The sequence below is a fragment of the Paracoccus benzoatiresistens genome, assembly GCF_026913015.1.
GTDB classification, from domain to species: domain Bacteria; phylum Pseudomonadota; class Alphaproteobacteria; order Rhodobacterales; family Rhodobacteraceae; genus Paracoccus; species Paracoccus benzoatiresistens.
In genome coordinates, this window is the sequence record NZ_JAPTYD010000026.1 from 1 (window position 1) to 51853 (window position 51853).

Sequence of the window (51853 nt, forward strand, 5' to 3'; positions counted from 1 at the left end):
CCTATGAATCACTCAAAACGTCGACCTTGAAGTCAGAGACTATCGGATCAGCAATAATCTGCCAAAGTAGTGCTAGGTCGTCGGGCGCGCGGCCCTCGCGGATCGCCTGCATCCGGGCCGTGACCAGGCCGGTGATCAGGCCGCGGATCACCGCCGCGGTGCGGCGGGTGCGGCGCGAATGGGGGTGGGGCAGCCAGCGTGGCCAGGGCAGCAGGGCCGCGAGGTTGACGACGGGCTGCGCGTCCTGATGCGCGCGGAAGGCCTGGAAGACCTGCGCCGAGATGTCATGTTCGATCGGCATCGAGAACAGCGCGCGAAAGATCACGTCGGCGGCGGCATGGCTGCATTCCGGCTCGATATCCTGTTCGCCGGGTCGCAGGCGGGCCACGGCGGCATCGGCTGCGGCGAAGATGGCGGGCAGGCTGTCGTGCAGGCGCCCGCCCTCGAAGGCGGGGTCGATGATGCGGCGCTGCGCCGCCCACTGATCGCCATTCGTGACAAAGACGGATTCGCCCAGCAGCGGCGCCAGACCGGCGCGCAGCCGGTCCGACTTGGGGAAATCGCCGGGACGCTCCTTCAGGATCAGGCGCACAAGGGCCGGATCGTTGCAGACGAAGCTGTGGATCAGCGGGCTGCGAAACTCGGCCATCCAGGCGTGATACAGCCGCTGGGGCAGGGCAGACAGCAGGTCCCGGCGGAAGGCGCGGGCAAAGCGCAGGACGCTGCCCCGGCCTTCCGTCGTGGCGGGACGGGGCGGGATCATGGCAGCCCCGGCCCGGCCGGGGTGGCGATGCGACCGGGCGAGGGGCGGCGCCCCCCGAAGCGGTCGTCCAGCCGCCGTGGTCCGGCGGTGATGGCGAAATAGTCGTAATCGCCCGGCTGGTCGAAGGCGCACAGATACTGCAGGTGCAGCCGGAACCAGCGCCAGCGCAGTTCGCGCTGCAGGCGCCGTGACAGGGTTTGCGTGAAGGCGGCCGAGATCACCAGCGGCCAGCGCTGGCCGGGCCGCGCGACCCCGGTGACGGCGACCGGGTCGCACAGGGCAAAGCTGCAGGCATCGCCGGGCGCGGTGACATCCAGCCAGAACAGGTCCGGCCGCTCGGACAGATAGGCAAGGTCAGCGCGCAGGCGCTGCGCGCGTGGCAGAAAGGCGGCCATCGGCACCACATGGCCCAAGGTCAGCAGCGCCAGGGCGGGACCATGGGGCGCGACCGCGCCCCGGCGGAGGACATCGGCCAGCAGAGACACCGCCAAATACGCGCCCGAGGAATGGCCGACGACCAGGACCTCGTCGATATCCTCGGTCAGGGCATGGGCGACGCGGTCGGCGAACTGGGCCAGCCGGTCTTCCAGTTCGGGCGGATAGGCCCCCTGCAGGCTGGCGGTGAAGGCATAGTCATGCATCAGGTAATGCGCGAACAGCCGGCGGTCCTGCCTTTCGGCAAGGGCCAGGGTGGCCCATGCTGCACCAAGGGCAAGGATCGCGGCCAGCCAGGACAGGCCTGTCAGGACCGCCACCGCCCATCCTGCCAGCATCGCGACCAGGATCGCGCCAAGCAGTTGCAGCAAGAGTACCGCAAAGGGATAAAGCGCCGCCAGAACCGGCCCGCGCCGCAGCCGCATCAACCGCCGCAGCGCCCCCGAGCCGATATAGATCCAGGCTGTCCGAACCATCTGCGCATAGGTTGCAAGGATGCCCGTCTGCATCGAGGCCTGCACCATGTCGGCCCAGACCAGCACCTCGACCCGCGCATCGGCCTTTCCCTCGGGGAAATGCGCGCGGGTGCGCCAGCCGAAGCCGGTCGCCACGGCAGGCTTTTCCATGGTCAGATCGTAACCGCTGATTTCCGCCTGCTTCCGGGATTCGCGGCGATACAACTCTCGGTAGCGCCGGGGGGGCATCGGATCGAAGCCGGGCAGATACAGAACCCGGCGGCGGAAGGGTGGCGTCATGGTGGTGTCCAGTGGTGCCGGGGCAGCATAGGACAACCCTTGCGTGTCGCAAGCTGATTCAGCCCTGCCGCCAGCGCGCTTCCTGCGTCTGGATGGCCGCGATGCGGCGGGCCACGGGGGGGTGGGACAAAAGCCAGGCCGGGGCCGTGCCGCGGTTGCCCGTCAGCCGCTCCAGTTTCTGGAACAGCGAGATCTGCGGGCCGGTGCCCAGCCCCGCGCGGATCATCAGCGCGCTGGCAAAGCGGTCGGCCTCGAATTCATCCTCGCGCGACAGGCGGGCGGCGACGGCGGCGGCGACCAGCCCCGCGATCCACACGCCAAGGCCGGGGATGATGCGGCCCAGCACCCCGGCCAGCGCCATGCGGATGGCGTTCTGTCCCGCGAAGTCGATCATCCGCCGGCGCGCGTGGCCATGGGCGACATGGCCCAGCTCGTGGGCGATGACGCTGGCCAGTTCCTCGGGCGTGACCTCGCCTGCGTCCAGCTTGCGGATGAAGCCGCGGGTCAGGAAGATGCGCCCGTCGGGGGCCGCAAGGCCGTTGACCGGCTCGACCTCGTAGACATGGGCGCGGACCGCGGGCAGGTCCATCGCCCGGCCCAGCCGTTCCAGCATGGGCGTCAGGCGGGGATGGGTCAGGGGTGTCGATCGCTGGTTCAATTCCTGCTTCAGCCGCCACAGGGAAAAGAACCACACGGCGGCGATGTAAAGGATCAGCAGGATGATCGGCGTGAACTTCAGCATGATCCCTATATGGTCAGGCCGTGCCGCCTGCGCCAGATCCTCCGCAGGACCAGAAGCACCACCGTCAGCCCCGCACCAACCGCCAGCGCCTTGAGCGCGGCGCCCTCGGTGTGGCGAAAGCCGCGGGCCAGCAGATGCCCGGCAAGCAGGTGGATCGCGGCCCACAGGCCTTCGCCCGGCAGGGTCGCCAATGCGAAGCGGTGCAGCGGCATCCCCGCCGCACCCGCGACATAGTTGGTGGCCGGGCCCAACGGCGTGACCAGCCAGCGCGACAGGAATACAGCCATTGTCCCGCGCCGGACGATCAGCTCCTGCGCCTTGGCAAACAGGGCGGCGCGGCGGCTGCCGGGGCGGTTCAGCCAGGGCCCGATCCGCCGCGCCAGGGCGAAGGCCGCAAGATCGCCCGCCGTCGCGCCCAAGGTGGCCCCCGCCGCCAGTTCGGGCAGCCACAGATGCCCGGTTCCCGACAGCGCCCCCGCCGTCAAAAGCAGCGGCGAGGTCGGCAGCGGCACCATCATGCAGGACAGAAAGGCCGAAACCGCCACCAGCCACGGTCCCCAGTGGGGCAGCAGCGCGGCCAGATCGTGCATCATCCAAGGATCCGCATCGCTTGCGTCAACCCGTCCAGGGTCAGGGGCATCATGCGGCTTTCGAAGATTTTGCCGATCATGGCGATGGATTGCGTGTAGCCCCAATGCGCCTGCGGGACGGGGTTCAGCCAGATGTGGTCGGGCCAGGTCTCGGCCGCGCGGCGCAGCCAGACCTCGCCCGCTTCCGGGTTCCAGTGTTCGTTGGCCCCGCCGGGCACCGCGATCTCGTAGGGCGACATCGACGCATCGCCCACGAAGATGCACTTGTAGTCGCGGCCAAAGCGGTGAAGCACGTCCCAGGTGGGGGTCTGCTGGGTCCAGCGGCGGCGGTTGTCCGTCCACACGCCTTCGTAAAGGCAGTTGTGGAAGTAGAAATGCTCCATGTGCTTGAACTCGGCGCGGGCGGCCGAGAACAGCTCGTCCACGACGCGGATATGATCGTCCATCGACCCGCCCACGTCCAGGAACAGCAGCACCTTGACCGCGTTGCGACGTTCCGGCCGGGTCTGCACGTCGATATAGCCGTGATCGGCGGTGGCGCGGATCGTGGCGGGCAGGTCCAGTTCGTCCGCCGCGCCGTGCCGCGCCCATTGCCGCAAGCGCTTCAGCGCGACCTTGATGTTGCGGGTGCCCAGTTCCACCCCGTCGTCGAAGTCGCGGAATTCGCGCTTGTCCCAGACCTTGACCGCGCGGCGGTGGCGGGATTCGTCCTGGCCGATGCGCACCCCTTCGGGGTTGTAGCCATGGGCGCCGAAGGGCGAAGTTCCGCCCGTGCCGATCCACTTGGCTCCGCCCTGGTGGCGCCCCTGCTGTTCGGCCAACCTTTCGCGCAGCTTCCGCATCAGCTCCTCGAAGCTGCCGCTGCCCTGGATCCGGGCCTTTTCCTCGTCCGTCAGCAGCTTCTCGGCCAGCTTTTCCAGCCATTCGCGGGGGATCGCCCGTTCGGTCACAAGCGCCTCGACCGGGATCGTTTCCAGGCCCGAAAATGCCTCGGCAAAGGCGCGGTCGAAGCGGTCGATATGGCGTTCGTCCTTGACCAGCGCCAGCCGGGCCAGGTGGTAGAAGCCGTCCACCGTCCAGCCCGCTACCCCGGCCTGCATCCCCGCCATCAGGTCCAGCCATTCCCGCAGCGAGACCGGAACTCCTTGCCGGCGCAGGCTGTCGAGGAACGGGATGAACATCAGATCATCCGATCAACAATGACGGTCGCGAACAGTCCCAGCACGGCGAAAGCCATGGCGAAGGCTGCCGCGTATTGCGCGCGGTCGCGCGGCGCACCGCCCAGCTGAACGGCCCGGCGCCAGCCAAGGAAGGCCCCGATGATGGCGGCGGCGATGACGATCATGGTGGCCCCTTGGCATTTCCCCTGGGCCTTCAGATAGCGGCTGGATCCCCGGGACGCAACCAAGGCGCTATTCCCGCAGCATTGCGCGAAACGCGTGCCAGCTGGCCTTGGGCGTGCGCGCCATCGTCTGGTAATCGACATGGACCAGCCCGAAGCGCGGACCATAGCCCCACCCCCATTCGAAGTTGTCCAGCAGCGACCAGTAGAAGAAGCCGCGCAGGTTCACGCCCTCGTCCATGGCCTCCCTAGCCGCGCGCAGGTGATCGCCGATAAAGGCGATGCGGCGCGGGTCGGCGGTGATGTCGGGGCCCGCGGCCTCGGACATGCCGTTTTCGGTGACAAGGATCGGCAGGCTGCCCACGTGATCGCGGGCAAGGCGGGTCAGGAACTCGGTCAGGCCCTCGGGCCGGATTTCCCAGCCCATCTGCGTCTTGGGCAAGGGACCGTCCACGGCGTCTCCCTGCGGCCAGAGGCCCGCGCCCGCCGCATAAAGGCGGCGGGTGTAGTAGTTGACGCCCAGCCAGTCGATCGGCTGCGCGATCCCCTCCATGTCGGCCTGCCAGCCTTGGGGCAGATGCGGCTCCAGCCCGTCCAGCGCCGCTTGCGGATAGCCCTGGCCCATCACGGCACGGATGAACCACTGGTTATAGATCGCGTCCTGCAGCTTCGCCGCTTGGATGGCCCCGGGGCTGTCGTTGGCGGGATGGGCGGTCTCGAAGTTCAGGACGATGCCGAGGTTCCTTGCGCCGTCCCCTCGCAGCGCCTGGATGGCGGTGCCATGGGCCAGCAGGACATGGTGCATGGCACGGGCAGCGGCGCGGATGTCGCGCAGGCCGGGGGCGTGATGGCCCAGGAAATGCGACAGCCAGGCGATGCACCAGGGTTCGTTCAGCGTGGCCGTGCTGGCCACCCGGTCGCCGATTCTGCGATGGATCGCCGTGCAGTAATCGGCAAAGTGCCCGGCGATGTCGCGGTTCTGCCAGCCGCCCAGGTCGGACAGCGCGGCAGGCAGTTCCCAGTGATAGCAGGTCAGGTGGGGTGCCGGACCACGCTCCAGCACCCCGTCCACCAGCCGGTCATAGAAGTCCAGCGCCTGCGGGTTCACCGTCACGCCGTCGGGCATGACCCGCGCCCAGGAGGTCGAGAAGCGATAGGCCGAAAAGCCCCCGTCCCGGATCAGGTCCAGATCCTGGGGCCACAGGTGGTAATGGTCGCAGGCCAGGCTGCCGTTGCCGTTGTCCGCGATGTTGCCCGGCGTGGCGGCAAAGGTATCCCAATGCGATGGACCGGCCTCGCCATGGCTGGATCCCTCGATCTGATAGGCCGAGGTCGCGACGCCGAAGGTGAAATCCGGGGGGAAGGTCTTGCGGTCCGGCAGCATCGCGTTCTCCGTCAAGGTGCGGCGTCAGGTTGCGGCGGTGCGGCCTCCGGTCGCCTGCCGCCAGAAGAAGACCAGCGCGAACAGCACGGTCATCACGACGACGATAGTGGGCGCGGGCGCGCTGTCCAGCCAGAAGCTGATCCAGATGCCCGCAAGGCCGGAGCCCGTGGCGACGGCAACGGCCAGCGCCAGCATTGCCTGCAGGCGGCGGGTCACCAGGAAGGCGATGGCCCCGGGCGCGATCAGCAGGGAGACCGACAGGATGATTCCCACGGCCGACAGCATCGCCACCACCACGGCCGAGATCATCGCCAGCATCCCGTAGTGCAGCCAGGCGATCGGCAGTCCCGCCACACGCGCTTGCACCGGGTCGAAGACCAGCAGCGCGAAGTCGCGCCATTTCAGGACCAGCACCAGCCCCACCACGGCCGAGATCGACCCGGCCGAGACGAAGTCGTCGCGTCCCACGCCCAGGATGTTGCCGAACAGGATATGGTCCAGATGCACGTCGGTCGGGAACTGCGTGTAGATCACGAGCCCCAGGCCGAACATGCCCGACATGACGACGCCCAGCGTGGTATCCGGCTTCACCCGGCTGTTGGCGTCCAGCCAGCCCGCGGATAGGGCGCAGATCATGCCCGCGACGAAAGCTCCGATCAGCAGCGGGATGCCTGCCAGATAGGCCAGCACGATCCCCGGCAGCACGGCATGGCTGATGCCGTCGCCCATCAGCGCCCAGCCCCGCAGCACGAGGAAGCAACTGAGCAGGGCGGCGGGAATGGCGACGATGACGGTGATCAGCATCGCCTCGACCATGAAGGGGAAGGCGAAGGGCGCGGTCAGCCAGTTCATTGCACGGCCCTGCGAATGCGGCGGCGGCTGGCCAGCAGGCCGTGCGTCGGCGCGAAGATGAAGGCCAGCAGGAAGATCAGCGTCTGCAGGACCACGATGATGCCTCCGGTCGCGCCATCCAGGAAGAAGCTGACATAGGCCCCGATGGCCGAGGTCAGCGTGCCGATCGCAACCGACAGCGCGATCAGCCGCGGAAAGCGGTCGGTCAGCAGATAGGCGGTGGCGCCGGGCGTCACCACCATGGCGATGACCAGGAAGGCGCCCACCGTCTGCATGGCGGCGACGGTCGAGGCCGCCAGCAGCGTGAAGAACAGAACCCGCAGCCGTCCGGGGCGCAGGCCGATGGTGCGCGCATGGCTTTCGTCGAAGAAGACCACCATCAGATCGCGCCATTTCGCCAGCAGGATCACCAGCGAGACGCCTCCGATGATCGCCAGTTGCAGCGTGTCGGCGGGAGAGATCGCCAGGATGTTGCCCATGGTGATCACCTGCAGATCCACCGAAACCGGATTGAGCGAGATCATGAAAAGCCCGATCCCGAAGAAGCCGGTGAAGATCAGGCCGATGATCGCGTCCTCCTTCAGCCCGGTGCGGCTGTTCAGGAACAGCATGGTCAGCGCGGCCAGCCCGCCCGACAGGAAGGCGCCAAGCGCAAAGGGCAGGCCCAGCATGTAGGCGCCGGCGACTCCGGGAACGATGGAGTGGGACAGGGCATCGCCGATCAGGCTCCAGCCCTTCAGCATCAGATAGGCGGACAGGAAGGCGCAGACCCCGCCGACGAGGGCCGACACCCAGATGGCGTTCGCCATGTAGCCGTAGGTGAAAGGGGTCAGCAGGGTTTCCAGCATCAGGCGTTGCAAGCGGGGGTTTCACACCCCCGCACCCCCGTGGGATATTTGAGTGAAGAAGAAGGCGCTGTCATTCGGGATCCCTGGTCCGGGCGCGGTGGTCGTAGAAGACAAGCGGGCGTTCGTCGTCGGTAAAGACATCGACGCTGCGCTGGTCGGCGTCGTCGTGCAGCGCGGCGCCACCCAGCACGAAATGGCGCAGGACGCCGCCGAAGGCGCGTTTCAGGTTTTCGGGCGTGAAGGTCGTCCCGGTCGGCCCGCTTGCCAGGACCGTGCCCTTCACCATCACCACCCGGTCGCAATATTCGGGGACCGAGCCCAGGTCGTGGGTCGAGACCAGCATCACCCGGCCTTCGTCCCGCATGGCCTTGAGCAGGGCGATGATCGCCTCCTCGGTCTTCACATCGACGCCGGTAAAGGGTTCGTCCAGCAGGATCACCCGCGCGTCCTGGGCAATGGCGCGGGCCAGGAAGACGCGTTTCTTCTGCCCGCCCGACAGCTCTCCGATCTGGCGATGGCGGAAGTCGGCCATGCCGACGCGCGCCAGCGCAGTGTCCACTGCCTGGCGGTCCTGGGGGCGGGGGCGGCGAAAGAAGCCCATGTGGCCATAGCGGCCCATCATCACCACATCCTGGACCAGGACGGGGAAGGACCAGTCCACCTCCTCGGCCTGGGGGACATAGGCCACGAGGTTCCTTGCCAGGGCCTGTTCGACGGTGCCGCCCATGATGCCGACCTGCCCGGCGGCATGGGGCAGCAGGCCCATCAGGGCCTTGAACAGCGTCGATTTCCCGGCGCCGTTGACGCCTACCAGGGCCGTGACCGAGCCTTGGGGAACCGTGAAGCTGGCGTCCCGCAGGGCGGTGACGCCATTACGATAGGCGACGGTCAGGTTCTTGACGTCGATCCCGTCGCTCATTCCCCAAGCCCGTTCACGATGGTCTCCGATGTGACGCGCAGCAGGTCCAGATAGGTGGGGACCGGGCCGTCCGCGTCCGAAAGGCTGTCCACATACAGGACGCCGCCATAGGTCGCGCCGGTTTCCGCGGCCACGCGGCGCGCCGGGCGGTCGGAAACGGTGGATTCCGAGAACACCACATCCACGTTGTTTTCGCGCATCACGTCGATGACATGGCGCACCTGCTGCGGGGTGCCCTGCGCATCGGCGTTGATCGGCCACAGGTAGAGTTGCTTCAGGCCGAAGTCGCGGGCGAGGTAGGAGAACGCTCCTTCGGAGGTGACCAGCCAGCGGCGGTCCGCCGGAAGGGCGCGGGCGGCGTCGCGAAGGGGCGCAATGGTTTCCGTGATCTGCGCCTTGTAGGCTTCGGCATTGGCCTGGTAGGTCGCCGCATTGCCGGGATCGGCCGTGGCCATCGCCGCCGCAATGTTGTCCACATAGATCAGCGCGCTGTCGAGCGCCATCCACGCATGGGGGTTCGGCTTGCCCTCGTACTCTCCGCCGCTGATGGGCATTGGCTCGACGCCCTCGCTGACCACGGCGACAGGCACGTCGCCCAGCTGGTCGATGAATTGCTGGAACCAGCTTTCCAGGTTCAGCCCGTTCACCAGGATCAACCGGGCGTCCCCGGCGCGGATCAGGTCGCCCGAGGTCGGCTGGTAGTTGTGGATCTCGGCCCCCGGCTTGGTGATCGACTCGACCGTCGCCGCGTCACCTGCGACGTTGCGGGCCATGTCGGCGATGATTGTGAAGGTCGTCGCGACCTTCAGTTGTTCGGCATGGGCGGGCAGGCAGAAGAGGGTAGCGAAAGCGGCAGCCACAGACAGTTTCATCAACGTTCGTTTCCAATCCTTGCTGTCCATGGCCAAGTTATGTGCAAGTCGTTCTCAGCTGTCAATAGTTGAGAATTAGTTGCAACTGAACGCCGAATGCGGCATCAGAGTTTCATGGAAAATCGAGCGACACAGTTGGAACAGGCCTTGCGCCATGCCGGAGTGCGGGTGACGCGGCAGCGCGCGGCGCTGTTGCGCGTGATTGCGGGCAGCGAGGATCATCCCGACGCCGCCGAACTGCACCGCCGGGCCGAGGCGGCGGGCGCCGGCGTGTCGCTGGCGACCGTTTATCGCACGCTGACCACGCTGCAGGCCCAGGGCGTGATCGAGAAGCTGGAATTCCAGGGCGAACCCGCCCGGTGGGAGGCCGCGGACCAGCGCCACCACGACCACATGATCGACGTGGACACGGGCGAGGTGATGGAATTCATCAACGACCGGATCGAGCGCCTGCAGGCCGAGATCGCGGCGGAAATGGGATACGAGATCGTCCATCACCGGCTGGAGCTTTACGTGCGGCGGCGGGGCGCCTGAACTGCCGATGCAGGTCTTCGACAAGATCATTTCGGACCGGGGATCGCGCTATGCGGTCTCGGGCGGACCCGCCGCCACGCGCGCCGAGGCCCAGGCCCTGCTGGCCGAGCTGAAGCGAAACAAGCGGTTCGCCAAGGCGACCCACAACACCTGGGCGGCGATCCTCTCCGGCGAGGCGGTCAAGGACGACGATGGCGAGGCTGGCGCAGGGGCGCTGATCCTGCAGATGCTGGAACGCGCCGGGCTTCAGGATCATGTCGTGGTCGTGACCCGCTGGTATGGCGGCAAGCAGCTGGGCGGCGACCGCTTCCGCCATGTGGCGGATGCGGTCCGGCTGTATCTGCGCGAAACCGGCCTGGGCTAGCGCCAGCCAAGCGCCGGGGCGACGTGGCGCAGGATGCTGTCGATGACATGGACGTTGTAATCGACGCCCAGCATGTTCGGCACGGTCAGCAGCAGGGTATCGGCCTCGGCAATGGCTTCGTCCTGGCGCAACTGGCCGATCAGCCGGTCGGGTTCGTCGGCATAGCTGCGCCCGAAGACGGCGCGATAGTTGTCGATATTGCCGATCTGGTCGCTGTCCTTGCCCCCGCGCCCGAAATAGCGGCGGTCCATGTCATTCACCAGGGCGAAGATCGACCGGCTGACCGACACGCGCGGGGCGCGCTCATGGCCGGCAGCCGCCCAGGCTTCGCGATAGACGCGGATCTGGCGGGCCTGCTGGACGTGGAACGGCTCGCCCGATTCATCGACCTTGAGGGTCGAACTTTGCAGGTTCATGCCCATCCGGGCCGCCCATTCCGCCGTGGCGTCGGACGCCGAGCCCCACCAGATGCGGTCGCGCAGCCCTTCCGAATGGGGTTCCAGCCGCAACAGGCCCGGTGGGTTCGGAAACATCGGGCGCGGGTTCGGACGCGCAAAGCCCTTGCCTTCAAGCTGCTGCAGGAAGACCTCGGTATGGCGGCGGGCCATGTCCTGGTCGCTTTCGCCCTCGGCGGGTTGATAGCCGAAATGGCGCCAGCCATCGACCACCTGTTCCGGGCTGCCGCGGCTGATGCCAAGCTGCAGGCGCCCGCCGGAAATTAGGTCGGCCGCGCCGGCGTCCTCGACCATGTAGAGCGGGTTTTCATAGCGCATGTCGATGACGCCGGTGCCGATCTCGATCCGGCTGGTGTGCGCGCCGACGGCGGCCAGCAGCGGAAAGGGCGAGGCCAACTGGCGCGCGAAGTGATGCACGCGGAAATAGGCCCCGTCCGCGCCCAGTTCCTCGGCCGCGACGGCAAGGTCGATGGATTGCAGCAGCACGTCCCGGGCCGTGCGGACCTGTGATCCGCGCTCGGGCGACCAGTGGCCGAAGGACAGAAAGCCGATCTTCTTCATGTTATCCCTTTGTTGCGCGAAATGTGCGCTGCGAGGGATCTAGGGGCTGGCGGGTCCGCCCCACAAGGCTCACGGGCGCGCAGGGGCTGTGCGCCAATGATCAGGATGGCGTGCTATTTCCAGCGGCGGTGCACCCAGAACCACTGGTCCATGTGCTGCCGGACCAGCGACTCCAGGTCGTCGTTCAGCGCCTGCATCATCTGGGCAGGCGCGCCATGTTCGACAGGCTCGCCCACATGGACACGGAAGCGCAGCCCGTCGGGACAGCGGATGCCGTGGACCGGCACCAGCAGTGCGTCATAGCGGACGGCCAGTTCGGCGGGCGTCAGCACCGTGCGGCTTGGCAGGTCGAAGAAGCGCAGTTCCGGCGCGTGGCGGTCGTATTGGTCAAAGCCGAGCGCCAGCCAGCCGCCCCCCTTCAGGAAACGCAGCATCGAGGCGAGGCCCGAGCGGCCACGCGGGAACAGCGGCTCGGCGATGGCGTGGATGGCCGGGATGTAGTGGCGGTTGAACGCCTCGTTGTTCATGGGGCGATAAAGCGCGCCCACGGGCCAGCCGCGCCCGGCAAGGGCTGCGCGCATGGCATCGTAGTTGCCGAAGTGGGCGCAGGCGATGATGACAGGGCGGTGCGCGTCGAAGGCGGCTTCCAGCGCCGGCAGGCCGGGGCCTTCTAGGGGATCCGCCTCGCGGATGCGGGCGGTGAATTCCTCGCCCGAATAGATTTCTGCCACGGACCGGCCCGCGTTGTTCGGGACGGCGCGGGCCAGTGCCTCGACCTCGTTGGGGGACAGGTCGGGGCGGGCAAGCGCCAGGTTCTCGCGGATGCGACCCCGCCAGCCGGCGAGAAGGCCCAGGACATGCGCGAACAGCCAGCCCACGGCGGGGATGCGCTTTTCATAGGGCAGCAGCCGCGCGAGTCCGATCACCGACAGGAAGGCGGTGTTGGCGATGCGGTCGGAGAGGGGCGGGGAATCAGGTTGGCTCATCAGGTCTTTCGCGTCGCGCGGGCCTCTCGCGACCAGACATACAGGCCCGCGGCCACGATAAGCGCAGCCCCCGCGACCGTCCAGAGATCGGGCAACTGCCCGAACAGCATCCAGCCCCATAGCCCGGCCCAGACCAGCCCGGTATAGCCGAAGGGCGCCAGCACACCGGCCTCGGCCACGGCAAAGGCGCGGACCAGCAGGTATTGGCTGAGCGTGCCGAAAGCGCCCAGCAGCGCGAAGGCCCACAGGTCGGACAGGGCGATCGGCTGCCAGACGAAGGGCACCACAAGCGAGGTCAATGCGCTGCCCACCACCGCCGACCACATGACCGAGGTCGCCACCGAATCCATCCGCGCCATCCGCGTCAGCAGCGCGCCCGTGGCATAGGTGAAGGCCCCGGCCAGCGGCAGCAGGGCAGCGGGCTGGAAGACGCCCATGCCGGGGCGGATGATGATCAGGGCACCGATCAGCGCGACACCGATGCCCGCCAGCCGTCGGGGGCCGATCTTCTCGCCCAGGAACAGCGCGGCGCCAAGCGTGATCAGGACCGGGTTCAGGTCCATGATCGCCGTCGCCTCGGCCAGCCCGATCACCTGAAGCGAGGAAAAGAACAGCCCGACCGAGCCCAGCTGCATCAGGGCGCGGGCGAATTGCAGTCCGGGTCGGCGGGTGCGCAGCAGCGGAAACGTCCCCGCGCGAAAGATGAGGGCGAAGATCAGAAGATTGCCGACGAAGCGCGCCCAGACGACCTGCGCGGGATGATAGGATTGCGTCAGGTATTTCGCCGTCGCGTCCATCATGGTGAAGCCCAGGATAGCGGCCAGCAGCAGCAGGATCCCGTTCGCCTGCATGCTGGCGGGACCGCGCAGGCCAAGGACATGCCCCTGGGGCTTCATTCGCCACCTCCGCACGCGCTGCAGCCGTTAATCAAGAAACCAATCCCTTGTTGCCGCGAATGACGGGTTTGTAACAAAATCGTGTCACAGGTTTCTTTAACAGTGTCAGAGGTAAAAGTGTCTTCTTTTTTCAACACGTTGGCAGAGATTGACTTTGCGATTTCCAGAAGCGCGATCGAGTGGACGACACAGACGCGCATCGGCCGTGGCATCATGGCACCCTTCGTGGACAACGCCCTGCTGAAAGGCGCCGTGCCGGCGGCCGTCTTCTGGTATCTTTGGTTTCGAAACGATCAGCAACCCCGAAAGCATTCCCAACTGGTCGCAACCCTGCTGACCGTCGCTGTCGCCATCGTCGCTGGGCGAACCTTGGCAAACTTCCTGCCGTTCCGGCCGCGTCCCCTTGCGACGCCGGAGGTGATGGGCGCCAACGTCAAGACCTCGGCCTTCTTCGAGGATTGGAGTTCGATGCCAAGCGACCATGCCGTCATGTTCTTCACCCTTGCCGGCTGCATCTTCCTGATAGCCCGGCGCGAAGGCATCGCGCTGTTTCTCCATGCGGCGTTTTTCGTCTGTGCCGCGCGCGTTCTTTTCGGGCTGCATTTCCTCAGCGACGTGGTCGTGGGGGCGGTTGTCGGAACGGCGATCGCCTTTGCGGTGATGCCGGTCCTAACGCAGCTTGTGCAAAGACTGCGCCAGGGGATCCGCTGGACCATGCGGCCCCAAGTCGAATATCCGCTGCTGTTCCTGGTGACATTCCAGTTCGCGACCATGTTCGACGGGGCCCGGGACCTTGCCATCCGCGCAGCAAGATTCCTGTTCTAGCCCGGCACGCCGCCCTTGCGGGCCAAGGGATGGTGGGTCAGGACCAGGTCGCGCATCCGTTCGTCAAGGACATGGGTATAGATCTCGGTCGTGCCCAGGTCGGCATGGCCCAGCAGCGTCTGGATGCTGCGAAGATCGGCGCCGCCTTCCAGAAGATGCGTGGCGAAGGCGTGGCGGATGACGTGGGGCGTCACGCGCGAGGGTGAAACGCCCGCCTGCACGGCCATGTCATTCAGAAGCCTGCCAAAGGTCTGGCGCGGCATGTGGCCCGCTGCGCCCGGCGCGGGAAACAGCCAGCGCGCCCCTTTGCCCGCCACCAGCCGGCCAAGCGCGCTGTCCTTCGGGGCATCGTCGCGAATCCCCAGCCAGGCCGCCAGCGCGCGCCGGGCAGGCGCGGTCAGCGGCACCATCCGCTCCTTGTCGCCCTTGCCGCGGATCAGCAGCACGCGCGGGTCGCCACGGCAGGCTGCGGCGGGCAGGGCCACCAACTCGCTGACGCGCATTCCCGTGGCATAGAGCAGTTCGATCAGGCACAGGTTGCGGGCCTGTTCCGCCTCGGTCCGGCCGATCTTCGGGGCGGCGGTCAGCAGGGCCTCGATCTCGGCCCGGTCGAGCGTCTTGGGCAAGCGCTTGGCCCGGCCCGGCCCGCTGATACGGATGGCGGGGTCGTCGTCGCGCCAACCTTCCTCCAGCGCGAAGCGCGTGAACTGCCGGATCGATGACAGCCGCCGCGCCCGCGTCGCGCGCGACAGACCCTGCGCGTCGCAATGGGTCAGGTAATCCTCGACCAGTTCGCGGGTCAGGGCGGCCAGGGTCAACTTGCGGGCGGCAAGCCAGTCCGACAGGTCGCGCAGGTCGCGGCCATAGGCCAGCACGGTGTTGCGCGCGGATCCGGATTCGGCGGCCTTGGCGTCCAGAAAGGCCGATATGGCGCGATGGTCCGCGATCATGGGTCTTGCCGCATCACCGGCAGCAGCGACAACTGCGCCGCCGCCAGATCCGCCTCGGCCGTCAGCCCGAGCGCGCGAAGCATGGCAAGTCCCCGACCGGCGCGGGGCAGGTCGCCGTCCAGGCCGGCATCGACGTCCGCCATGGCGTTCAGCAGCGCCTCGCCCTGATGGGTGCCGGGGGCAACGACGGGATCGGCCTTCAGCGCCGGGTCAAGGATCAGCGGCACCGGGGTCGGCAGGCCCTGCCATTGGCGCAGCCAGGTGGCGATCTCGGCCGAGGGACCTTCGCCGCCCTGGGGCAGGTCGGCGGCAATCATGGCCGCAAGGACATGGGCCATGCCGGCCTTGCGGAATTCGTCGAAGGCCCGGGGCAGGGCGGAGGAGGGATCGCCGCCGGCCAAGGCGGCCTCCAGCGTGCGCATCGCGCCGGCGCGTTCCCAGACCCCGCCCGAGGCGGCAGGCTTCTGTTCGCCGTAAAGCGCGCGCAGGGTCGCGGGCGGAGTGGTGCCTGCGCGGGCCAGACGCTCGGCAGCCTCCAGCCGGGCCTTCCAGCCGTTGTTCGCCCGCAGGTCGGAATGCGCAAAGGCGATCGGCAGCGACGAGGTCGGAAGGGGTTGGCCGATCGCCTCGTGGATGCGGAAATCCAGCGGGGTCATGCGGTCGGACGGGGGCAGCACCTGGTCGCTGTCCACATAGGCATCGTCCAGGAAATGCGTCAGCAGGACCGCCTGCCGCTGGTCCAGCAGGCCCAGGGCCTCGGCCCCGTTCAGGCTGATCGCGGCGGCGGCCCAATCGCCGGTCTGCGCCAGGCAGAAGATGCGCGCGGCAAAGCTGGGGGCGATGCCGGGGGTGTTGTTCATGATGTCGCAGGCCCGCGCCTCGTCGCCCTTCAGAAGGGCGATGTCGAACAGCCGGCGGAAGATCTCGGGGTCGCTTGGCCCTGCGGCGATCAGCAGCGCCTGCGCCCGGTCCAGCGCGCCCGCATCCAGCAGGCGGTCGGCGCGGGCCAGGAACAGCCTGCCTTGCGGCGCACCGGGTTCCGCGGGGGGCGGGACCAGTTGCGTGACAAGGACGCGGTCCAGCAGGGCATTCATCGCAGGCAGGCGGGCAGGGGTGCGCAGGATCAGGTCGGCTAGCGCGGCGGGGCTGCTGCCCTCCCACAGGGTGGGTGGAAGGCCCGCCTTGCGCGGCGTCACCAAGCCCACCGCGTCAGGATTGCCGTTGCCAAGGCGGGTGACCTGGACCGAACCGACCTCTCCTGTCGTGGCGACCGGCTTGGGGCCGGGCGCGCCCGGCAGGCCGGGGGGCGGCTTGTCGCCCGGCCGCCAGGCCGAGCTTTCGCGGTCAGGCCCGCGCACGCTACCCGAAAGCCAGTCGCTGGCCGACAAGGGCTGTTCCGCCAGGGCGGGGCAGGCCAGTCCAAGGGCAAGGCCCAGGGGCAGCAGCCGGGGGATCAAGCCCGTCACTCGGTTTCAGCCCCGGCTTGCGGACCGGGGACGGGGGTTGCAGGGGCGCCGCCGATGGGGCTGCGGACCTCGGACCGGACCGGCTCCATGTCGCCGAAATAGGCGTAACCGGCCAGGCCGATCACCGCCGCCAGAATCAGCACCACCAGAACCTTGAGCAGCCGCATCGAATTTCGCCTCGTTCATCGTTGTTTTTCGTGTCTCGGACCCGGTCTTTCGCCGGTTCGGCCCGAATATATATGGCATTCCCCGAAAGATCACGCCATTCAGTCGGGCCATGAAACGGGGGACGGACATGCGCCAGCGCCTGAGGCGCCATATCGTGCTGGTGGGGATGATGGGGGCGGGCAAGAGCGCGCTCGGGTCGGAACTGGCCCGGCGGCTGCACGTGCCCTTCACCGATTCGGATCACGAGATCGAGGCGGCGGCCGCCATGTCCATTTCGGAAATCTTCGCCCGCGATGGCGAGGCCTTCTTCCGCGACCGCGAGGCCCAGGTCATTGCGCGCATCCTGAAGGAATCGCCGCGCGTGATCTCGACCGGCGGGGGCGCCTGGATGCAGGAGCGCAACCGCGCGGCCATCAAGGCGGCGGGCCTGTCGGTCTGGCTGGCCTGCGACCTTGAAACGCTGTGGCACCGCGTCCGCCAGCGCAGCACGCGGCCCCTGCTGCAGACCGCCGATCCCAAGGGCACCCTGGCCCGGCTTCTGGCCGAGCGCGATCCGACCTATGCCCTGGCCGAGCTGACCTTTCCCGCCCGCCCCGGCGACAGCGTCGATGCCGCGACGACGCGGCTTCTGGACGCCATCCGCGCCGCCGACCCAGACCTTGTGACCGAGACGCCATGACCAGCCATTCCGACCCCGTCACCGTTCATGTCCCGCTTGGCGCACGCGCCTATGACGTGCGCATCGGCACCGGTCTGATCGACCATGCCGGCGCTGAGATTGCGCCCCTGCTGCGCCGACCGCGCGTGGCCATCGTCACGGACGAGACGGTGGCAGGGCTGCATCTGAAGCGTCTTCAGGCGGCCTTGGCCGCGCAGGGCATCGGCTCCGAGGCGCTGGTCCTGCCCGCCGGCGAGGCGACGAAAAGCTGGCCGCATCTGACAACCTGCGTCGAATGGCTGCTGGAGCAGCGCGTCGAGCGGCGCGATGTCGTGGTGGCCTTTGGCGGCGGGGTAATCGGTGATCTGGTGGGCTTTGCCGCGGCGATCCTGCGGCGCGGCGTGCGCTTCGTGCAGATCCCCACGACGCTTCTGGCGCAGGTGGACAGCAGCGTCGGCGGCAAGACGGGCATCAACAGCCCGCACGGCAAGAACCTGATCGGCGCCTTCCACCAGCCCTCGCTGGTGCTGGCCGATATCGCGGTGCTGGACACGCTGACCCCGCGCGACTTCCTGGCGGGCTATGGCGAGGTGGCCAAATACGGGCTGCTGGGGGATGCCGCTTTCTTCGAATGGCTGGAGGTGAACGCCCCCCGCCTGCGCGACGACAAGGCCTTGCGCCAGCACGCCGTCGCCCATTCGGTGGCCATGAAGGCTGGCATCGTCACCCGCGACGAAACCGAACAGGGAGAGCGGGCGCTTCTGAATCTGGGCCATACCTTCGGCCACGCACTGGAATCCGCGACCGGCTATTCCAGCCGGCTGCTGCATGGCGAGGGGGTGGCCATCGGCTGCGCGCTGGCCTTCGATCTGTCCGCCCGCATGGGGCTGTGCAGCCAGGAGGCGCCGTCGCGCGTGCTGGCGCATCTGCGCGAGATGGGAATGCCTGCCGCGCTGCGCGACATTCCGGGCGAATTGCCGGACGACGCGGCGCTGATCATGCTGATGGAGCAGGACAAGAAGGTGGTCGATGGCCAGCTGCGCTTTGTCCTGGCGCGCGGCATCGGCGAGGCATTCGTCAGCGACGACGTGCAGCCCGACGTTCTGGCCGCCGTATTGCGGGACGCGCGCTAGGCGCGCCCCGCAGCACGTCAGAACGGGATTTCGTCGTCATAGTCGCTGCGGCTGCTTCCGCCACCCTGGCTGCCGCCGCCGGACGAGCCGGCGCGCTCGTAATCGTCATAGCCGCCGAAACTGCCGCCACTGTCGCGGCCGCCGCCAGCCCCTCCGCCTTCGCGGCCGTCCAGCATCTGCAGGGTGCCGTTGAAGCCGCGCAGCACGACCTCGGTCGTGTAGCGGTCCTGGCCGGACTGGTCCTGCCATTTGCGGGTTTCCAGCTGGCCCTCGACATAGACCTTGCTGCCCTTCTTCAGGAACCGCTCGACCACGTTGACCAGGCCCTCGGACATGATGGCGACGCTGTGCCATTCGGTCCGTTCCTTGCGCTCGCCCGTGTTGCGGTCCTTCCACTGTTCCGAGGTGGCGATGCGCAGGTTTGCGACCTTGCCGCCATTCTGGAAGGTGCGGATTTCGGGGTCGCGGCCCAGATTGCCGATCAGGATGACCTTGTTGACGCTGCCTGCCATGGACTGGGTTCCTTGAAGTGTGTTCTTGTTACGGTCTAGCGCAGCGGCCCGCGCGATGCAAATAGGCGCTTTGGCGCCGATGACGCAGGGATTGGACCAAAAGGCATGCTGGCGATGTGAAAGGATTTCTGTATAGTCCCGTCAAAACCCACAACAACGAGGGACGGGATGATGTTTTTCCCAACCATCAAGGCGGGTCTGTGCGCGATGCTGATCGCAGGCCTTGCGCTTCCCGCTGCGGCCGAAGGGCTTCGCCTGTCGGGTAGTTCTTCCAAATCGCGGGCCGAGCAATTCGCCCGCCAGACGCGCCTGATGGATTCGCGGCTTGCCGGCCAATACCAGCAATCGGCCCGGTTGCAGCCCAAGGGACGCGAAACCAGCTCGGTCGAGATCCAGTTGTCCGCGAACATCCCGGCCTATCGCGGCAAGCGCAGCGACTTCATTCCCCATGCCCGGGCAGCCGCGCGCCGATACGGCATCCCCGAGGACCTGTTCCTGCGCCTTGTCCAGCAGGAATCGGGCTGGAACCCCCGCGCGCGGTCGCACAAGGGCGCGACGGGGCTGGCGCAGCTGATGCCGGGAACGGCGGCGAAACTGGGCGTCAATCCGCATGATCCCGTGGAAAACCTGCAGGGCGGGGCGCGCTATCTGCGGATGATGTACAACCAGTTCGGCAACTGGAACCTGGCCCTTGCGGCCTATAACGCGGGGCCGGGCGCGGTGCAGAAATACGGCGGCATCCCGCCCTATCGCGAAACGCGCAACTATGTGCGGATCATCGCCGGGAGCTGAGGCCGTCCGCACGGCAGAAACGGAAAGGGGGGCGTTGCAGCCCCCCTTTGTCGTCAGACTTCCTCGATCCGCAATTCGACAGGATCGCTGACCAGCACGCCGGTGCGGGGCAGGGTCTGGATGGCGAAGTCGATGGCCTCGGGCGTGGTCTTGTGGGTCACGACCAGGACCGGAACGCTGTCGGGGCTGTGCTGGCCGTATTGCCGCATCCGGTCGATCGAGATCCCCGCGTCCCCCAGGACCGTGGCGACCTTCGCAAGGGCGCCCGGCTTGTCCTGAAGTTCCAGGCGGATGTAATAGGCGGCCGGAACCGCGGTCCGGGCAGGCTGCGCCGCCTTCAGCGCCGTCGCGGGCTGGCCGAAGACCGGAAGGCGCACGCCGCGGGCGATTTCCACGATGTCGGACAGGACGGCGCTGGCGGTCGGGCCCTCGCCCGCGCCCGCGCCGCGCAGCACGATCTGGCCCACGCTGTCGCCTTCGACCACGACCATGTTGGTGCCGCCCATCAACTGGCCCAGGGGACTGTCGGCCGGGACAAGGCAGGGCGACATGCGCTGTTCCAGCCCGCGCGGCGTCATCTGCGCAACGCCCAGCAGCTTGATCTTGTAACCCATGTCGGCGGCGCGGCGGATGTCGTCGATGCTGACGCGCTCGATCCCCTCGATCTCGACCGCGTCGAAATTGACCTGCGTGCCGAAGGCGATCGACGACAGGATCGACAGCTTGTGGCCCGCGTCGATGCCGCCCACGTCCAGCGTCGGATCGGCCTCAAGATAGCCAAGCTGGCGGGCTTCCTCGAACACGGCCTCGTAGGGCAGGCCCGCGCTTTCCATTCGCGTCAGGATATAGTTGCAGGTGCCGTTCATCACGCCCATAACGCGGCGGATCTCGTTGCCGGCCAGCGACTCGGTCATCGCCTTGATGACGGGGATGCCGCCGGCCACGGCGGCCTCGAAGCGCAGGGTGCGGCCCAGGGATTCCGCCAGTTCCGCCAGCGCCTGACCGTGGACCGCCAGCAGCGCCTTGTTCGCGGTCACCACGTCCTTGCCCGCGTTCAGCGCAGCCTCGATGCTGTCCTTGGCAATGCCGCTGTCGCCGCCCACCAGTTCGACGAAGACATCCACGTCGTCGGCGGTCGCGACGGCCATCGGATCGTCTTCCCAGCGATAGGACGACAGGTCGGCATCGCGGTTCTTGCGCTTGTCGCGGGCGCTGATGGCGGTGATCGACACGGGGCGGCCCGTCCGGCGCGCCAGAAGATCGGCGTGTTTCTGGACGATCTTGACGACACCGATCCCTACGGTGCCGAGCCCGGCGATGCCGAGGCGGAGGGGGGACGACATGAAATCCTCTTGTCTATGGTTGCTTGCTGTTAGCGTGGCGCGCGCACTCATGCAACGCGCGAGTCAGTCGCCGCCATCCTCGTATCCCGCCCATTCGCCGTGGATGCCGGTGCCGCGCATGATCGACACGACCTGCCGCGCGGCCTTCAGCGTGGCGGCGTGGATGGCATGAACGGCAGCCGGATCCATTTCGTCCGGGTAACGTTCGCCCTTCGTGTTGATGAAGGTCGGACGCCAGAAACCGGGTTTCCTGCGGGGGCGCCAGGACGCATGGCACAGCAGGTTGCGCTTCAGGCGGATTTCCCGCAGGTCGTCGGCAAGTCCCTGCCTGTCGCCGATCTGCGCCTGCTTCATGGCGGCGGCGAAGCTGTCGATCAGCGTGCCAAGCGTGTCGTCGGCGATCTCCTCCATCCGCCTCAGCCACTGCTGCAGGGCCTTGTCGCTGACCTCCTGTCCCAGCTCCTTGCGGGTCAGCGAGAAGATCGCGCGCTTCAGCGCTTCCTCCAGGAAACCGAAGCCGGATATGGCATGACCGATGGCCACGGCCATTTCGTCGGACAGGCGGTCGGGCGCGCGGGGCAGTGCCATGCTATTCGCGCCACAAATCCCTGACCCAGCTTGCGGGCAGCAGATAGTGGCGCAGGTGCCTGGACAGGCTCTCCTTTCGCCTGCCGGAGAAAGCCGCGCGCAGGTGATCCAGCGGGGGGCGGTGCTGGTCGTCTTCTTGCCAGCGGCCGGCGATGGCATCCGGCGGGTTCAGGTTGCCCGCGAAGATCACGATGCGGCTGTTCCGCGGCACCTTCGGTTCGCGCAGATAGTTCAGCGGGAAAGGCGGGACCGAATGCATCCGGAAATGCGCCAGCCAGCCGCGCGGCCAGAACTTGACCCCGCCCGGCGCATTGCGCGTGACGAAGCGCTGCTCGTACTTGTACTTGTCCGCCACCCCCTGCGGATCGGCGCGGAAAATCTCTTGCAGCGGCGCCAGCTTGCCGACCCGCATCCGATAGACCGAGGTCTGGCCCAGCCGTTCCAGCGGCGTGTTGGGATTGCGTCCCAGGATGGTGTCGTCCGGGTCCCCGAAGGTAAAGAACGGATCCAGGTTGCCGGTGATGATGACGTCCAGATCCAGGAACAGCACCACTCCGGTCACGTCGCCCAGATCCCCCCACAGCCGCGACTTGGGCCACTTGCCGCGCGTGTTGACCGGCGCCTGGTATTCGAAGACGGGCAGGGGGCGGACCGCGATATCGGGATGCAGGCCCGCGCCGTCATCGGTAAAGCAGAACAGCCGGAACGGAGGGGTGATGTTGCGGCCGATCATCCCGTGCAGGCGGTTCACGTATTCCGGGCCGAACTTCGTGCCCCATTTGATGCAGATGATCTGCTTGATTTCCGGCGCGTCCATTCGTCTGCCCTTTGTTTTTCCGGCAGGGTTTCACAGCCGGAAGGCCAAGGCAATGTCATTCACTTTGGTCCGAATATCGTCGGGGGTTCAGGGGGCAGGCAGCCCCCTGCGGGCGCGGCATGCAATCACGCCGCCCGGTTTTCGCGGATCAGCCGCAGGATGTCGGCGGCGGCCGACGGGATGTTGGTTCCCGGCCCGAAGATCGCCTTCACGCCCGCGCGCCGCAGATAGTCATAGTCCTGCTGCGGGATCACGCCGCCGCAGATGACCAGGATGTCACCCGCGCCCTGGGCCTGCAGCGCCTCGATCAGCTTGGGGGCCAGCGTCTTGTGGCCGGCGGCCTGCGAACTGATGCCCACCACATGCACGTCGTTGTCCACCGCATCCTGGGCGGCTTCCTCGGGCGTCTGGAACAACGGCCCCACGTCCACGTCGAAACCGATATCCGCGAAGGCCGTGGCAATGACCTTGGCGCCCCGGTCGTGGCCGTCCTGGCCCATCTTGACCACCAGCATCCGGGGGCGGCGGCCTTCCTCGGCCGCAAAGGCCTCCACGTCGCGCTGGATCTGCGCAAAGCCCTCGTCGCCTTCGTAGGCTGCGCCATAGACGCCGGCCAGGGTCTTCACCTCGGCCCGGTGGCGGCCCCATTCCTTTTCCATCGCCATGCTGATCTCTCCGACGGTTGCACGGGCGCGGGCGGCCTCGACGGCGGCCTCCAGCAGGTTGCCGCCCTCGCGGGCGCGGCGGGTGATTTCGTCAAGGGCCGCCTGGCAGACGGCCTCGTCGCGACTTTGGCGGATGCGGTTCAGCCGCGCGATCTGGCTGTCGCGGACCTTCATGTTGTCGATGTCGAGGATGTCGATCGGGTCTTCCTTGTCCTTGCGGTACTTGTTGACGCCGACGATCACTTCCTCGCCCCGGTCGATCTGGGCCTGACGACGGGCGGCGGTTTCCTCGATCCGCAGCTTGGGCATCCCCGAGGCGACGGCCTTCGTCATGCCGCCCAGTTCCTCGACCTCCTCGATCAGCGCCCAGGCCTTTTCGGCCAGTTCGGCGGTCAGGCTTTCGATGTAGTAGGAACCCGCCAGCGGATCGACGACATGGGTGATGCCGGTTTCCTCCTGCAGGATAAGCTGGGTGTTCCGCGCGATGCGCGCGCTGAATTCCGTCGGCAGGGCGATCGCCTCGTCAAGCGCGTTGGTGTGCAGCGACTGGGTGCCGCCAAGCGCCGCGCTCATCGCCTCGTAGGCGGTGCGGATCACGTTGTTGTAAGGGTCCTGTTCCTGCAGGCTGACGCCCGAAGTCTGGCAATGCGTCCGCAGCATCAGGCTGCTGTCCTTCTTCGGGGCGAATTCGCTCATGATCCGGTGCCACAGCAGGCGCGCCGCCCGCAGCTTGGCGATCTCCATGAAGAAGTTCATGCCGATTGCGAAGAAGAAGGACAGTCGGCCCGCGAACTGGTCCACGTCCATGCCCGCCTTCAACGCCGCACGGACATATTCGCGCCCGTCGGCCAGCGTATAGGCCAGTTCCTGCACCAGGTTCGCGCCCGCTTCCTGCATGTGATAGCCGGAAATCGAGATCGAATTGAACTTGGGCATCTCGTTCGAGGTGTACTCGATGATGTCCGCGATGATCCGCATCGAAGGCTCGGGCGGATAGATATAGGTGTTGCGGACCATGAACTCCTTCAGGATGTCGTTCTGGATGGTCCCCGACAGGACCGAACGGTCATGGCCTTGTTCCTCTCCGGTGACGATGAAATTGGCCAGGATCGGGATCACCGCGCCGTTCATGGTCATCGACACCGAAACCTTGTCCAGCGGGATGCCGTCGAACAGGATCTTCATGTCCTCGACCGAATCGATGGCGACGCCCGCCTTGCCCACGTCGCCCACCACGCGGGGATGGTCGCTGTCATAGCCGCGATGCGTCGCCAGATCGAAGGCCACGGATACGCCCTGCTGACCGGCCGCCAGCGCCTTGCGGTAGAAGGCGTTCGATTCCTCGGCCGTGGAAAAACCCGCGTATTGGCGGATGGTCCAGGGGCGGCCGGCATACATCGTCGCCCGCGGGCCGCGGGTGAAGGGGGCGATGCCGGGCAGGCTGCCCAGGTGGTCGAGCCCCTCCAGGTCCGCCTCGGTGTAAAGCGGCTTGACCGGGATTCCTTCCAGGGTGTTCCAGGTCAGGCTGTCGGGGCTGGCCCCCTTCAGTTCCCTTGCCGCCAGGGCCTGCCAGTTGTCCAACGTGGGTTTCGTCATGATCCATCCTTTCGCACGGCGAAGGCTGCCCTATATTCAGAGCAGGGAAGGGTGCCGATGAAGTTGAAATTGCTGATATTCGCGATGCTGGCTGCGGCCATGGGCCCGGCGCGGGAAGCACCCCCGCCGCAGGTCGAGCCGCCACCGGCCAGCCCCGAGGAGATCGCGCCTGCCGTTCCCGTGCCCGCGCGGCCCGAGTTGCGCATCTTGGCCGCGTCCGAGGCCCTGCCTGCCGATTTCCTGTGGAAGGCCCGCCCGGTCGTGGTCTTTGCCGACACGCCCGACGACCCGGCCTTCCGCGAACAGATGCGCGCGCTGGAAGCCAGGGATGAGGCGCTGGCCGAGCGCGACGTGGTGGTCATCACCGACAGCGATCCGACGGCAAACAGCGCCTGGCGGCAGCAGCTGCATCCCCGTGGCTTTTCTCTGGTCATCATCGACAAGGACGGGCAGGTGAAGCAGCGCCGCCCGCTGCCCTGGGACGTGCGGGAAATCAGCCGCGCCATCGACAAGCTGCCCCTGCGCCGCCAGGAAATCGGCCGGGCAGGCCTTTTGCCATGATCGTTGAAAATCCGGACGCGCCTGCCTATATTCGTCCTGAAGGACATGGAGGTTCGACATGAGCACGACATCCTACAACCCACCCCCGATCACCGGTCGGACCGGTCCGAAGCCGGGCTATTGATCGTCCTTCGATAGCCCCTGCGCCGTCCGTCCAGATTGGCCCGGATCGCCTCCAGGGCTATTTCCCCCAGTTCCAGGGCCTCGATCTTCATAGAGATATAGTCGTGATACATCCCGGCCGCGCGCTGGGCCCCGATCTCCGCGACATCCAGTTCCCGCAAATCGCTGATCATCGCTGAAATGGCGTTCAGCTGGCTGTAATACAGCACCACCGGATCCACCGTATCACGCGGCAGGACGTGAATGTCCCCGATGATGGCGCGAAAGATCGCGTCGTTATGCTCGGTCGGGATGACCGGGAAAAACCCCGGCTCGGTCAGGATGCGGTCCTTGATCCCCGCGCCGTATTCGCCGACGTTGTCGCGCTTCAACACCGCCAGATAGGCCCGGATTTCCGCAAAGACCGCGCGCTGCACGTCCCGCACGCGTTCGGCCCGCAGGGTTGCATCCCGCCTGCGGTTCTGGAGGGCGACCACCCACCAGCCCACGGACAGGAACAGCCCGGCGATGACCGCCTGCTGCGCCTGGGGGCTGAGATACTGGTCGAAAGGAGGCATTACTATTAATCAAATTCTTCAAGTAAGTTGCGAAGGGTTTGAATTCCTTCTTTGCCGAACTGTAGGGACTGACTAATCTTTCCAGGGATCTGCCGATCCGACGCTCCATAGGTATCAATTTGGAGCATTTTCTCCCCATCGACTTCCACCACCGAGTAAGTTCCCTCAACTTTTCCATGTTTTGAGGGGCGCTCGATTAGTCTCAGTTTCAGGCTCTCGACTCTAGCCATTATTCAAACTCCATGATCACGTCATCGACCTTCAGGCTCTGCCCCGCTTCGGCGTTCACGGACCTGACCACGGCCCTGCGTTCGGCGCGCAGGATGTTTTCCATCTTCATCGCCTCGACCGTGGCAAGGGCTTGGCCTTCCTGAACCTCGTCGCCGGGCGCGACGTTCACCCGTACCACCAGCCCCGGCATGGGGCAGAGCAGGAATTTCGACGTGTCGGGCGGCAGCTTTTCCGGCATCAGGCGCGCAAGTTCCGCCGTGCGAGGCCGGCGGACGTGGACCTTGAGATCGGCACCGCGCGTGCGCAGGCGGAGGCCTGCCGGGATCTTGTCCACCTTCAGCACCAGCGGACGGCCATCGACCACCAGCCGCGCCAGGGTCTGGCCGGGCTTCCAGTCGCTTTCGACGCGCCGGTCGCGGCCCTCGACGGCGACGGTGGCGCCATCGCGATCGGCGCGGATCCGGACGGGAAATTCGCGGCCACCGACGAAGACCACCCAGTTTTCGCCCACCCGGCGTTCGTGGTTGTCCAGCCGCCCGCTGATCCGCGTGCGGCGGATTTCGGCGACACGATGCATGGCCGAGGCCGCCGCCGCGACGCGGGCCAGTTCGTCGTCGGGCAGCGATGCGCCCCCGAAGCCGTCGGGATATTCCTCGGCGATGAAGGCGGTGGTGATATCGCCCGCGACGAACTTGGGATGGTCCATGACCGCCGACAGGAAGGGCAGGTTGTGGCCGATGCCCTCGACCTCGAATTCGTCCAGCGCCACGCGCATCGCCTCGATGGCATCCCCGCGCGTCGGCGCCCAGGTGCAGAGCTTGGCGATCATCGGGTCATAGAACATGCTGATCTCGCCCCCCTCGAAGACCCCGGTATCGTTGCGGACCACATGGCCGGCATCCGCCACCTCGGCCGGGGGACGATAGCGGGTCAGCCGCCCGATCGAGGGCAGGAAGTTGCGATACGGATCCTCGGCATAAAGGCGGCTTTCCATGGCCCAGCCGTTGATCTTCAGATCCGACTGCGCAAAGGGCAGGGGTTCCCCCGCCGCGACCCGGATCATCTGCTCCACCAGATCGATGCCGGTGATCAGTTCCGTGACCGGGTGTTCCACCTGCAGCCGGGTGTTCATTTCCAGGAAGTAGAAGTTCCTCTGCCCATCGACGATGAATTCCACCGTGCCCGCGCTGGTATAGCCCACGGCCTTGGCAAGCGCGACCGCCTGTTCGCCCATCGCGCGGCGGGTTTCCGGGTCCAGGAAAGGCGAGGGCGCCTCCTCGATGACCTTTTGGTTGCGCCGCTGGATCGAACATTCGCGTTCGTGCAGATAGACCGCGTTGCCGTGCTTGTCGGCCAGCACCTGGATTTCGATGTGACGCGGCTGCGTCACGAACTTCTCGATGAAGATGCGGTCGTCTCCGAAGCTGCTGGCGGCCTCGTTGCGCGAACTTTCAAACCCTTCGCGCGCCTCCTGCGCGCTCCAGGCGATGCGCATCCCCTTGCCGCCGCCGCCCGCGCTGGCCTTGATCATCACCGGATAGCCGATCTGGTCGCTGATCCGCACCGCTTCCTCGGCATCGGCGATCAGGCCCATGTAGCCCGGAACGGTGGAAACGCCCGCTTCCTGGGCGATCTTCTTCGAGGTGATCTTGTCGCCCATGGCCTCGATGGCCGGTGATGGGGGTCCTACGAAGATCACGCCCTCGCGCTCCAGCGCCTCGGCGAACTTCATGTTCTCGGACAGGAAACCATAGCCGGGGTGGACGGCCTCGGCCCCGGTCTGGCGGATGGCCTCCATGATCCTGTCGATCACGATATAGGACTGGCTGGCAGGGGGCGGGCCGATATGGACGGCCTCGTCGGCCATCTTCACGTGCAGCGCGTTGCGGTCGGCATCGGAATAAACCGCGACGGTCGCGATCCCCATCTTGCGGGCGGTCTTGATGACGCGGCAGGCGATTTCGCCCCGGTTGGCGATCAGGATCTTCTTGAACATGGGCACCCCCGGCCAGACATGAAAAAGCCGCCCGAGGGCGCAGAGCCCTGGACGGCGATCAGGGTGTCACGGCGCGACGGGCGCGCCGGGATCAGGTAATTACTGGCAAAGCCGAACGTCGTTGCACAGGGCGCCGGCAGCACCGCCCAGGGCAGCGCCCTTGACGACGTTGTGGCCGCCGACATGGGCAACGGTCGCGCCGACGCCGGCACCGATAAGGGCGCGGTCAGTGTCGGTCGGGTTGATGCCTTGGGTGCAGCCTGCAACGGCGGTCGCGCCAAGAAGGGCGGCAATGGAAAGGAACTTGGACATTCTGGTCTTCCTGTCGAATTATTGGCTGGACCGGAACGCCGGTCCAGCCGCTGCGGTTCAGTAACGACGCTGGCAGACGCCGGCGTCGTCGCACAGCGCGCCGCCGACGGCGCCAACAGCCGCGCCCGTCGCGAGATCCTCGTCCAGCGCCTTGGCGATGACGGCACCTGCGACGGCGCCGCCTGCTGCACGCTGCGCATCGGGCGACAGGCCGGTCGCGGTGCCATAGCCCTGGTCACAGGCAGCAAGGCCGAGAAGAAGGAAAGCGCCGCCTGCGACGCGGGTGAACAGCGAAGTCTGCATGAAGTCTTGCCTGTATTGAGGGCCGTTTCGCCGGCCGGTGGGAAGTTCGCGAGCACTATCTTATAGCCAAGGCCAAGGTCAAACTGACATCCATGTGAGATCAAAGCCCTAGGCAGCAAGTCGCGCATCATCGTCCGTCCGTCGAATCCTCGTCGTCTTCGTCCCAGTCGTCCTCGTCCCAGCCGAAATCGGGCGGGTTGTCGGGTGCGAAAAGCTCGGGAAAGGATGCCTCTGCGGCGGCCATGTCCACCTGCAGCAACTGGTCATAGTCGGCAGGATCGAAGGCTCCGACAGGCTTGACCTCGCGCCCGATCAGCCAGCCAAGCCGGCCTGCGTCCAGGTTGCCGCGGACAAAGGGCTCCTCGCCGAAGTGCTGGATCAGCGCGGCCAGGAAGCCGGCATCGGCGCGGCGGTCAGCCGGCTTGCGGTCGCGGAACCGTTCGCGCCGGGTAATTGGCGTCGCGCCCTTCTTGCGATTCTCGCGGCGGATGACGAATTGGAAATCGGTGCCGGGAAGGCGGCCCGGAAAGCCTCGGTGCTTCAGCATGATGTGCCCCACGATGCGGTCTTGTGGCGGGGGCGGGGCCGGGCCGGGCCGGAAAGGCGCGGGCAGCCGGACCGCCCGCGCAAGGTCAGATGGTTCGGATCAGTTGGCGCCGTACTTGCCCTGGTAGACGGGCTCGGTCGTGACCGGGTTCGGGGCGGGCACATAGACTTCGGGTTCTGCTGCCGGGCGCTGGCACGCAGCGAAGGCCGACACCAGCACGAGGCCAAGGATGATTTTCTTCGACATACTGTCTTCTCGCTCCTGTAAAGCGGGCGCGCCTGCGCCCGTCTGCTCGGGTTCAGGGGGATGTCTTGATGCACCGCCCCGCGGCGCATGATAGCGATGCCGCAGGGGCACAGACAGGCGGGCAGGGCCGGGGTGGCCAAATGTCGCCTGCCCTGTGGCTGCTCTGCATCATTCACGCCTTTGTGCAACCTCATGAAAACCCGGGCCTTACAGGGGAATGTTGTCGTGTTTCTTCCAGGGATTGGACAGCCGCTTGCCGCGCAGGCTGGCCAGTGCGCGGGCCACGCGCTTGCGGGTCGAATGGGGCTGGATCACCTCGTCGATGAAGCCCTTCTCGGCGGCGACGAAGGGATTGGCGAAGCGGTCCTCGTAATCCCTGGTCCGCGCCGCGATCTTGTCGGGGTCGCCCAGTTCGCTGCGATACAGGATCTCGACCGCGCCCTTGGCGCCCATCACCGCGATTTCCGCCGTGGGCCAGGCATAATTGAAATCGCCGCGCAGATGTTTCGACGCCATGACGTCATAGGCCCCGCCATAGGCCTTGCGCGTGATCACCGTGACCTTCGGCACCGTCGCCTCGCCATAGGCGAACAAGAGCTTCGCGCCATGCTTGATGACGCCGCCATATTCCTGGCCGGTGCCCGGCAGGAAGCCCGGCACGTCCACGAAGGTCAGGATCGGGATCTCGAAGGCGTCGCAGAACCGCACGAAGCGCGCGGCCTTGCGGCTGCTGTCGATGTCCAGGCAGCCCGCCAGCACCATGGGCTGGTTGGCGACGACGCCCACGGTGCGGCCTTCGATCCGGATGAAGCCGATGACGATGTTGGCCGCGAAGTCGCGCTGGATCTCGTAGAAGTCGCCTTCGTCCGCGACCTTCACGATCAGCTCCTTCATGTCATAGGGCTGGTTCGGGTTGTCGGGAATCAGCGTGTCCAGGCTTTCCTCGATCCGGGCGGGGTCGTCGAAGAAGGGGCGCACCGGCGCCTTGTCGCGGTTGTTCAGCGGCAGGAAGTCGAACAGGCGGCGGATTTCGCTCAGCGCCTCGACATCATCCTCGAAGGCGCCGTCGGCGACCGAACTCTTGCGGGTATGCGTGGAGGCGCCGCCCAGTTGCTCGGCGGTCACGACCTCGTTGGTGACGGTCTTGACCACGTCGGGACCGGTCACGAACATGTAGGACGTGTCCTTCACCATGAAGATGAAGTCGGTCATCGCGGGGGAATAAACGGCGCCGCCCGCGCAGGGCCCCATGATGACGCTGATCTGCGGCACCACGCCGGACGCCATGATGTTGCGCTGGAACACGTCGGCATAGCCCGCCAGCGATGCCACCCCTTCCTGGATGCGCGCGCCGCCCGAATCGTTCAGCCCGATCACCGGCGCGCCGTTCTGCATCGCCATGTCCATGATCTTGCAGATCTTCTGCGCATGGGTTTCCGACAGCGAGCCGCCAAAGACGGTGAAGTCCTGCGAAAAGACATAAACCATGCGCCCGTTGATCGTGCCCCAGCCGGTCACCACGCCATCGCCATAGGGGCGGTCGGCTTCCATCCCGAAATCGGTGGAACGGTGGGCCACGAACATGTCGAATTCCTCGAAGCTGCCTTCGTCCAGCAGCAGTTCAATGCGTTCGCGCGCCGTCAGCTTGCCCCGGGCGTGCTGCGCGTCGATGCGCCGCTGACCCCCGCCCAGACGGGCCTGTTCCCTGCGGCTTTCCAGTTCCTGCAGAATGTCCTTCATGGCGGCACCCCCGATCGTCCAGCCGCAGCCTAGTCGGGTGCCATGGGCCAAGAAAGCAAAATCAAGAAAATTTGCAAAGGCTGCGGCACGAGGCGGCCGAAAACTGAAAAGCTGCAAAACGCGTTTGCGGCAGCGGCCGGCTGCAGGAAAATACCGACATGGAGGGGGGATGGGTGAGAGGCTGGACAACAACCATACAGTAATAAAATCAATGATTTAAAAGTCTTTTTGTAACAGTGTGACGTGCGTTAAAACGACCAAATGACGTTACGTCATTATTGATGAGGGCTTGTCCGATACGACGTCAAGTATCGCAGACAATGTGTCCAGTGTGGATGAGAGTGCCTGGCATCCTTTATATCGGTAATTATTCATATGAACGCGATCCAAGTCTCAATCATCACCAGTCGTTCCACTGATGTAGTCAGGGGCGCTATGAGGGATAACGAAGATCTGTTCACGACGTTCAAGGAGTATCCGAACTTAAGAGGGCGTTTCAAAACCACTTGCAGGCGGAATCGTCCTGTTGGATTGGCGGCTTATGTCTGCCAAGCTTGTCTCTGACGGCCTTTGGACCGTGATCGAACCTTTGTTGCCATCCACGTCTCGGTCCGCGAAAGGCGGGCGGCCTCGGGTCTCCGACCGGGCCGCTCTGGCCGGGATCATGTTTGTCCTGCAGAGCGGTATCCCCTGGCGGATGTTGCCCGCGGAGCTGGGCTGCGGCTCGGGCGTGACCTGTTGGCGAAGGCTCTGGGATTGGCAGTTGGCCGGTGTCTGGGATCAGTTGCATCAGGTCTTGCTGCGCCAGCTGCATCGCGCCGGTCATCTCGACTGGAGCCGGGCCTGCATGGACAGCGCGTCCATCGCGGCGAAAAGGGGAGCGAAGTCACCGGCCCTAACCCTACCGATCGCGGGCGCCCTGGCACGAAGCGCCACATCGTCACCGACAGGCGAGGCATTCCCCTGACGGTGCGCCTCCGCGGCGCAAACGTTCATGACAGCAGGATGCTCGATCCGCGGCTCGACGCCCTTCCCCCCATTCATGGCAAGCGTGGCAGGCCGCGCCATCGGCCCGGCAAGCTGCATGCCGACAAGGGGTATGACTATCCCCGCTGTCGCAGGGCTTGCACCACACGCGGCATCAAGCATCGCATTGCCAGGAAGGACATTGATAGCAGCAGTTATCTCGGAAAGCATCGCTGGGTCGTCGAGCGCACATTCGCCTAGCTCTCCAAATTCCGGCGCCTCGCCGTCAGATATGAGCGCAGGGCCGACATTCACCTCGCCTTCACCATCTTGGCCTGCGCCATCATCTGCTTTCGAGCGCTGACAACGTGTTTTTGAAATGACCTCTTAAGAACGATAGAGCCCTTCTTCGCCAAGCTCGAACGCCGAGAAATTCTGAGTCCTTCGCTGAGAACCTGGCGGGCTGGATGAAGAGAAAGGTCCGGCATAGCGCGCTAGCAGCGGGGGGACACTGAAGCAGATGCATGCGAACCTCAAGGCGCGCTCGGCTTCGTCAGTTCCTGCGGCCGGGCTGCGGCCTTTGCGCGGCAATGACGGACAGATCGGCAGCGTGATGAACAGTCCACGAGCCCCGCACCTTCGTGCCACAAGCTTCCCGCGTGGGGAGGCATTCCGGTTCGACTGGAACGACGACCTCAGATCGTTGGGTGACGAGTGCACAAAAATGCCAGATGGCGTAAGTCCAGTGTGTCCTATAGCCGGACCTTCCCACTGCGCACCTTTAGATGAAACGTCCTGTTTGTGACCTCGGGCTGAGAAATCTGTCTAATATTGATGTAAGTCTTGGAGCAAATTGGCCGATCCCGTTCACGCTATTGATTAAAGTGGGGAGCTGAGGGGGAAGCTATGTCCAACACTGATCTCAAGACAATCGAACAGCGGCTGCTGTGGCTATCGCATTGGATGATCCACAACGCCAACCATATCCGTCCCAAGAAGGACGGTATTAAGACCGGCGGGCATCAGGCTTCGTCCGCCTCGATGGTGTCGATCATAACGGCTCTTTATTTCTCGGCGCTGCGGCCCGAGGATCGGGTTGCGGTCAAACCACATGCCTCGCCCGTATTTCATGCGATGCATTATCTCATGGGCAACCTCGACCGCGAGCGGATGGAGAACTTTCGCGGCTATGGCGGTGTGCAGTCCTACCCCAGCAGGACCAAGGATGTGGATGATGTCGATTTCTCGACGGGCTCCGTGGGCCTTGGTGTGGCCATCACGGCATTTGCGTCGCTGATCCAGGACTATGTCAGTGCCAAATCATGGGGCCGGAATGTGTCGCAGGGCCGCATGATCGCCCTGATGGGAGACGCAGAGCTGGATGAGGGCAATATCCACGAATGTCTGCAGGAGGGCTGGAAGCACAACCTGCGCAACTGTTGGTGGATCGTTGATTACAACAGGCAATCACTGGACGGAGTGGTTCAAGAAGGGTTGTGGACCCGCATCGAAAGCTTGTTCTCGGCCTTCGGCTGGGAAGTGATCAGGCTTAAACATGGCGTGCTGCAACGGACCGCCTTTAAAGAGCCGGGCGGGCAAAGGCTGCGTGAATGGATCGACAGCTGTCCAAACGAGCTTTACTCGGCTCTGACCTTTGAAGGGGGCGCGGTCTGGCGGCAACGGCTAATGGAGGATTTGGGCGATCAGGGAGAGGTCAGTGCCCTGATTGAGCGGCGGAATGACGAAGAGCTTGCCGGGCTGATGGAAAATCTTGGCGGCAACTGCGTAGATACGTTGGCGCAAGCATTCGCGGCGGTGGACCACGACCGGCCCACATGCTTTCTGGCCTATACGGTAAAGGGGTGGGGCACACCCATCGCCGGCCATAAGGATAATCATGGCGGGCTGATGACCAAGGCGCAGATGGCCACATGGCAGGCACGAATGGGCGTGCCGGAGGGGCAGGAGTGGGAGCCGATGGCCACAGTCGTCGACCCCGAGGCGCTGCGCTCCTTCCTGCGCAAGGTGCCATTCTTTATTGCCGGCCCGCGTCGCTATCAGGATCACCGGTTCGCGGTTCCTGCCATCTCAGTCTCATCAGAGCGCGAGATCTCGACACAGCAGGCCTTCGGCAAGATCATGGACGATCTGGCGCGCGAAGGGGGAGAGCTCGCAAGCCGAATTCTAACCACATCGCCCGACGTCACGGGGACGACGGGATTGGGCCCTTGGGTGAACAGGCGCGGCCTTTTTGCGCGCGCCACGCGCAGCGACACCTTCCGCGAGCGCAAAATCGCTTCAACCGCGAAATGGGATTTTGCGCCTGAAGGGCAGCATATCGAATTGGGCATCGCCGAGATGAACCTGTTTCTGCTGCTGGGCGCCGCGGGTCTGTCGCATTCGCTGTTCGGCAAGAGGTTGATCCCCGTCGGAACGGTCTATGATCCCTTCGTCTGTCGCGGCCTCGATGCACTGAACTATGCCTGCTACCAGGATGCGCGCTTCTTGATCGCGGGCACGCCGTCCGGGGTGACGCTGGCACCGGAAGGTGGGGCGCACCAGTCCATCTCAACCCCGCTGATCGGCATGGCGCAGGATGGGCTGGCCAGTTTCGAGCCAGCGTTCGTGGACGAGCTGGCCGTGATCATGGAATGGGCTTTCGACTACCTGCAGCGTGACGGCGACAGCAATCCCGACGAACAGACTTGGCTGCGGGACGAGACAGGCGGCTCGGTTTATCTGCGGCTGTCGACCAACCCTATTGAGCAGCCAGGCAAGCGGGCCGATGATGCCTTCCGTAGCGGTGCGGTAGACGGCGCCTATTGGCTACGCGAGCCGGGCTGTAATTGCGAAGTGGTGATTGCCTATCAGGGCGTGGTTGCGCCCGAGGCGATCCGGGCGGCGGGTCTTATCGGCGAAGGCCGACGGGACGTGGGCGTGCTGGCCGTCACTTCGGCGGACCGACTTCATTCGGGCTGGAGCGCCGCACAGCGTGCCCGCGCGCACGGTGATCGGCGTGCCGGCTCTCATGTCGAGCGGCTGTTGCAGCAGGTGCCGCGCGACTGCCTGCTGGTCACCGTCATCGACGGACATCCGGCGACACTGTCCTGGCTTGGGGGCGTCTGCGGACATCGCTGTCTGCCTCTGGGCGTCGAACATTTTGGGCAGACGGGGACGATTGGCGATCTTTACAGCCATTTCGGCATCGACAGCGCAAGCATCGTCGCCCGGGTTTCGAACCTGACGGCGGGACGGCGGCTGAAGGACTGGGTTCTTTGAAGGGACAAGCCACTAGGCAATACGTGCCTGGTGGCCTTTCACGCGCCTGATCGGTATGGCTGTTTCCAGCGATGCGACTCCCGGCACCTTGGTCAGCTTGCCAGTTAGGAACTGCTCGAACTCTCTCAGATTGGCGACGGCAATGCGCAGAAGATAATCGCGGCTGCCCGTCATCAGCCAGCAATCCACCACCTCTGGGCAGAGGGCAATGGCCTTTTCGAAGGCGACAAGCTGGTCATCCACCTGCCGGTCCAGCTTGACCGAGACAAAGACGCTGAATCCAAAGCCTACCTGCGTCTCGTCGACCAGCACCGTGAAGCCGGTGATGACGCCTTCTTCCTCCAGCATTCGCATCCGCCTGAGGCAGGGCGTAGGTGATAGTCCCACGCGCTCGCTCAATTCTTGGCGGCTCAGGCGGCCGTCGCGTTGAAGCTCGGCCAAGATGCGTCGGTCAATCCGGTCAAGTTCACGTTTCATGGCACCGCTCGTGTCTGCACAGTGGTCGGATCAGCCAGCCATCACAAGGGGGGCTCGATAGCTTTCAAAATTCCCGCACACCCCGATCGACTGGCCTGAAACGTGTGGCGCAAGATCGGATGCCAGGAAGGCCGCCATATCCGCGATCTCCTGCATCTGGACCATGCTGTGCATCGAAATATTATGCAGAAACATCCGTGTATATTCTTCGACCGAGACCCCGCGCGCCGCCGCCTGCTCAGCGATCACCCTTTGCCCGCGCGGTCCGTCCACCAGACCTGGCAGGAGGGAATTGACCCTTACGCCCATCTCGCCCAATTCAATAGCCAGCGTCTCGGTCAGACCGCGGATAGCGAATTTCGACACCGAATAGGGCAGACGCAAAGGCATCCCGACGCGCCCTGCGACCGAAGACATGTTGATGATGCACCCGCCCTGCGCGGCACGAAACAGGGGAATCGCGGCGCGAGCCATATAGAACATGCCCGACAGGTTCACGCTCATCGTCGCGGCCCATTCCTCGTCGGTGATCTGTTCAACAGGCTTCGTCGGTCCCGAGATGCCGGCATTGTTCACCAAGACGTCTAGATGGTCGAAACGCTTGCCAAAGGTTTCAAATAGCTGTCGGATCTGTGCCGAGTCTGACACATCGGCCTGAACCACAAGCGCGTCGGGCAACTGTGCTTGCGCCTCTGACAATGCTTGAGCCGAGATGTCGCACAGGCACAATTCGGCCCCACATTCTGCAAAGCGCTTGGCGATCGACAGGCCGATGCCGCCGGCTCCGGCGGTGATGAGGGCGATCTTGCCGGCAAGATTCATGTGGTCTTCTCCAGTTTTCTCGGCCGTCCGCGTGGTCGTTTGGGCGCGATTTCTTGGTGGGGAGTGTTGATAAGGCCCACATCCCCGCGAAAGCGGCGTGCGGAATGCCAGATGTCGCAAGCCATCAACGAAGCGGCTGCCTTGGGTGCTTTTTCCTCGCAAGCCTTGATAATGCGTTCGTGAAACAAGGTTCCTGCGCGAAAGAAAGGCAGCGGATTGGCAAGCTTGCGATGTGCGTTGCTAAGATAGGGACCGGCGCGCAGCCAAAGCCCGTTGATGATGTCCAGCAACTGCGGCATCTCGGCGATCTCATAAAGAGTAAAATGGAAATCGCGGTTCGCAGTCATCACCTGTGCGGGGTCCTTGCGCTCGATGCCGCGAATCATAGCCGTGTTCAGCTGCGTCAGCCGGCGCAGCCCGGCAGGCGTGACCCGGCGAGCAGCCTGATTGGCGGCAAGACCTTCGACAGTCATACGAACACGCGTCAGCTCACGAAACATCTCAGGCGTGAACGGCGTAACGCGGAAGGTGCGATTGGGCATCTGGACCAGCGCACGTTCAGCGACAAGCCTTTGTAATGCCTCCCGCACCGGCATTGGGCTAGTGCCCATGGACGCAGCTAGATTGCGGATCGTCATGCTTTCTCCAGGTGACAGTCGACCAGTGAACAGGGCCTCGCGAAGGCGTTGGTATACCTGCCACTGGATGGTCGCCGAATCGATCTGCCCAAGGTCCGTTTTCATCCAGCCTTCCCCTGCTGCATCACCCGCAGTGCGTGCGCTCACCCTATCGTTAGCACGGGAAATAAATAAAATAAATTGAGATCACAGATCACGAATTTTCTTGACCGACTCAAGCGATCCGCGGAAGGTCGACCCAACTGGGAAAGACCATGAAAAACTTGGGAGGAGTTGTTCATGACGTCTGTTGCTGTCGTGGGTGCCGGCTTGATCGGTCGTAGTTGGGCGGTATGCTTCGCACGCGCCGGATGGACAGTTCGCCTGTGGGACCCAATGACCGGGGCGAGCGCTGCGGCGTGCGACTATATTGCGGCGATGTTGCCGGACATGGCCGCAGCCGATCTTCTGGGTGGCCATGCGGCAGAGGATGTCCTGACGCGGATCACGGTTATCGCCGATCTTGAGGATGCGCTGCAAGGCGTGCATCACGTGCAGGAGAACGCCCCTGAAAATTTGGAACAGAAACGGCGGCTGTTTGGGGATCTGGACCGGTTCACCCCACCCGAGGCGGTGATCGCAAGCTCGACCTCGGCGTTGCTGCCGTCCGCATTCACCGGCGATCTCGCCGGTCGAGCCCGCTGTATCGTAGCGCATCCCGTCAATCCACCGCATCTGATCCCGCTGGTTGAACTGGTGCCCGCGCCATGGACGGCACCAGCTACGATCGACCGGACCGAGGTCCTGATGAAGGACATCGGCCAGGCCCCTGTTCGGCTGGAACATGAAATCGAAGGTTTTCTGCTGAATCGCCTGCAGGCGGCCGTGCTGGACGAAGCCTTCCGTCTGGTGGCGGATGGCTATGGCTCGGCCGAAGCGATCGACGGCTGCATGCGCGATGGACTGGCAATGCGCTGGTCCTTCATGGGTCCATTCGAGACCATCGACTTGAACGCCCCCGGCGGAGTGCGCGACTACGTCGAGCGCTATCAGGGCATGTTTCGCGGCCTGACCGACACCATGCGACAAAGCGCCGATTGGGCCGGTCCCGTTCTTGAGCGGATTGAGGCAGATCTCCGGCGAAAACTGGCCGCTGCCGATCTGCCCCAGCGCCAGATGTGGCGCGACAAGAAACTAATGGCGCTGGCGGCTCATCGTCGCGCCTATAGCACTGATTGAGAAGAAGGAACGGACAATGGCTCAGGCGCCCGTCATCATTACCTGCGCGGTGACCGGAGGTATTCATACCCCCACCATGTCCTCTGCGCTTCCCGTCACCCCGGATGAGATCATCGCCGACTCTCTGGGCGCGGTCGAGGCAGGGGCGGCGATCCTGCACCTTCATGCGCGCAATCCAGAAGATGGGCGTCCCGAACAAACGGCGGACGCGTTCATGCGGTTTCTGCCGCGTCTGAAGCAGTCCACCGATGCCGTCATCAACCTAACCACCGGCGGCTCGCCGCACATGGCCCTGGCCGAGCGCGTAGCACCGGCGGCAACCCTGCATCCCGAACTGGCATCGCTGAACATGGGCTCGATGAACTTTGGGCTCTTCCCGCTGCTGGAAAAGTATCCCGAGTTCCGCTTCGAGTGGGAAAAGACCCATTTGGAAGCCACACGGGACGTAGTGTTCCGCAACACGTTCAAGGATATAGAATACATTCTGCAAACTGGTTACCGGAATGGCACCCGGTTTGAGTTCGAATGCTACGACATCTCGCATCTCTATAACCTTGCGCATTTCGTTGACCGCGGCCTGGTCAAGCCTCCGTTCTTCGTCCAGTCGGTATTTGGTATCCTCGGGGGTATCGGCACCCATCCCGAAGATGTCGCTCACATGAAGCGGACTGCTGATCGCCTGTTTGGCAATGATTATCGGTGGTCGGTTCTGGGTGCGGGCAGCAGCCAACTCCGGATTGCTGCGCAGGCTGCGGCCCTTGGAGGCAATGTCCGCGTCGGGTTGGAGGATTCGCTTTGGGCCGGCCGCGGCCGCATGGCTGAATCCAGCGGCCAGCAAGTTACGCTGGTCCGCAAGATCATCGAGGGGCTGGGCCTCCGCATCGCCACGCCCGATGAAGCACGCGAGATGCTGGCCCTCAAGGGCGGCGCGGACGTCGCCTTCTGACGCCGTCAGCAGAACGAGAAAAGTTTCGTCTTAGGGGAGGGAAGCATCATGAAAAGAAGAACAGTCCTGAAGGGTTTCGCCGCCAGCGCCGGTGTGGCGTTGGGGATGAATGCCACCTATCTGCGGGCGCAGTCTGCGCCGATCCGCATCGGTGCTTCTTACGCCCTAAGCGGCGTCGGCGCACCGGTCGGCACGCAGATGCTGGTTGGCACCCAAATCGCCGCCCAGCAGATCAACCGCGCCGGAGGCCTTCTAGGGCGTGAAGTCGAACTGGTGATCCGGGACGACAAGTATAACAGCGCAGAATCGGTCGCGGTCGCGCGCGAGCTGGCGGGTGACGGCATCAATCTAATGCTGGGCGGATCTCAGACGGTCACGGCCTTGGGGCTGGCCCCACTGGCGCCCGAGCTGAACATGGTCGCGATCATCGTGGCCGCGGCCGGGATGCCGGTGACGCATGAGCTGTTCAATCGCAACATTTTCCGCACCACCGCGAACAACTATACCCAGTATGGTTCTCTAGGGCGCACGCTCATCGAGCAGAACCCCGAAATCAAAACTTGGATCTCGTTGGCGCCAGATGGCGACTTCGGCCGGGATTCAGCGCTGTTCTTCGGCCGCGCGGTTGAAAAATACGCTCCTTCCGGTGAGGTCACGGTTCTGGACACGATCTATGCGCAAGCAACGGCCACGGATTTCCGCACCCAGATCAACCAGCTCATGAGCTCGGACGCCGATGGGCTTTACCTGGGGATCGCGGCTTCGGCGCAGATCAGCTTTTTCCAGCAGGCGCGCTCAGTTGGGCTTTACGACAAGTTCAAGGCAATCGGCGAGGTCGGCAACGGCGATATCACCGGCAAGGCGATGGGACGCAACACACATCCGAACCTGTGGTCGGTCTGCCACTGGCTGCACAACCAGGAACCTTTCGCCAGCAACCCGGTCAGCCAGCAGCTCTATAAGGATTATGTCGAGATGAAGGGCGAGGATTTCCCCTCGGGACAGGTCGCAGCCGGTCATCGCGCGGCGCTGGCCCTGTTCGCCGGAATCGACAAGGCGCAGTCCACCGAAACGGAGGACGTGATCACCGCAATGGAAAATCTGACCTTTGAATCCGTCGGCGGCACGGTCCGGTTCCGGCCCGAGGACCACCAGATGCTAGGATTGAACTATTATTCCCAGATGGGTCCATCGACGGAAGCGCCTCACTTCCAGTTCAACCAAGTGACCAGCGTGGACGCAAGCGAGATGATCGAACCCGCGAATCCCGGTCAGCCATTCAAGATCGAAGAGCTATCGCAATGAGTTCGCAGGCCATCTTTGTCCTGTTCAACGGCTTGGCGTCGGGGATGGCCTTCTTCCTCGTTGCCGCCGGTTTGACATGGGTGTTCGGGATCCTGAAGATCCTCAACCTCGCGCACGGGGCCTTTTTCATGCTGGGCGCCTATATCGCCTTTACTGTTGGCGGCGGGTGGCCCGCCTCGATCTGGAGCTTTTTAGGCGTCGCGCTGATTGCGGCGGCGGCCATCGGTGTTCTGGGTTACCTGACCGACCAGCTGGTGCTGAAACGACTTCGCGATGTCGATTACCATTATGCACTGATCGCAACCTTCGGGCTGATGCTGTTTTGCGAAGGGGCTGCTAAGTTCATTTGGGGCACCGACTACCAAGCTGTGATGCCCCCGCCCGAGGTGGACCGCGCGGTTGTTGTCGGCGGATCCTATATCTCGGTCTACACCCTGTTCGTGATCGGCATAGGGGTCTCGGTCTTTGCCGCGCTCGAGATCATCATGCACCGAACTTGGGCGGGCAAGATCATGCGGGCCGTGTCGAACGATCCATGGATGGCGGGAACGCTTGGGATCAATGTTCCGATGGTGCTGATGGTCTCGGTCATCGCCAGCTTTGCCTTGGCAGGGTTCGCAGGCGGCATCTTAGTGCCGAACCAGGCGCTGTCGCCCCATGTTGGGGCATCCTTCGTGCTTTATGCCTTCATGGCGGTTGTCATCGGCGGCCTTGGCAGCATTCGCGGAACCTTCTTGGCCTGCATCCTGCTGGGTCTAGTCGAAAGCGCCAATGCGACCTTCCTCAGCCAATATGGCGGGATCGCCATCTATGTCGTGCTTGCCATCTTCCTGGTCTGGAAGCCGACCGGCCTATTCCCCGCGCAAGGAGCGACCTGAGATGGATCAGCATTCCTCCACCCTCATGCAAGGGCGCCCGGCCTTCAGTAGTCCGATGCTTAAAGCGGCGGTCCTCGCGCTGCTCTTCATCCTGCTGCTATCGGCGCCGGCGATGCTAAACGCGGGGCTTCTGTTCTGGGTCGGCATGACAATGATCCAGGCGGTCTTTGCGCTATCTTGGAACCTGCTGTTCGGGTTCACCGGCCTTGCGTCTTTCGGACATGCGGGATTCTATGCAATCGGCGCCTATTTTACGGGGGCCGCGCTTCGCTATGACTTCCCTCTGCCGTTTCTCGGTATCCTGGCTTTAGCGGGAATTTTTGGAGCGCTGGTGGCACTGGCGATCGGCGTCGTCGCACTGAAGCGACTGACGGGGATATTCCTTGCCGTCCTGACGGTGGCTCTGACAGAGGCAATGGCCAAGATCATCGGATTCTCGCCAGCCTTGGGGGAACAAGACGGACTTGGCAACATCCCCCGCCCGATCGTCGGATTCGGGGTCTTCAATCTGGATCTGACGCACAGCAATGACTACTACCGCTTCCTTCTGGTCGCGGTGGCGCTGATGGTCGCCGCGCTGTGGTGGGTGGTTCATTCACGCATTGGCCGCAGCTTCCGCGCCGTTCGCGAAGATGCCGAGCGTGCGCGCTTCATCGGCATCAATGTGACCCGCGTCCGGGTGCTGTCATTCATGATCTCGGGTGGCACCGCAGCGCTGGCGGGAGCGTTATCTGCGCCTTGGACTCGTATCGTTACGCTGGATCAGGTCAACTGGCTGGCTTCGACGCAACCGATCCTAAACTCGCTTCTGGGCGGCTTCACTTCATTCTGGGGGCCTGTGGTGGGAGCGGCGGTCTATACGGCCATCAATTATTGGACTCGCACCTTCGCAGGACTGTCCGAGATGCTGGTGGGCGGAATCCTTGTTCTGGTCATACTGATCGCGCCGACCGGGATCGTCGGCCTGCTGGGCAAGCTCACCCGGCGCATCCGCAAGAACGGAGACCGCACATGAGCAACGGACCTCTGCTGCAGGCGAAGGATCTGCGCGTCAGCTATGGCAACTTCGAGGTGATCAAGGGTGTTAGCCTTGCCGTTCAGCCGGGCGAGGCGCTGGCGATTATCGGGCCGAACGGCGCTGGCAAGACCACCATGTTCAAGGCCCTGACCGGTGAAATCGACTGCAGGGCCGGACAAGTGATGTTCTGCGGCGCGGATGTCACGGCCAAGCCCGCCCATTTGCGCACGGCTGCGGGCATGGGCCGGACCTTCCAGGTCTCGCGCGTGTTTCTGGACCTAACGGCCATCGACAATGTGATCGTCGCGCTGGAATCTCGTGATCGAAATCGCGGGCAGCGCAAGGGGCCTTGGTGGCGCGCTGCTCCCGCCGCTGCCCTGATCTCCGAGGCTGATCGGCTGCTGGCACATCTGCATTTGGGTCATCTGCGCGACGAGGTCGCCGCGACCATCTCGCATGGCGACAAGAAACGGCTCGAACTGGCCCTGACGCTGGCGCTTGAACCCAAGATCCTGATGCTGGATGAGCCGACTGCGGGCATGGCCCCCGCAGACAGGATGCAGATCAGTGAAATGATCCGCAGCATTCGCCGCGATCATGGCGTTTCCGTGGTGATGACCGAGCACGACATGGACGTGATCTTTTCGATCGCGGATTCAGTGGTCGTGATGAACTACGGGGAGATTATCGCAGCGGGCACGGTGGATGAGGTTCGCAACAGCCAGATCGTTCGCGACGTCTATCTTGGCAAGGATATGTATCATGCTGCGGGTTGACCATCTGAATGCCTACTACGGGCAAAGCCATATCCTGCATGATATCCGACTGGAGGTCCCGTCTGGGCGACGAACCTCCGTGCTGGGCCGCAACGGGGCGGGCAAGTCGACGCTGCTGAAGTCCATCACCAATGCTGGGCCACGGGTCGAGGGCGAGGTTAGCGTGAACGGGAGCCCCCTTGGGCAAAGCGCTTGGTATCGGCGTGCAAAAAGCGGTATCGCGCTGGTCCCCGAGGACAGGCGCATCTTCACTCATATCACGGTCGAGGAGAATATCGAATTGGGGCGCCTCGGGGCCTCGGCCGATCGGCCGGCTATTCCGGTCTCGCAGATCTATGAATGGTTTCCGATGCTGGGTCCGCTCAAGGCGCGCCTTGGCGGGCAGTTAAGTGGGGGCCAGCAGCAGATGCTTGCTGTGGCCCGTGCCGTGGCCTCGCATCCGCGCGTCCTGTTGCTGGATGAGCCGACTGAGGGCCTTGCTCCCGTAATCGTCGAGGAGCTGGCCAAGATCGTGGCCAAGATCTGCTCCGAGCTGCAGATTACCTTGCTGCTGGTCGAACAGAACATCTGGTTCAGCCGCCAGACAACCGACCATGTTTATTTGCTGGGCACCGGCTCAATTGTGTTTTCGGGCAGCTGGGCTGAATTCGATCAGGACGAGACAATCCGCAACCGCCACCTGGCGATTGCATGACCAAAAAGTGCGAGAGGGAGGAATTGAATGGGCAAGAGATTTGAAGGACGGGTGGCGCTTGTCACCGGCGGCGCCAACGGGATCGGTCGTGCCAGCGCAATGAAGTTCGCTCAGCAGGGCGCCAAAGTCGCGATTCTGGATATCGAGGACGGCCCCTTAGGCGAAACCAGCGAAGCGATCCGGTCTGCCGGGGGCGAAGTGCTGCCGCTGGTAACCAACATGCGCGATCGCGACGCCGTCAAGGCCTCAATTGAGAAGGCTTCGTCGGATCTGGGGCCGGTCGACATCCTGCTGAACAATGTTGGCCAGACCGCGCGCAAGAATGCTTCGGAGTTTCTGGATTCGGTGCCGGAAACCTGGGAGTTCGTCGTCGATCTGAATCTGATGGTGACCTTCTATGTCAGCTGGCTGATCGCGCCGGGGATGCGGGACCGCAAGTTCGGTCGGATCGTCAACATTTCATCCGACTCGACGCTGATTGGCGAAAAGACCATCGTGGACTATGTCGCCGCGAAATCGGGCGTGACCGGTTTCACCCGCGGGTTGGCGCGCGAGCTGGCGCCATTCGGCATCAACGTGAACGCCGTCGCGCCGGGCGTCACTAATACCCGTGGTCCCAAGCAACTGCCTAAAGAAGTCTATGACGCGGCCGTGCGCGAAATCCCGATGGGCCATTTCGCAGAACCCGAAGATATCGCGAATGCCATTACCTTTTTGGCCAGTGAAGAGGCGCGCTGCATCACCGGGCAGTTGCTGGTGGTCAACGGCGGCCGCATCTTCTACTGAGAAAGGGACAGCAGATGCTTCACAATACCGGTAAATCCCTGATCAACTACGATCTCATCGGCGCGCCTGACGCGCCGGTGGTTTGCATGACTCATTCGCTGACATCGGATTTCGGCATGTGGGCCGAGCAGGTGCCTGAACTGCTTGAGGCAGGCTTTCAGGTGCTGCGGATCGATACTCGCGGTCATGGCGGCAGCACTGCAACCAAGGGCGATTACACGATTGAGGAACTAGCAGGCGACGTCCTGTCCGTTTTGGACGCGCTTGGTTTTCAAAGCGGCGTCCACATGATTGGCCTGTCGATGGGGGGAATGATGGGGCAGGTCATCGCAGCCGACCATCCAGGGCGCATCGCGTCACTAATGGCTTGCTGCACGGCCGCCAAATTCATGGGCGATACTGAGCTGATGTTGGGCAGGATCAAGGCCGTCCAAGAGTCTGGTTCGTTGGAAAGCATTGTCGAAGCCAATATGGAGCGCCGCTATGGTCCCGGCTATCGCGAACGCCGTCCGCTGCGCTGGCAGGCATTGCGCAACACATTCCTAGGAACCTCGCTGGACGGGTTTTTCGGCTGCATGCACGCCTGCCTCACCCACAATGTCGAGCCGCGCCTGCACAAATTGGACATTCCGACGTTGGTGCTGGCCGGATCAGAAGATCCGACCACGCCGCCCGATGACAACAAGCTGATCGCCTCGAAGATCCCGGGCGCGCGCTATGTCGAGATCGCAGGCGGGTATCACTTCCCGAATGTCGAGTTCGATGCTGAGTTCAACCGCATCATGATCAACTGGCTGAATGAGGTGCGCGGCTGAGGCCGCGCACGTCGCATCAGTGAAAGGTGCGGCCGTTGTCGATCGCCAAGGCCACGCCCGTCACCCCTGATGCCTCATCCGACATCAGAAACAGGATACCGTTAGCGATTTCCTCGGGCTCGCAGATCCGCTTCATGGCATAGACATTGGCCAGCGCTTCGCGGCCGGCTATGTCGTCGGGCGCGACACCTGAATCGGTCATCGGTGTCGCAGTCGCACCCGGGCAGATGATGTTCACGCGGATCTCGGGGGCAAGTTCCTTCGCAATGCTTTTCGAGAACATCATCACGCCAGCCTTTGATGCTGCATAGGCCGAACCCGTCAGCGACGGAAGAAGGGCTTGGGCCGAGGCGATGTTGACGATTGCGCCGTTTCCAGCCCTTCGCAGCCAAGGCAGCGCGGCCTGGCAAATAAGGAAAGTGCCAGTGAGGTTGACATCGACCACCTGGCGGAACTCTTGTGGCGAGATGTCGTCCACCGTCTTCATCGTCAGGATGCCAGCCGAGTTCAATAGTCCGTCGATCCCGCCCAGCGCGTCGGCTGCGCTTGCGATCACCGACTGCACCTGATCCGGGTCGGTCACATCTAGCTTGAACACCGATCCGCCAGTTTCGGCGGCGGTAGCCCGAAGGGCCTCGAGATCGCGGTCCAGCAGCGCAAGCTCGGCGCCCTCGCGCGCGAAAATCCGGGCCGATTCGCGCCCGATGCCAGAACCGGCGCCCGTGATGATGATCTTGCGGCCCGTCAATCGTCCAGTCATAGTTCCTCCTCGTTTCATCCGCATGATACGGAGTGCGCAGCCAGTTTCGCGCGTCGGGAGATGGACATGCCAATACCTTTCACGCGCAGCCCCGATAACGTTAGGGTATCGTGATGCTGAACACGCGCCACATTCGTTATTTCGTGGCCGTGGCCGAGGAACTGAACTTCCACCGCGCGGCTGTGCGGCTGCATGTCTCGCAGCCCGCACTTTGGCGGCAGATCCGCGATCTCGAGGCTGAGATCGATGTTGTGCTGCTAAACCGGGATCCCCGCGGCATCAGCCTGACCCGCGCCGGCGCGGTCTTCTTGGATGACTGCCGCGACATCCTGGAACGAATGACGGCGGCGCAGTTGAAAGCGCGCAGAGTCGCACAAGGTGAAGTTGGCGTTCTGCACATTGCCTTCAACGAGATCGCTGGGCGTCGGCGCGAGATGCCGCGGTTCCTGCAGGCGTTCCGAGAGGCCTATCCTGAGATCAGCCTGCAGCTGCATTTCTTGATGTCACAGGCCCAGATCGAGTCGCTTCGCGCAGGCACACTGGATGCAGGTTTTCTGCTGCGCCATCGTGGAGAAGGCCATGATTTCGAAGCTTTGCGGGTGGGGCAGGACAATTTCGTGCTCGCTATGCCGCGCGATCATCCTTTGACCCGCAAGGCATCGCTCCGGCTTTCGGATCTAGCCGATCAACCGCTGATCATGCCGAACCCGCGCAACAACGGGATCACCCATGAAAAGTTGGTATCTGCCTTGCGCAAATCAGGCACCGCGCCTCGCATTGCCCAGTTCGCCGATAACGAGAACGCCATCGTCAACTTGGTGATGGCTGGCATGGGGCTTGCCTTCCTGAATTCGTCCTGCCGCTCTCTGGATGCTCAAGGCATCATGCTCCGCTCGTTGGAGGATCTGTCGCTGCCCGTGGATCTGGAACTGGTTTGGCCCGCTAGGAACAGGAACCCAGCCCTTGCACACTTCACCTCTCTGGTCAAAGCGCTGTCTGGGGACGCCGATCAACTCGAGGCGCTGATGGAGACAGGCATGGGCTGAACCTGATGCCCTGAAGGTATCAGAGGCGTTCGCAGATGGCATTTGTCGTGCCCATCCGCAGCTTTCATCCTGATGGCGGAGAGACAGTTCGCCGCACGATCCATCGAGGGAGGAGCGTTGCGCCGGCCGCAACAGAAGAGAACGCCATGAACATGCAGAACAAGATTTCCCAGTCCGGTTCCGAAACTATGTTGGAGCGTGCGCGCCGCATCGCTCCTCTTGTCCGAATGGAAGCAGAAGAATCCGAACGGCTTGGAACCATGACACCCAAGGTCGTGGCGGCAATGAAGGAAGCAGGGCTGTTCTGGATGCTGCTGGAGGAAAAGATCGGCGGCCTCCAGGCACCTATGACGGATTGCATGGAAGCTTGGGAAGAGATTTCTGCCGCTGATGGATCGGCCGGCTGGTCGTTGATGGCCAACGCCACAGGCACAGCGGTGCCTTACGCTTTTTGTAGCGAAGAGGCCGTGGCCGATATCTATGGCGGAGAGCAGTTGCCGGTGATGGCCGGGATGCTTGGGCCAGGCGGCGCGGCTACCGAAACGGCCGAGGGACTGCAGGGCAGCGGCAAATACCGGTTCGGCAGCGGCTCTCTGCACGCCGACTGGCTGGGTTCGGGCATGTTTGTCATGGATGACAAGATCATGCGCAAGCTGCCTGACGGAAACCCTGTGGTCCGGGTCTGCTGGCTGCCGCGCAAAAAGGTCGTCTTCGAATCCGATTGGGACGTGCTGGGACTGCGGGGAACCGGCAGCGTCGATTACACGCTGACCGGCGTCACTGTTCCCGAAGGCTATCACCATGAACGTGCCACGACCCGCGGCCTGCGCGAGTGGCGCCTTTACGACATCGGCATTGCTGGACTGGCGTGTGCGGGGCATACGGGTGTCGCCCTGGGTCTGATGAAGCGGGCGCTGGAGGAGATTACGAGGATCGCTTTCGGTAAGAAACGCCCCGCATATCAGACCGTCTTGGGCGAACAGCCCGTCTTCCGTCACGACTTCGCCTATCACGAAGCCAGCTATCATGCTGCGCGCGACTTTACCTTGCGCCTCTACGCGGAAACGCAGGACTTTCTGGAAGCCGGGGGCGAACTGACGCCGGCGATGCGGGCTCGCTTCCGCCAGAACGTGATCTATGTCCACAAGGTCGCGGCCGAAGTAGTGCGCTTCTGCTATACGATGGGTGGGTCCGAGGCGCTGCGCAACCCCAGCGATCTGGGGCGCTGCATGCGCGACATGTATGCAGCCACGCAGCACATCTTCGTCGATACGATCGCAATGCAGGACATCGCGGTGCCGATCCTTGACGAATGGAAGGCTGCCACCTCCGAACGCGCAAGTGCCTGAACCCAGATGTCCTCGGATTCGGGAAAACTGGCCGGCCGGCGCATCGTCGTTACTGGGGGAGCCTCTGGCATTGGTGCGGCGGTGGTGCGCATGGCTGCTCGGGAGGGCGCCAAGGTCGCCTGCCTCGATCTCAACTTGAAGGAGGCCGAGGCGCTGACAGCCAGTCTTTCGGGGCAGGGGTTCGCCGTTGCGTCGAACGTGGCAGACCCTGCTTCAATCCGGGCCGCTATGGACACGGCGGCGACGGGAATGGGAGGAATTGACGGCTTGGTTAACTCGGCCGGTGTCGTCGCCATCGAACCCGCTGCCGGAATGGAGATCGCCATCTGGCAGCGGCTGATCGACGTCAACCTGACCGGCACCTTCCTAGCCTGTCAGGCCGCCATCCCGCATCTGGTTCAGGTAGGGCAGGGTGCGTCGATTGTCAATCTTAGCTCCGCCCAAGCGCTGGCACCAGTCGCGGGTGCGGCCGCCTATGCAGCATCAAAGGGCGGGGTGCAAAGCCTCAGCAAGGCGTTGGCGGTGGAATTGGCGCCCGCCATTCGCGTCAATGCTGTCTGTCCGGGCCTGATCGACACGCCAATGAACAAGGGGCTGGCCAAGGACGGCGACAGCGGCCCGCCTGTGCCTCTGGACCGGTATGCCTTGGGGCGTTGGGGCAAGCCTGAAGAGGTCGCCGCCTGCATCCTGTTCCTGCTGGCGAACGATGCCTCTTATCTGACCGGAACATCCATCGCGGTGGATGGTGGCCGGACTTTCCACTGAGGAGACGACATGCCTGAGCTGTTTGACCTTACCGGCAAGAAGGCCATCGTCACCGGCGCAGGTCGCGGGCTTGGGGCGGCGATGGCTCATGCACTAGCGGCGTCGGGCGCCCATGTGACGCTGGCCGGACGCAGCCCCGGGCCGTTGGAAGAGGTCGCGGGTGCGATCCGGCAGGCCGGTGGCATGGCGGATACTGCGGTTTGCGACGTAACCTGCCGCACCCAAATCGACGGAATGGTTCAGGCCGTAACCGAACGGCAGGGCCGGATCGATATTCTGGTGAACAATGCCGGCATCACGGATCGCGGTCCCCTGACCGGCGTTTCGGATGAGGCATGGGACCTTATGATGCAAACCCATCTGGCCGGCCCTTTTATGGCCTGCCGCGCGGTCCTGCCGGAGATGTTGCAGCGGGGTTCGGGCAAGATCATCAACACCGTCTCGGTGGTGGGTGAACTGGGCCGACCGAACGTCGTGCCATATGCAACGGCGAAGGGTGGATTGCGGATGCTGACGCGCAGTCTTGCGACCGAGGTCGCCGGTTCAGGCATCCAAGTTAATGGTATCGGACCCGGCTATTTCATGACCGAGATGAACCGGCAGATCATGGCGGACCGCGCCTTCTTTGACAAACGTGTGGCCCGGGTTCCGGCCGGCAGATGGGGGGAGCCCGAGGAACTGGGCGGCACGGTGGTCTATCTGGCCTCCAGGGCGTCGAACTATGTCTCAGGGCAGATCATCTATGTAGATGGCGGATTGACCGCTTCTTTCTGACGGGACCAGGCAAAAAGGAAAGAGATCGGTATGAACATGCATACGGGATCTGTCGCAGCAGACAGCTTCAAAGAGGCTATGGCCCGACTGGCCGGGGGCGTTTCCCTTGTGACCACGCGCGACGGGCAAGGCAATCCACTTGGAATGGTAGCCACAGCCGTCGCCTCGGTTAGTGCCGAGCCGCCCACGGTCCTAATCTGCGTAAACCGTTCGGCAAGTATTTATTCCCATCTGCGAGAGCAGGGTATCTTTTGCGTAAACTTTCTCGCCCAAGATCATGAGGATCTAGTAACGCGCTTCTCCTCTTCCACCGCACGGGCCAGCCGCTTCGACGGGGGCGGTTGGATGCAGCGAACGACGGGCGCGCCAGTGCTGGAGGATGCGCTGGCCTCCCTGGACTGCCGGCTGGAGAGCCAAGTCGAGAACGGAACTCACAGCGTGTTCTTTGGTCAAGTGCTTGAAGCAAAGTCCGGCGCGCCGCGCCCGCCGCTAGTTCATTTCAATCGAGGCTTCAGCGGTCTCTCCGCCCTCTAGCATCGTCTCATGCGGCACCGTATCGCATTGTCCTGCTGGCCCAGAAGTGAGCAGCACCCGCAGGGCTTCGCAAGGTTTGCGTTGTAAGCAAAGCGCAAGCTGTAAGGCCAGAAAGGTTTGCGGACATGGATCGGGTCGTGTCTCGGAAGTGGTAGAAATTGGACAGTGGCGTAATCTCCGGGTGAACTGACACCCACCCAACCGGCGGCTGCAACCGCCAGGGAGATCACGCCATGAAGCAGAATACCGATAGCTCGTCCTTTTCGCTACTGCCCGACGCAAGCGGGTATGATCCGATCGAGGATCGCCTGCGGGCGAATGTCCGGGCCACCATTGAGGCCATGTTCGAAGAGGAACTGGCCGTCTTTCTTGGTCGGCTTCGTTACGGCCGCGGCAACGAGCGGGCCAAGGGTTACCGCCATGGGCACCGCGAACGGCAACTCACCGGCACATTCGGCACCGAGACGGTGCGGGTTCCTCGTGCCCGGATCGAGAACGAGGCCGGAAAGGTCACCGAATGGCGCTCGAAGGCACTGCCACGCTACAGGCGGCTGACGAAGAAGGCCGAGGCCCTGATCGC

58 protein-coding genes and 1 pseudogene are annotated in these 51853 nt (G+C 64.2%); 24 read left to right on the forward strand and 35 right to left on the reverse strand.

What is annotated here, in order from left to right:
* Position 1: 1 nt before the first annotated feature.
* The 11 genes from OU682_RS15175 to OU682_RS15225 all read right to left on the reverse strand — a co-directional run bounded on the left by OU682_RS15175 (position 2) and on the right by OU682_RS15225 (position 9502).
* On the reverse strand, positions 2 to 763 hold the full coding sequence (locus OU682_RS15175) for a cytochrome P450 (RefSeq protein WP_329609814.1): 762 nt from the start codon (positions 761 to 763) through the stop codon (positions 2 to 4).
* Positions 760 to 1953 carry a hypothetical protein gene (locus tag OU682_RS15180; protein WP_268943013.1) on the reverse strand — a complete coding sequence of 398 codons (1194 nt, stop codon included), beginning with the start codon at positions 1951 to 1953 and terminating at the stop codon, positions 760 to 762. Before OU682_RS15180 ends, OU682_RS15175 begins: the two co-directional genes overlap by 4 nt.
* Before the next feature lie 58 nt (positions 1954 to 2011).
* The gene (locus OU682_RS15185) at positions 2012 to 2695 is read right to left on the reverse strand and encodes a M48 family metallopeptidase (protein ID WP_268943014.1); all 684 of its coding nucleotides are present in this window, start codon (positions 2693 to 2695) and stop codon (positions 2012 to 2014) included.
* Between the two features lie 5 nt (positions 2696 to 2700).
* Entirely contained in the window at positions 2701 to 3288 is a 588-nt protein-coding gene (locus OU682_RS15190; protein WP_268943015.1) for a DedA family protein, read from the reverse strand.
* The gene (locus tag OU682_RS15195) at positions 3285 to 4466 is read right to left on the reverse strand and encodes a vWA domain-containing protein (protein ID WP_268943016.1); all 1182 of its coding nucleotides are present in this window, start codon (positions 4464 to 4466) and stop codon (positions 3285 to 3287) included. The genes OU682_RS15190 and OU682_RS15195 overlap by 4 nt, the downstream gene beginning before the upstream one ends.
* Positions 4466 to 4630 carry a hypothetical protein gene (locus OU682_RS15200; RefSeq protein WP_268943017.1) on the reverse strand — a complete coding sequence of 55 codons (165 nt, stop codon included), beginning with the start codon at positions 4628 to 4630 and terminating at the stop codon, positions 4466 to 4468. Before OU682_RS15200 ends, OU682_RS15195 begins: the two co-directional genes overlap by 1 nt.
* Positions 4631 to 4697: 67 nt before the next feature.
* Positions 4698 to 6011, reverse strand: coding sequence for a GH1 family beta-glucosidase (locus tag OU682_RS15205; protein ID WP_268943018.1), 1314 nt, complete (start codon positions 6009 to 6011; stop codon positions 4698 to 4700).
* Positions 6012 to 6035: 24 nt separating this feature from the next.
* On the reverse strand, positions 6036 to 6863 hold the full coding sequence (locus OU682_RS15210; RefSeq protein WP_268943019.1) for a metal ABC transporter permease: 828 nt from the start codon (positions 6861 to 6863) through the stop codon (positions 6036 to 6038).
* A complete protein-coding gene (locus OU682_RS15215) occupies positions 6860 to 7711 on the reverse strand; it encodes a metal ABC transporter permease (RefSeq protein WP_268943020.1) in 852 nt (283 codons plus the stop codon). Before OU682_RS15215 ends, OU682_RS15210 begins: the two co-directional genes overlap by 4 nt.
* A gap of 70 nt (positions 7712 to 7781) precedes the next feature.
* Complete coding sequence (locus tag OU682_RS15220; protein WP_268943021.1) at positions 7782 to 8630, reverse strand: manganese/iron ABC transporter ATP-binding protein; 849 nt, start codon at positions 8628 to 8630, stop codon at positions 7782 to 7784.
* Positions 8627 to 9502: a metal ABC transporter substrate-binding protein gene (locus OU682_RS15225; RefSeq protein ID WP_268943022.1), complete on the reverse strand. Its 876-nt coding sequence runs from the start codon at positions 9500 to 9502 to the stop codon at positions 8627 to 8629. Before OU682_RS15225 ends, OU682_RS15220 begins: the two co-directional genes overlap by 4 nt.
* A gap of 96 nt (positions 9503 to 9598) precedes the next feature.
* Here OU682_RS15225 and OU682_RS15230 point away from each other — a divergent pair, with 96 nt between their 5' ends.
* The gene (locus OU682_RS15230; RefSeq protein WP_268943023.1) at positions 9599 to 10036 is read left to right on the forward strand and encodes a Fur family transcriptional regulator; all 438 of its coding nucleotides are present in this window, start codon (positions 9599 to 9601) and stop codon (positions 10034 to 10036) included.
* 7 nt (positions 10037 to 10043) lie between these two features.
* Positions 10044 to 10400, forward strand: coding sequence for a YigZ family protein (locus OU682_RS15235; protein WP_268943024.1), 357 nt, complete (start codon positions 10044 to 10046; stop codon positions 10398 to 10400).
* Here the strand turns inward: OU682_RS15235 and OU682_RS15240 are convergent.
* The 4 genes from OU682_RS15240 to OU682_RS15255 form a co-directional block, all read right to left on the reverse strand.
* Positions 10397 to 11416 carry an LLM class flavin-dependent oxidoreductase gene (locus OU682_RS15240; protein WP_268943025.1) on the reverse strand — a complete coding sequence of 340 codons (1020 nt, stop codon included), beginning with the start codon at positions 11414 to 11416 and terminating at the stop codon, positions 10397 to 10399. The genes OU682_RS15235 and OU682_RS15240 overlap by 4 nt on opposite strands.
* 113 nt (positions 11417 to 11529) lie before the next feature.
* Positions 11530 to 12402, reverse strand: a complete 873-nt coding sequence (locus OU682_RS15245) for a lysophospholipid acyltransferase family protein (RefSeq protein WP_268943026.1) — start codon at positions 12400 to 12402, stop codon at positions 11530 to 11532.
* The gene (locus tag OU682_RS15250) at positions 12402 to 13298 is read right to left on the reverse strand and encodes a DMT family transporter (protein WP_268943027.1); all 897 of its coding nucleotides are present in this window, start codon (positions 13296 to 13298) and stop codon (positions 12402 to 12404) included. The genes OU682_RS15245 and OU682_RS15250 overlap by 1 nt, the downstream gene beginning before the upstream one ends.
* The gene (locus tag OU682_RS15255; protein ID WP_268943028.1) at positions 13295 to 13510 is read right to left on the reverse strand and encodes a hypothetical protein; all 216 of its coding nucleotides are present in this window, start codon (positions 13508 to 13510) and stop codon (positions 13295 to 13297) included. The genes OU682_RS15250 and OU682_RS15255 overlap by 4 nt, the downstream gene beginning before the upstream one ends.
* A 1-nt stretch (position 13511) precedes the next feature.
* On the opposite strand from OU682_RS15255, the gene OU682_RS15260 reads away from it, so the two are divergent.
* Positions 13512 to 14123 (forward strand): phosphatase PAP2 family protein, encoded by a 612-nt coding sequence (locus OU682_RS15260; protein ID WP_268943029.1) that lies wholly within the window; start codon positions 13512 to 13514, stop codon positions 14121 to 14123.
* Here the strand turns inward: OU682_RS15260 and OU682_RS15265 are convergent.
* Genes OU682_RS15265 through OU682_RS15275 form a run of 3 tightly spaced genes read right to left on the reverse strand, consistent with a single transcriptional unit; the run spans position 14120 to position 16706 of the window.
* Positions 14120 to 15073 (reverse strand): site-specific tyrosine recombinase XerD, encoded by a 954-nt coding sequence (locus OU682_RS15265; RefSeq protein ID WP_268943030.1) that lies wholly within the window; start codon positions 15071 to 15073, stop codon positions 14120 to 14122. The genes OU682_RS15260 and OU682_RS15265 overlap by 4 nt on opposite strands.
* Positions 15070 to 16539 carry a hypothetical protein gene (locus tag OU682_RS15270; RefSeq protein ID WP_268943031.1) on the reverse strand — a complete coding sequence of 490 codons (1470 nt, stop codon included), beginning with the start codon at positions 16537 to 16539 and terminating at the stop codon, positions 15070 to 15072. The genes OU682_RS15265 and OU682_RS15270 overlap by 4 nt, the downstream gene beginning before the upstream one ends.
* Positions 16536 to 16706 carry a hypothetical protein gene (locus tag OU682_RS15275; RefSeq protein ID WP_268943032.1) on the reverse strand — a complete coding sequence of 57 codons (171 nt, stop codon included), beginning with the start codon at positions 16704 to 16706 and terminating at the stop codon, positions 16536 to 16538. Before OU682_RS15275 ends, OU682_RS15270 begins: the two co-directional genes overlap by 4 nt.
* A gap of 128 nt (positions 16707 to 16834) precedes the next feature.
* Here OU682_RS15275 and OU682_RS15280 point away from each other — a divergent pair, with 128 nt between their 5' ends.
* A complete protein-coding gene (locus tag OU682_RS15280) occupies positions 16835 to 17386 on the forward strand; it encodes a shikimate kinase (RefSeq protein WP_371832259.1) in 552 nt (183 codons plus the stop codon).
* Positions 17383 to 18498: a 3-dehydroquinate synthase gene (gene aroB / locus OU682_RS15285; RefSeq protein WP_268943034.1), complete on the forward strand. Its 1116-nt coding sequence runs from the start codon at positions 17383 to 17385 to the stop codon at positions 18496 to 18498. The genes OU682_RS15280 and aroB overlap by 4 nt, the downstream gene beginning before the upstream one ends.
* A gap of 17 nt (positions 18499 to 18515) precedes the next feature.
* Here the strand turns inward: aroB and ssb are convergent, their stop codons facing one another.
* Entirely contained in the window at positions 18516 to 19010 is a 495-nt protein-coding gene (ssb, locus tag OU682_RS15290; RefSeq protein WP_268943036.1) for a single-stranded DNA-binding protein, read from the reverse strand.
* Between the two features lie 171 nt (positions 19011 to 19181).
* Between ssb and OU682_RS15295 the strand changes: the two genes are divergently transcribed.
* Positions 19182 to 19802 (forward strand): lytic transglycosylase domain-containing protein, encoded by a 621-nt coding sequence (locus OU682_RS15295; protein ID WP_268943037.1) that lies wholly within the window; start codon positions 19182 to 19184, stop codon positions 19800 to 19802.
* Positions 19803 to 19855: 53 nt separating this feature from the next.
* Here OU682_RS15295 and OU682_RS15300 read toward each other — a convergent pair whose 3' ends face one another.
* The 4 genes from OU682_RS15300 to scpA all read right to left on the reverse strand — a co-directional run bounded on the left by OU682_RS15300 (position 19856) and on the right by scpA (position 24811).
* The gene (locus OU682_RS15300; protein WP_268943038.1) at positions 19856 to 21145 is read right to left on the reverse strand and encodes a homoserine dehydrogenase; all 1290 of its coding nucleotides are present in this window, start codon (positions 21143 to 21145) and stop codon (positions 19856 to 19858) included.
* Between the two features lie 63 nt (positions 21146 to 21208).
* Positions 21209 to 21733, reverse strand: a complete 525-nt coding sequence (locus tag OU682_RS15305) for a hypothetical protein (protein ID WP_268943039.1) — start codon at positions 21731 to 21733, stop codon at positions 21209 to 21211.
* A 1-nt stretch (position 21734) separates the two neighbouring features.
* Positions 21735 to 22550, reverse strand: a complete 816-nt coding sequence (locus OU682_RS15310; protein WP_268943040.1) for a glycosyl transferase — start codon at positions 22548 to 22550, stop codon at positions 21735 to 21737.
* Positions 22551 to 22675: 125 nt separating this feature from the next.
* Positions 22676 to 24811, reverse strand: a complete 2136-nt coding sequence (gene scpA / locus OU682_RS15315) for a methylmalonyl-CoA mutase (RefSeq protein ID WP_268943041.1) — start codon at positions 24809 to 24811, stop codon at positions 22676 to 22678.
* A gap of 57 nt (positions 24812 to 24868) precedes the next feature.
* On the opposite strand from scpA, the gene OU682_RS15320 reads away from it, so the two are divergent.
* Positions 24869 to 25372, forward strand: a complete 504-nt coding sequence (locus OU682_RS15320) for a DUF4174 domain-containing protein (protein WP_268943042.1) — start codon at positions 24869 to 24871, stop codon at positions 25370 to 25372.
* Between the two features lie 89 nt (positions 25373 to 25461).
* On the opposite strand, the gene OU682_RS15325 is transcribed toward OU682_RS15320, so the two are convergent.
* From OU682_RS15325 to OU682_RS15360, 8 genes are all read right to left on the reverse strand, one after another.
* Entirely contained in the window at positions 25462 to 26052 is a 591-nt protein-coding gene (locus tag OU682_RS15325; RefSeq protein WP_268943043.1) for a hypothetical protein, read from the reverse strand.
* A gap of 5 nt (positions 26053 to 26057) precedes the next feature.
* Entirely contained in the window at positions 26058 to 26282 is a 225-nt protein-coding gene (locus OU682_RS15330; protein WP_268943044.1) for a hypothetical protein, read from the reverse strand.
* Positions 26282 to 28279 (reverse strand): acetyl-CoA carboxylase biotin carboxylase subunit, encoded by a 1998-nt coding sequence (locus OU682_RS15335; RefSeq protein WP_268943045.1) that lies wholly within the window; start codon positions 28277 to 28279, stop codon positions 26282 to 26284. Before OU682_RS15335 ends, OU682_RS15330 begins: the two co-directional genes overlap by 1 nt.
* Positions 28280 to 28378: 99 nt before the next feature.
* Positions 28379 to 28591 (reverse strand): YMGG-like glycine zipper-containing protein, encoded by a 213-nt coding sequence (locus tag OU682_RS15340; protein ID WP_268943046.1) that lies wholly within the window; start codon positions 28589 to 28591, stop codon positions 28379 to 28381.
* A gap of 57 nt (positions 28592 to 28648) precedes the next feature.
* Positions 28649 to 28894 (reverse strand): hypothetical protein, encoded by a 246-nt coding sequence (locus OU682_RS15345; protein ID WP_268943047.1) that lies wholly within the window; start codon positions 28892 to 28894, stop codon positions 28649 to 28651.
* Between the two features lie 127 nt (positions 28895 to 29021).
* Positions 29022 to 29441 carry a hypothetical protein gene (locus tag OU682_RS15350; protein ID WP_268943048.1) on the reverse strand — a complete coding sequence of 140 codons (420 nt, stop codon included), beginning with the start codon at positions 29439 to 29441 and terminating at the stop codon, positions 29022 to 29024.
* Positions 29442 to 29540: 99 nt separating this feature from the next.
* The gene (locus OU682_RS15355) at positions 29541 to 29687 is read right to left on the reverse strand and encodes a hypothetical protein (protein ID WP_268943049.1); all 147 of its coding nucleotides are present in this window, start codon (positions 29685 to 29687) and stop codon (positions 29541 to 29543) included.
* A 207-nt stretch (positions 29688 to 29894) separates the two neighbouring features.
* Positions 29895 to 31427 (reverse strand): acyl-CoA carboxylase subunit beta, encoded by a 1533-nt coding sequence (locus tag OU682_RS15360; protein ID WP_268943050.1) that lies wholly within the window; start codon positions 31425 to 31427, stop codon positions 29895 to 29897.
* 541 nt (positions 31428 to 31968) lie between these two features.
* Here OU682_RS15360 and OU682_RS15365 point away from each other — a divergent pair.
* Together OU682_RS15365 and OU682_RS15370 are read left to right on the forward strand one after the other, a co-directional pair.
* Positions 31969 to 32771, forward strand: a pseudogene (locus OU682_RS15365) (IS5 family transposase).
* A gap of 528 nt (positions 32772 to 33299) precedes the next feature.
* The gene (locus tag OU682_RS15370; protein ID WP_268943051.1) at positions 33300 to 35672 is read left to right on the forward strand and encodes a thiamine pyrophosphate-binding protein; all 2373 of its coding nucleotides are present in this window, start codon (positions 33300 to 33302) and stop codon (positions 35670 to 35672) included.
* Between the two features lie 12 nt (positions 35673 to 35684).
* On the opposite strand, the gene OU682_RS15375 is transcribed toward OU682_RS15370, so the two are convergent.
* The 3 genes from OU682_RS15375 to OU682_RS15385 are packed head-to-tail and all read right to left on the reverse strand — an operon-like array spanning position 35685 to position 37714.
* Positions 35685 to 36149, reverse strand: coding sequence for an Lrp/AsnC family transcriptional regulator (locus OU682_RS15375; RefSeq protein ID WP_268943052.1), 465 nt, complete (start codon positions 36147 to 36149; stop codon positions 35685 to 35687).
* A 30-nt stretch (positions 36150 to 36179) separates the two neighbouring features.
* A complete protein-coding gene (locus OU682_RS15380; RefSeq protein WP_268943053.1) occupies positions 36180 to 36971 on the reverse strand; it encodes an SDR family oxidoreductase in 792 nt (263 codons plus the stop codon).
* On the reverse strand, positions 36968 to 37714 hold the full coding sequence (locus tag OU682_RS15385) for a GntR family transcriptional regulator (RefSeq protein ID WP_268943054.1): 747 nt from the start codon (positions 37712 to 37714) through the stop codon (positions 36968 to 36970). The genes OU682_RS15380 and OU682_RS15385 overlap by 4 nt, the downstream gene beginning before the upstream one ends.
* A 174-nt stretch (positions 37715 to 37888) precedes the next feature.
* Here OU682_RS15385 and OU682_RS15390 point away from each other — a divergent pair, with 174 nt between their 5' ends.
* The 9 genes from OU682_RS15390 to OU682_RS15430 are packed head-to-tail and all read left to right on the forward strand — an operon-like array spanning position 37889 to position 46045.
* Positions 37889 to 38827 (forward strand): 3-hydroxyacyl-CoA dehydrogenase, encoded by a 939-nt coding sequence (locus OU682_RS15390; RefSeq protein ID WP_268943055.1) that lies wholly within the window; start codon positions 37889 to 37891, stop codon positions 38825 to 38827.
* 16 nt (positions 38828 to 38843) lie between these two features.
* On the forward strand, positions 38844 to 39773 hold the full coding sequence (gene kce / locus OU682_RS15395) for a 3,5-dioxohexanoate:acetyl-CoA acetone transferase (protein ID WP_268943056.1): 930 nt from the start codon (positions 38844 to 38846) through the stop codon (positions 39771 to 39773).
* A gap of 48 nt (positions 39774 to 39821) precedes the next feature.
* Entirely contained in the window at positions 39822 to 41078 is a 1257-nt protein-coding gene (locus OU682_RS15400) for an ABC transporter substrate-binding protein (RefSeq protein ID WP_268943057.1), read from the forward strand.
* Positions 41075 to 41956: a branched-chain amino acid ABC transporter permease gene (locus OU682_RS15405; protein WP_268943058.1), complete on the forward strand. Its 882-nt coding sequence runs from the start codon at positions 41075 to 41077 to the stop codon at positions 41954 to 41956. The genes OU682_RS15400 and OU682_RS15405 overlap by 4 nt, the downstream gene beginning before the upstream one ends.
* A gap of 1 nt (position 41957) precedes the next feature.
* Positions 41958 to 42971 carry a branched-chain amino acid ABC transporter permease gene (locus OU682_RS15410; protein WP_268943059.1) on the forward strand — a complete coding sequence of 338 codons (1014 nt, stop codon included), beginning with the start codon at positions 41958 to 41960 and terminating at the stop codon, positions 42969 to 42971.
* Positions 42968 to 43750, forward strand: a complete 783-nt coding sequence (locus OU682_RS15415; RefSeq protein WP_268943060.1) for an ABC transporter ATP-binding protein — start codon at positions 42968 to 42970, stop codon at positions 43748 to 43750. Before OU682_RS15410 ends, OU682_RS15415 begins: the two co-directional genes overlap by 4 nt.
* Complete coding sequence (locus OU682_RS15420; protein WP_268943061.1) at positions 43737 to 44444, forward strand: ABC transporter ATP-binding protein; 708 nt, start codon at positions 43737 to 43739, stop codon at positions 44442 to 44444. Before OU682_RS15415 ends, OU682_RS15420 begins: the two co-directional genes overlap by 14 nt.
* Before the next feature lie 27 nt (positions 44445 to 44471).
* Entirely contained in the window at positions 44472 to 45230 is a 759-nt protein-coding gene (locus tag OU682_RS15425; protein ID WP_268943062.1) for an SDR family NAD(P)-dependent oxidoreductase, read from the forward strand.
* A 14-nt stretch (positions 45231 to 45244) separates the two neighbouring features.
* Positions 45245 to 46045, forward strand: coding sequence for an alpha/beta fold hydrolase (locus OU682_RS15430; RefSeq protein ID WP_268943063.1), 801 nt, complete (start codon positions 45245 to 45247; stop codon positions 46043 to 46045).
* Positions 46046 to 46061: 16 nt separating this feature from the next.
* Here OU682_RS15430 and OU682_RS15435 read toward each other — a convergent pair whose 3' ends face one another.
* Entirely contained in the window at positions 46062 to 46805 is a 744-nt protein-coding gene (locus OU682_RS15435; RefSeq protein ID WP_268943064.1) for an SDR family NAD(P)-dependent oxidoreductase, read from the reverse strand.
* Positions 46806 to 46918: 113 nt separating this feature from the next.
* On the opposite strand from OU682_RS15435, the gene OU682_RS15440 reads away from it, so the two are divergent.
* From OU682_RS15440 to OU682_RS15465, 6 genes are all read left to right on the forward strand, one after another.
* Positions 46919 to 47851 (forward strand): LysR substrate-binding domain-containing protein, encoded by a 933-nt coding sequence (locus OU682_RS15440; protein ID WP_268943066.1) that lies wholly within the window; start codon positions 46919 to 46921, stop codon positions 47849 to 47851.
* A 47-nt stretch (positions 47852 to 47898) separates the two neighbouring features.
* On the forward strand, positions 47899 to 49200 hold the full coding sequence (locus OU682_RS15445; RefSeq protein WP_268943067.1) for an acyl-CoA dehydrogenase family protein: 1302 nt from the start codon (positions 47899 to 47901) through the stop codon (positions 49198 to 49200).
* 6 nt (positions 49201 to 49206) lie between these two features.
* Positions 49207 to 49965: an SDR family NAD(P)-dependent oxidoreductase gene (locus OU682_RS15450; protein WP_268943068.1), complete on the forward strand. Its 759-nt coding sequence runs from the start codon at positions 49207 to 49209 to the stop codon at positions 49963 to 49965.
* 81 nt (positions 49966 to 50046) lie between these two features.
* Positions 50047 to 50739 (forward strand): SDR family NAD(P)-dependent oxidoreductase, encoded by a 693-nt coding sequence (locus OU682_RS15455; RefSeq protein WP_371832260.1) that lies wholly within the window; start codon positions 50047 to 50049, stop codon positions 50737 to 50739.
* 30 nt (positions 50740 to 50769) lie between these two features.
* Complete coding sequence (locus OU682_RS15460) at positions 50770 to 51273, forward strand: flavin reductase family protein (RefSeq protein WP_268943070.1); 504 nt, start codon at positions 50770 to 50772, stop codon at positions 51271 to 51273.
* Positions 51274 to 51506: 233 nt separating this feature from the next.
* The coding region (locus tag OU682_RS15465; RefSeq protein ID WP_268943071.1) for a transposase at positions 51507 to 51853 on the forward strand (347 nt) is incomplete at its 3' end.

Coding starts and splice junctions, on each gene's coding strand:
- OU682_RS15305 (WP_268943039.1), bottom strand. CDS start 21,733: ATGGCACTGCCCCGCGCGCCCGACCGCCTGTCCGACGAAATGGCCGTG.
- OU682_RS15390 (WP_268943055.1), top strand. CDS start 37,889: ATGACGTCTGTTGCTGTCGTGGGTGCCGGCTTGATCGGTCGTAGTTGG.
- OU682_RS15190 (WP_268943015.1), bottom strand. CDS start 3,288: ATGATGCACGATCTGGCCGCGCTGCTGCCCCACTGGGGACCGTGGCTG.
- OU682_RS15310 (WP_268943040.1), bottom strand. CDS start 22,550: ATGGACGCGCCGGAAATCAAGCAGATCATCTGCATCAAATGGGGCACG.
- OU682_RS15210 (WP_268943019.1), bottom strand. CDS start 6,863: ATGAACTGGCTGACCGCGCCCTTCGCCTTCCCCTTCATGGTCGAGGCG.
- OU682_RS15205 (WP_268943018.1), bottom strand. CDS start 6,011: ATGCTGCCGGACCGCAAGACCTTCCCCCCGGATTTCACCTTCGGCGTC.
- OU682_RS15430 (WP_268943063.1), top strand. CDS start 45,245: ATGCTTCACAATACCGGTAAATCCCTGATCAACTACGATCTCATCGGC.
- kce (WP_268943056.1), top strand. CDS start 38,844: ATGGCTCAGGCGCCCGTCATCATTACCTGCGCGGTGACCGGAGGTATT.
- OU682_RS15340 (WP_268943046.1), bottom strand. CDS start 28,591: ATGTCCAAGTTCCTTTCCATTGCCGCCCTTCTTGGCGCGACCGCCGTT.
- OU682_RS15185 (WP_268943014.1), bottom strand. CDS start 2,695: ATGCTGAAGTTCACGCCGATCATCCTGCTGATCCTTTACATCGCCGCC.
- OU682_RS15265 (WP_268943030.1), bottom strand. CDS start 15,073: ATGATCGCGGACCATCGCGCCATATCGGCCTTTCTGGACGCCAAGGCC.
- OU682_RS15320 (WP_268943042.1), top strand. CDS start 24,869: ATGAAGTTGAAATTGCTGATATTCGCGATGCTGGCTGCGGCCATGGGC.
- OU682_RS15435 (WP_268943064.1), bottom strand. CDS start 46,805: ATGACTGGACGATTGACGGGCCGCAAGATCATCATCACGGGCGCCGGT.
- OU682_RS15370 (WP_268943051.1), top strand. CDS start 33,300: ATGTCCAACACTGATCTCAAGACAATCGAACAGCGGCTGCTGTGGCTA.
- OU682_RS15385 (WP_268943054.1), bottom strand. CDS start 37,714: ATGAAAACGGACCTTGGGCAGATCGATTCGGCGACCATCCAGTGGCAG.
- OU682_RS15195 (WP_268943016.1), bottom strand. CDS start 4,466: ATGTTCATCCCGTTCCTCGACAGCCTGCGCCGGCAAGGAGTTCCGGTC.
- OU682_RS15245 (WP_268943026.1), bottom strand. CDS start 12,402: ATGAGCCAACCTGATTCCCCGCCCCTCTCCGACCGCATCGCCAACACC.
- OU682_RS15220 (WP_268943021.1), bottom strand. CDS start 8,630: ATGAGCGACGGGATCGACGTCAAGAACCTGACCGTCGCCTATCGTAAT.
- OU682_RS15255 (WP_268943028.1), bottom strand. CDS start 13,510: ATGCCACGGCCGATGCGCGTCTGTGTCGTCCACTCGATCGCGCTTCTG.
- OU682_RS15360 (WP_268943050.1), bottom strand. CDS start 31,427: ATGAAGGACATTCTGCAGGAACTGGAAAGCCGCAGGGAACAGGCCCGT.
- scpA (WP_268943041.1), bottom strand. CDS start 24,811: ATGACGAAACCCACGTTGGACAACTGGCAGGCCCTGGCGGCAAGGGAA.
- OU682_RS15380 (WP_268943053.1), bottom strand. CDS start 36,971: ATGAATCTTGCCGGCAAGATCGCCCTCATCACCGCCGGAGCCGGCGGC.
- OU682_RS15250 (WP_268943027.1), bottom strand. CDS start 13,298: ATGAAGCCCCAGGGGCATGTCCTTGGCCTGCGCGGTCCCGCCAGCATG.
- OU682_RS15295 (WP_268943037.1), top strand. CDS start 19,182: ATGTTTTTCCCAACCATCAAGGCGGGTCTGTGCGCGATGCTGATCGCA.
- OU682_RS15215 (WP_268943020.1), bottom strand. CDS start 7,711: ATGCTGGAAACCCTGCTGACCCCTTTCACCTACGGCTACATGGCGAAC.
- OU682_RS15420 (WP_268943061.1), top strand. CDS start 43,737: ATGCTGCGGGTTGACCATCTGAATGCCTACTACGGGCAAAGCCATATC.
- OU682_RS15455 (WP_371832260.1), top strand. CDS start 50,047: ATGGCTCATGCACTAGCGGCGTCGGGCGCCCATGTGACGCTGGCCGGA.
- OU682_RS15335 (WP_268943045.1), bottom strand. CDS start 28,279: ATGTTCAAGAAGATCCTGATCGCCAACCGGGGCGAAATCGCCTGCCGC.
- OU682_RS15345 (WP_268943047.1), bottom strand. CDS start 28,894: ATGCAGACTTCGCTGTTCACCCGCGTCGCAGGCGGCGCTTTCCTTCTT.
- OU682_RS15200 (WP_268943017.1), bottom strand. CDS start 4,630: ATGATCGTCATCGCCGCCGCCATCATCGGGGCCTTCCTTGGCTGGCGC.
- OU682_RS15375 (WP_268943052.1), bottom strand. CDS start 36,149: ATGAAACGTGAACTTGACCGGATTGACCGACGCATCTTGGCCGAGCTT.
- OU682_RS15175 (WP_329609814.1), bottom strand. CDS start 763: ATGATCCCGCCCCGTCCCGCCACGACGGAAGGCCGGGGCAGCGTCCTG.
- OU682_RS15355 (WP_268943049.1), bottom strand. CDS start 29,687: ATGTCGAAGAAAATCATCCTTGGCCTCGTGCTGGTGTCGGCCTTCGCT.
- ssb (WP_268943036.1), bottom strand. CDS start 19,010: ATGGCAGGCAGCGTCAACAAGGTCATCCTGATCGGCAATCTGGGCCGC.
- OU682_RS15400 (WP_268943057.1), top strand. CDS start 39,822: ATGAAAAGAAGAACAGTCCTGAAGGGTTTCGCCGCCAGCGCCGGTGTG.
- OU682_RS15240 (WP_268943025.1), bottom strand. CDS start 11,416: ATGAAGAAGATCGGCTTTCTGTCCTTCGGCCACTGGTCGCCCGAGCGC.
- OU682_RS15405 (WP_268943058.1), top strand. CDS start 41,075: ATGAGTTCGCAGGCCATCTTTGTCCTGTTCAACGGCTTGGCGTCGGGG.
- OU682_RS15415 (WP_268943060.1), top strand. CDS start 42,968: ATGAGCAACGGACCTCTGCTGCAGGCGAAGGATCTGCGCGTCAGCTAT.
- OU682_RS15325 (WP_268943043.1), bottom strand. CDS start 26,052: ATGCCTCCTTTCGACCAGTATCTCAGCCCCCAGGCGCAGCAGGCGGTC.
- OU682_RS15350 (WP_268943048.1), bottom strand. CDS start 29,441: ATGCTGAAGCACCGAGGCTTTCCGGGCCGCCTTCCCGGCACCGATTTC.
- OU682_RS15460 (WP_268943070.1), top strand. CDS start 50,770: ATGAACATGCATACGGGATCTGTCGCAGCAGACAGCTTCAAAGAGGCT.
- OU682_RS15300 (WP_268943038.1), bottom strand. CDS start 21,145: ATGTCGTCCCCCCTCCGCCTCGGCATCGCCGGGCTCGGCACCGTAGGG.
- OU682_RS15450 (WP_268943068.1), top strand. CDS start 49,207: ATGTCCTCGGATTCGGGAAAACTGGCCGGCCGGCGCATCGTCGTTACT.
- aroB (WP_268943034.1), top strand. CDS start 17,383: ATGACCAGCCATTCCGACCCCGTCACCGTTCATGTCCCGCTTGGCGCA.
- OU682_RS15425 (WP_268943062.1), top strand. CDS start 44,472: ATGGGCAAGAGATTTGAAGGACGGGTGGCGCTTGTCACCGGCGGCGCC.
- OU682_RS15440 (WP_268943066.1), top strand. CDS start 46,919: ATGCTGAACACGCGCCACATTCGTTATTTCGTGGCCGTGGCCGAGGAA.
- OU682_RS15230 (WP_268943023.1), top strand. CDS start 9,599: ATGCGGCATCAGAGTTTCATGGAAAATCGAGCGACACAGTTGGAACAG.
- OU682_RS15235 (WP_268943024.1), top strand. CDS start 10,044: ATGCAGGTCTTCGACAAGATCATTTCGGACCGGGGATCGCGCTATGCG.
- OU682_RS15280 (WP_371832259.1), top strand. CDS start 16,835: ATGCGCCAGCGCCTGAGGCGCCATATCGTGCTGGTGGGGATGATGGGG.
- OU682_RS15410 (WP_268943059.1), top strand. CDS start 41,958: ATGGATCAGCATTCCTCCACCCTCATGCAAGGGCGCCCGGCCTTCAGT.
- OU682_RS15180 (WP_268943013.1), bottom strand. CDS start 1,953: ATGACGCCACCCTTCCGCCGCCGGGTTCTGTATCTGCCCGGCTTCGAT.
- OU682_RS15275 (WP_268943032.1), bottom strand. CDS start 16,706: ATGCGGCTGCTCAAGGTTCTGGTGGTGCTGATTCTGGCGGCGGTGATC.
- OU682_RS15260 (WP_268943029.1), top strand. CDS start 13,512: ATGGCACCCTTCGTGGACAACGCCCTGCTGAAAGGCGCCGTGCCGGCG.
- OU682_RS15330 (WP_268943044.1), bottom strand. CDS start 26,282: ATGGCTAGAGTCGAGAGCCTGAAACTGAGACTAATCGAGCGCCCCTCA.
- OU682_RS15225 (WP_268943022.1), bottom strand. CDS start 9,502: ATGAAACTGTCTGTGGCTGCCGCTTTCGCTACCCTCTTCTGCCTGCCC.